Source organism: Streptomyces sp. NPDC042259 (genome assembly GCF_055582085.1).
This window is the reverse complement of record NZ_JBVJDW010000007.1, coordinates 1-57345: the sequence shown is the minus strand read 5'-3', so window position 1 is coordinate 57345 and position 57345 is coordinate 1. Positions and strand designations below refer to the sequence as shown.

The 57345-nt window shown below is 70.7% G+C and carries 45 protein-coding genes, 8 tRNA genes and 1 riboswitch; of the genes, 27 read left to right on the top strand and 26 right to left on the bottom strand.

Annotated features, from left to right (window positions below):
* Positions 1 to 157: 157 nt before the first annotated feature.
* The 4 genes from ACZ6MA_RS20000 to ACZ6MA_RS19985 form a co-directional block, all read right to left on the bottom strand.
* Positions 158 to 233, bottom strand: a tRNA-Gly gene (locus tag ACZ6MA_RS20000).
* A gap of 76 nt (positions 234 to 309) precedes the next feature.
* Positions 310 to 381 (bottom strand) — tRNA-Gly (locus ACZ6MA_RS19995).
* Between the two features lie 86 nt (positions 382 to 467).
* Positions 468 to 539 (bottom strand) — tRNA-Gly (locus ACZ6MA_RS19990).
* A 90-nt stretch (positions 540 to 629) separates the two neighbouring features.
* Entirely contained in the window at positions 630 to 947 is a 318-nt protein-coding gene (locus ACZ6MA_RS19985; RefSeq protein WP_469435231.1) for a histone-like nucleoid-structuring protein Lsr2, read from the bottom strand.
* Positions 948 to 1251: 304 nt separating this feature from the next.
* Here ACZ6MA_RS19985 and purS point away from each other — a divergent pair, with 304 nt between their 5' ends.
* The 6 genes from purS to purM all read left to right on the top strand — a co-directional run bounded on the left by purS (position 1252) and on the right by purM (position 8208).
* Complete coding sequence (purS, locus tag ACZ6MA_RS19980; protein ID WP_130878754.1) at positions 1252 to 1506, top strand: phosphoribosylformylglycinamidine synthase subunit PurS; 255 nt, start codon at positions 1252 to 1254, stop codon at positions 1504 to 1506.
* Positions 1503 to 2183, top strand: coding sequence for a phosphoribosylformylglycinamidine synthase subunit PurQ (gene purQ, locus ACZ6MA_RS19975; protein WP_469435230.1), 681 nt, complete (start codon positions 1503 to 1505; stop codon positions 2181 to 2183). Before purS ends, purQ begins: the two co-directional genes overlap by 4 nt.
* Positions 2183 to 4432: a phosphoribosylformylglycinamidine synthase subunit PurL gene (gene purL / locus ACZ6MA_RS19970; RefSeq protein ID WP_469435229.1), complete on the top strand. Its 2250-nt coding sequence runs from the start codon at positions 2183 to 2185 to the stop codon at positions 4430 to 4432. Before purQ ends, purL begins: the two co-directional genes overlap by 1 nt.
* 105 nt (positions 4433 to 4537) lie before the next feature.
* Positions 4538 to 5335, top strand: coding sequence for a maleylpyruvate isomerase family mycothiol-dependent enzyme (locus ACZ6MA_RS19965; RefSeq protein WP_469435228.1), 798 nt, complete (start codon positions 4538 to 4540; stop codon positions 5333 to 5335).
* 219 nt (positions 5336 to 5554) lie between these two features.
* On the top strand, positions 5555 to 7072 hold the full coding sequence (purF, locus tag ACZ6MA_RS19960) for an amidophosphoribosyltransferase (protein WP_469435227.1): 1518 nt from the start codon (positions 5555 to 5557) through the stop codon (positions 7070 to 7072).
* A gap of 41 nt (positions 7073 to 7113) precedes the next feature.
* Positions 7114 to 8208, top strand: a complete 1095-nt coding sequence (purM, locus tag ACZ6MA_RS19955) for a phosphoribosylformylglycinamidine cyclo-ligase (protein WP_469435226.1) — start codon at positions 7114 to 7116, stop codon at positions 8206 to 8208.
* A gap of 239 nt (positions 8209 to 8447) precedes the next feature.
* On the opposite strand, the gene ACZ6MA_RS19950 is transcribed toward purM, so the two are convergent.
* Positions 8448 to 8699: a DUF3073 domain-containing protein gene (locus tag ACZ6MA_RS19950; protein WP_469435225.1), complete on the bottom strand. Its 252-nt coding sequence runs from the start codon at positions 8697 to 8699 to the stop codon at positions 8448 to 8450.
* Between the two features lie 344 nt (positions 8700 to 9043).
* Positions 9044 to 10147: a Leu/Phe/Val dehydrogenase gene (locus ACZ6MA_RS19945; protein WP_469435224.1), complete on the bottom strand. Its 1104-nt coding sequence runs from the start codon at positions 10145 to 10147 to the stop codon at positions 9044 to 9046.
* A gap of 202 nt (positions 10148 to 10349) precedes the next feature.
* Between ACZ6MA_RS19945 and ACZ6MA_RS19940 the strand changes: the two genes are divergently transcribed.
* Together ACZ6MA_RS19940 and bldC are read left to right on the top strand one after the other, a co-directional pair.
* The gene (locus ACZ6MA_RS19940) at positions 10350 to 11204 is read left to right on the top strand and encodes a DUF8083 family protein (RefSeq protein WP_469435223.1); all 855 of its coding nucleotides are present in this window, start codon (positions 10350 to 10352) and stop codon (positions 11202 to 11204) included.
* 513 nt (positions 11205 to 11717) lie between these two features.
* A complete protein-coding gene (gene bldC / locus ACZ6MA_RS19935) occupies positions 11718 to 11924 on the top strand; it encodes a developmental transcriptional regulator BldC (protein ID WP_003949541.1) in 207 nt (68 codons plus the stop codon).
* Between the two features lie 529 nt (positions 11925 to 12453).
* Here the strand turns inward: bldC and ACZ6MA_RS19930 are convergent.
* The 6 genes from ACZ6MA_RS19930 to ACZ6MA_RS19905 form a co-directional block, all read right to left on the bottom strand.
* Positions 12454 to 12738 carry a DUF6274 family protein gene (locus ACZ6MA_RS19930; protein WP_469435222.1) on the bottom strand — a complete coding sequence of 95 codons (285 nt, stop codon included), beginning with the start codon at positions 12736 to 12738 and terminating at the stop codon, positions 12454 to 12456.
* Positions 12739 to 12963: 225 nt separating this feature from the next.
* A tRNA-Asp gene (locus ACZ6MA_RS19925) sits at positions 12964 to 13038 on the bottom strand.
* A 164-nt stretch (positions 13039 to 13202) separates the two neighbouring features.
* Positions 13203 to 17174, bottom strand: coding sequence for an ATP-dependent RNA helicase HrpA (gene hrpA, locus ACZ6MA_RS19920; RefSeq protein ID WP_469435221.1), 3972 nt, complete (start codon positions 17172 to 17174; stop codon positions 13203 to 13205).
* Between the two features lie 390 nt (positions 17175 to 17564).
* Positions 17565 to 17638: transfer RNA gene (locus tag ACZ6MA_RS19915), tRNA-Phe, on the bottom strand.
* A 22-nt stretch (positions 17639 to 17660) separates the two neighbouring features.
* A tRNA-Asp gene (locus ACZ6MA_RS19910) sits at positions 17661 to 17735 on the bottom strand.
* A 39-nt stretch (positions 17736 to 17774) separates the two neighbouring features.
* Positions 17775 to 17847, bottom strand: a tRNA-Glu gene (locus tag ACZ6MA_RS19905).
* 206 nt (positions 17848 to 18053) lie between these two features.
* On the opposite strand from ACZ6MA_RS19905, the gene ACZ6MA_RS19900 reads away from it, so the two are divergent.
* The 11 genes from ACZ6MA_RS19900 (at position 18054) to ACZ6MA_RS19850 (ending at position 31438) form a co-directional block, all read left to right on the top strand.
* Complete coding sequence (locus ACZ6MA_RS19900; protein WP_469435220.1) at positions 18054 to 18404, top strand: metallopeptidase family protein; 351 nt, start codon at positions 18054 to 18056, stop codon at positions 18402 to 18404.
* 140 nt (positions 18405 to 18544) lie between these two features.
* Positions 18545 to 19066, top strand: a complete 522-nt coding sequence (locus tag ACZ6MA_RS19895; protein ID WP_469435219.1) for a hypothetical protein — start codon at positions 18545 to 18547, stop codon at positions 19064 to 19066.
* 286 nt (positions 19067 to 19352) lie between these two features.
* Entirely contained in the window at positions 19353 to 21665 is a 2313-nt protein-coding gene (locus tag ACZ6MA_RS19890) for a DEAD/DEAH box helicase (protein ID WP_469435218.1), read from the top strand.
* A gap of 142 nt (positions 21666 to 21807) precedes the next feature.
* A tRNA-Lys gene (locus ACZ6MA_RS19885) sits at positions 21808 to 21880 on the top strand.
* A gap of 405 nt (positions 21881 to 22285) precedes the next feature.
* On the top strand, positions 22286 to 23104 hold the full coding sequence (locus tag ACZ6MA_RS19880; protein WP_469435217.1) for a DUF6227 family protein: 819 nt from the start codon (positions 22286 to 22288) through the stop codon (positions 23102 to 23104).
* Positions 23105 to 23310: 206 nt separating this feature from the next.
* Positions 23311 to 23514: a cold-shock protein gene (locus ACZ6MA_RS19875; RefSeq protein WP_130878768.1), complete on the top strand. Its 204-nt coding sequence runs from the start codon at positions 23311 to 23313 to the stop codon at positions 23512 to 23514.
* Between the two features lie 225 nt (positions 23515 to 23739).
* The gene (locus ACZ6MA_RS19870; RefSeq protein WP_469435216.1) at positions 23740 to 25386 is read left to right on the top strand and encodes a DEAD/DEAH box helicase; all 1647 of its coding nucleotides are present in this window, start codon (positions 23740 to 23742) and stop codon (positions 25384 to 25386) included.
* Positions 25387 to 25600: 214 nt separating this feature from the next.
* A complete protein-coding gene (locus tag ACZ6MA_RS19865) occupies positions 25601 to 26896 on the top strand; it encodes a PP2C family protein-serine/threonine phosphatase (RefSeq protein WP_469435215.1) in 1296 nt (431 codons plus the stop codon).
* 284 nt (positions 26897 to 27180) lie between these two features.
* Positions 27181 to 27312: riboswitch (cyclic di-AMP (ydaO/yuaA leader) on the top strand.
* A 313-nt stretch (positions 27313 to 27625) separates the two neighbouring features.
* Complete coding sequence (locus ACZ6MA_RS19860; protein WP_469435486.1) at positions 27626 to 28744, top strand: M23 family metallopeptidase; 1119 nt, start codon at positions 27626 to 27628, stop codon at positions 28742 to 28744.
* A 158-nt stretch (positions 28745 to 28902) separates the two neighbouring features.
* Positions 28903 to 30396: an MFS transporter gene (locus ACZ6MA_RS19855; protein WP_469435214.1), complete on the top strand. Its 1494-nt coding sequence runs from the start codon at positions 28903 to 28905 to the stop codon at positions 30394 to 30396.
* A 97-nt stretch (positions 30397 to 30493) separates the two neighbouring features.
* Positions 30494 to 31438 carry an aldo/keto reductase gene (locus tag ACZ6MA_RS19850; protein WP_469435213.1) on the top strand — a complete coding sequence of 315 codons (945 nt, stop codon included), beginning with the start codon at positions 30494 to 30496 and terminating at the stop codon, positions 31436 to 31438.
* A 59-nt stretch (positions 31439 to 31497) separates the two neighbouring features.
* On the opposite strand, the gene ACZ6MA_RS19845 is transcribed toward ACZ6MA_RS19850, so the two are convergent.
* Positions 31498 to 31797, bottom strand: coding sequence for a hypothetical protein (locus ACZ6MA_RS19845; protein WP_469435212.1), 300 nt, complete (start codon positions 31795 to 31797; stop codon positions 31498 to 31500).
* Positions 31798 to 31922: 125 nt separating this feature from the next.
* Here ACZ6MA_RS19845 and ACZ6MA_RS19840 point away from each other — a divergent pair, with 125 nt between their 5' ends.
* Entirely contained in the window at positions 31923 to 32507 is a 585-nt protein-coding gene (locus ACZ6MA_RS19840) for an N-acetyltransferase (protein WP_469435211.1), read from the top strand.
* On the opposite strand, the gene ACZ6MA_RS19835 is transcribed toward ACZ6MA_RS19840, so the two are convergent.
* The 3 genes from ACZ6MA_RS19835 to ACZ6MA_RS19825 are packed head-to-tail and all read right to left on the bottom strand — an operon-like array spanning position 32453 to position 33741.
* The gene (locus ACZ6MA_RS19835; protein WP_469435210.1) at positions 32453 to 32662 is read right to left on the bottom strand and encodes a DUF397 domain-containing protein; all 210 of its coding nucleotides are present in this window, start codon (positions 32660 to 32662) and stop codon (positions 32453 to 32455) included. The two genes, ACZ6MA_RS19840 and ACZ6MA_RS19835, sit on opposite strands and share 55 nt — an antisense overlap.
* A gap of 24 nt (positions 32663 to 32686) precedes the next feature.
* On the bottom strand, positions 32687 to 32896 hold the full coding sequence (locus ACZ6MA_RS19830; protein ID WP_469435209.1) for a DUF397 domain-containing protein: 210 nt from the start codon (positions 32894 to 32896) through the stop codon (positions 32687 to 32689).
* Positions 32896 to 33741 (bottom strand): helix-turn-helix domain-containing protein, encoded by an 846-nt coding sequence (locus ACZ6MA_RS19825; RefSeq protein ID WP_469435208.1) that lies wholly within the window; start codon positions 33739 to 33741, stop codon positions 32896 to 32898. The genes ACZ6MA_RS19830 and ACZ6MA_RS19825 overlap by 1 nt, the downstream gene beginning before the upstream one ends.
* 206 nt (positions 33742 to 33947) lie before the next feature.
* On the opposite strand from ACZ6MA_RS19825, the gene ACZ6MA_RS19820 reads away from it, so the two are divergent.
* The 3 genes from ACZ6MA_RS19820 to ACZ6MA_RS19810 all read left to right on the top strand — a co-directional run bounded on the left by ACZ6MA_RS19820 (position 33948) and on the right by ACZ6MA_RS19810 (position 36111).
* Entirely contained in the window at positions 33948 to 34601 is a 654-nt protein-coding gene (locus tag ACZ6MA_RS19820; RefSeq protein ID WP_469435207.1) for an ATP-binding protein, read from the top strand.
* Positions 34595 to 35038: a hypothetical protein gene (locus tag ACZ6MA_RS19815; protein WP_469435206.1), complete on the top strand. Its 444-nt coding sequence runs from the start codon at positions 34595 to 34597 to the stop codon at positions 35036 to 35038. The genes ACZ6MA_RS19820 and ACZ6MA_RS19815 overlap by 7 nt, the downstream gene beginning before the upstream one ends.
* Before the next feature lie 110 nt (positions 35039 to 35148).
* A complete protein-coding gene (locus ACZ6MA_RS19810) occupies positions 35149 to 36111 on the top strand; it encodes a NaeI family type II restriction endonuclease (protein WP_469435205.1) in 963 nt (320 codons plus the stop codon).
* Here ACZ6MA_RS19810 and ACZ6MA_RS19805 read toward each other — a convergent pair.
* The 7 genes from ACZ6MA_RS19805 to ACZ6MA_RS19775 all read right to left on the bottom strand — a co-directional run bounded on the left by ACZ6MA_RS19805 (position 36105) and on the right by ACZ6MA_RS19775 (position 44424).
* Complete coding sequence (locus ACZ6MA_RS19805) at positions 36105 to 37223, bottom strand: DNA cytosine methyltransferase (RefSeq protein ID WP_469435204.1); 1119 nt, start codon at positions 37221 to 37223, stop codon at positions 36105 to 36107. The two genes, ACZ6MA_RS19810 and ACZ6MA_RS19805, sit on opposite strands and share 7 nt — an antisense overlap.
* A gap of 10 nt (positions 37224 to 37233) precedes the next feature.
* On the bottom strand, positions 37234 to 37701 hold the full coding sequence (locus ACZ6MA_RS19800) for a very short patch repair endonuclease (protein ID WP_469435203.1): 468 nt from the start codon (positions 37699 to 37701) through the stop codon (positions 37234 to 37236).
* Positions 37702 to 37741: 40 nt separating this feature from the next.
* Positions 37742 to 38632: an NgoMIV family type II restriction endonuclease gene (locus ACZ6MA_RS19795; protein ID WP_469435202.1), complete on the bottom strand. Its 891-nt coding sequence runs from the start codon at positions 38630 to 38632 to the stop codon at positions 37742 to 37744.
* A gap of 149 nt (positions 38633 to 38781) precedes the next feature.
* Entirely contained in the window at positions 38782 to 40161 is a 1380-nt protein-coding gene (locus ACZ6MA_RS19790) for a PrsW family intramembrane metalloprotease (RefSeq protein ID WP_469435201.1), read from the bottom strand.
* 200 nt (positions 40162 to 40361) lie between these two features.
* Positions 40362 to 41147 (bottom strand): tRNA (guanosine(46)-N7)-methyltransferase TrmB, encoded by a 786-nt coding sequence (trmB, locus tag ACZ6MA_RS19785; RefSeq protein WP_469435200.1) that lies wholly within the window; start codon positions 41145 to 41147, stop codon positions 40362 to 40364.
* A 197-nt stretch (positions 41148 to 41344) separates the two neighbouring features.
* Positions 41345 to 42553 carry an L-2-hydroxyglutarate oxidase gene (gene lhgO / locus ACZ6MA_RS19780; protein ID WP_469435485.1) on the bottom strand — a complete coding sequence of 403 codons (1209 nt, stop codon included), beginning with the start codon at positions 42551 to 42553 and terminating at the stop codon, positions 41345 to 41347.
* Positions 42554 to 42915: 362 nt separating this feature from the next.
* Positions 42916 to 44424 (bottom strand): MFS transporter, encoded by a 1509-nt coding sequence (locus tag ACZ6MA_RS19775; RefSeq protein ID WP_469435199.1) that lies wholly within the window; start codon positions 44422 to 44424, stop codon positions 42916 to 42918.
* Positions 44425 to 45288: 864 nt separating this feature from the next.
* On the opposite strand from ACZ6MA_RS19775, the gene ACZ6MA_RS19770 reads away from it, so the two are divergent.
* Positions 45289 to 47463, top strand: coding sequence for an asparagine synthase-related protein (locus ACZ6MA_RS19770; RefSeq protein WP_469435198.1), 2175 nt, complete (start codon positions 45289 to 45291; stop codon positions 47461 to 47463).
* A 195-nt stretch (positions 47464 to 47658) separates the two neighbouring features.
* Here the strand turns inward: ACZ6MA_RS19770 and ACZ6MA_RS19765 are convergent, their stop codons facing one another.
* Complete coding sequence (locus tag ACZ6MA_RS19765) at positions 47659 to 49380, bottom strand: sigma-70 family RNA polymerase sigma factor (RefSeq protein ID WP_469435484.1); 1722 nt, start codon at positions 49378 to 49380, stop codon at positions 47659 to 47661.
* Positions 49381 to 50185: 805 nt separating this feature from the next.
* The gene (locus ACZ6MA_RS19760; protein ID WP_469435197.1) at positions 50186 to 50923 is read right to left on the bottom strand and encodes a TetR/AcrR family transcriptional regulator; all 738 of its coding nucleotides are present in this window, start codon (positions 50921 to 50923) and stop codon (positions 50186 to 50188) included.
* A gap of 402 nt (positions 50924 to 51325) precedes the next feature.
* On the opposite strand from ACZ6MA_RS19760, the gene ACZ6MA_RS19755 reads away from it, so the two are divergent.
* A complete protein-coding gene (locus ACZ6MA_RS19755) occupies positions 51326 to 52669 on the top strand; it encodes an NAD(P)/FAD-dependent oxidoreductase (protein WP_469435483.1) in 1344 nt (447 codons plus the stop codon).
* A gap of 287 nt (positions 52670 to 52956) precedes the next feature.
* Positions 52957 to 54732 (top strand): ATP-binding SpoIIE family protein phosphatase, encoded by a 1776-nt coding sequence (locus tag ACZ6MA_RS19750; RefSeq protein ID WP_469435196.1) that lies wholly within the window; start codon positions 52957 to 52959, stop codon positions 54730 to 54732.
* Between the two features lie 83 nt (positions 54733 to 54815).
* On the opposite strand, the gene ACZ6MA_RS19745 is transcribed toward ACZ6MA_RS19750, so the two are convergent.
* Entirely contained in the window at positions 54816 to 56147 is a 1332-nt protein-coding gene (locus ACZ6MA_RS19745) for an MFS transporter (RefSeq protein WP_469435195.1), read from the bottom strand.
* A 156-nt stretch (positions 56148 to 56303) separates the two neighbouring features.
* Here ACZ6MA_RS19745 and ACZ6MA_RS19740 point away from each other — a divergent pair, with 156 nt between their 5' ends.
* Entirely contained in the window at positions 56304 to 56852 is a 549-nt protein-coding gene (locus ACZ6MA_RS19740) for a MarR family winged helix-turn-helix transcriptional regulator (RefSeq protein WP_469435194.1), read from the top strand.
* Positions 56853 to 57345: the final 493 nt, after the last annotated feature.

Genomic DNA, 57345 nt, shown 5'->3' with positions numbered 1-57345 from the left:
TCAAGGCTCCCGGCGGAACGGGCCCGAAGGCAGTGCGGGCTGTCATGGCTTCGGATGACGAATGTCATCGGGCGCCGGTGTCATCGGGAGCCGGACACGGCGGAGTCGCGGGAACACGAAGAAGGCCCCGGTCGTGATGACCGGGGCCTTCTTCCCATGGAGCGGACGACGAGACTCGAACTCGCGACATCCACCTTGGCAAGGTGGTGCTCTACCAACTGAGCTACGTCCGCATGCCTCCGCTCGGCTTTCACCGGCGGCGCGAACATCACTCTACCTGATCCACTCGCGTGGTCGGTAAGCGATGAGAGCGGGTGACAGGAATCGCACACTGCGCCTTCTCCCTGGAAGGGAGACGCTCTACTACTGAGCTACACCCGCATGCCTCCGAACACCGGCCCACGAAGGGCCGCCGATCGGCGGAGCATCACCGTACCCGACCACTTGCGTGGCCGGACGGCGATGAGAGCGGGTGACAGGAATCGCACACTGCGCCTCCCCCCTGGAAGGGGGGCGCTCTACTACTGAGCTACACCCGCGTGACTCCGAAGTTCGGGCCCGTTTCCCGGCCTTGCCCCTCGGCGTGATCCAGACTCTAGCTGATCATCCGGGGTGTTTGGCAAGTCGGCTCAGTCGACGGCGTTGAAGGCCTCGTAGACCTTCTTGGGGATGCGGCCGCGCGGCGGCACCTCCATGCCGTTGGAGCGGGCCCAGGCACGCACGGCCGCCGGGTCGGGCGCGACGGCGGTGCGCCGGTAGACCTTCCCGGAGCGGGACTGCTTGCGGCCCGCCTCCAGGTAGGGGGCCAGCGCGGCACGCAGTTTCTTTGCATTGGCGGTGTTGAGGTCGATCTCGTACGACCTGCCGTCCAGGCCGAAGGAGACGGTTTCCGCCGCTTCCCCGCCGTCGATGTCGTCGGAGAGTGTGACCACTACGCGCTGCGCCACGAAAATCGGTCCTTTCGGTCGGCACCGTCCGCATTGACCTGCGGTGATGCCGGGGTTCCGGTGGTTTGGAATCAATGCTTATTCATTTGTACAACAAAAGGCATTGAGTGGTGAAGCCCAGTTAATTCTGTCCGCGCGCCCCGCCGCAATGCGGGCCGTGCGTTTTTCCCGCGATTTTTCCCGGGCGGGCCCCTTGTCGATGTGAAAGCGAGCGGGAAGCCCAGGATATCTATGCGCGTAGATTTTTCGGGACTGTACTCTGACATCACCGCTTCAGCTCACGCACCACACACCGGGAGTGCCAGTGGCACGCGTCGTAGTCGACGTCATGCTCAAGCCGGAGATCCTCGACCCGCAGGGCCAGGCGGTGCAGCGCGCACTGCCCCGCCTGGGTTTCGAGGGGATCGCCGACGTCCGTCAGGGCAAGCGCTTTGAACTCGAGGTGGAGGGACCGGTCGACGAGGCCGCCCTCGCCCGCATCCACGAGATGGCGGAAACGTTTCTCGCCAACACCGTGATCGAGGACTTCACCGTGAAGGTCGACGGAGAAGCACGATGACGGCTCGCGTAGGGGTCATCACCTTCCCCGGCACCCTGGACGACCGCGACACCCAGCGGGCCGTCAGGATCGCCGGGCTCGAACCCGTCCCGCTCTGGCACCGCGACAAGGACCTCCGGCAGGTCGACGCCGTGGTCCTGCCGGGCGGCTTCTCCTACGGCGATTACCTGCGCGCGGGCGCCATTTCGCGCTTCTCGCCCGTCATGGAGAAGGTCATCGAGGGGGCCCGCGAGGGCATGCCCGTCCTCGGCATCTGCAACGGCTTCCAGGTCCTCACCGAGACCCACCTGCTGCCCGGCGCGATGCTCCGCAACAACCACCTGCACTTCATCTGCCGCGACCAGAAGCTGCGGGTGGAGAACGCGGACACCGCCTGGACGTCCGACTACGCGGCGGGCCAGGAGATCTCCGTCCCGCTGAAGAACATCGACGGCCGTTACGTCGCCGACGAGCGCACCCTCGACATGCTCGAGGCCGAGGGCCGGGTCGTCTTCCGCTACCTGGACGTGAACCCCAACGGTTCGCTGCGTGACATCGCCGGCATCACCAACGAGGCGGGCAACGTCGTCGGCCTCATGCCGCACCCCGAGCACGCCGTGGAGCCGCTGGTCGGCACCGGCCGTACCGACGGGCTCGGATTCTTCACCTCGATCCTCAAGAAGCTGGTCGACGCCTGATGACCCTCGACACCGTCAAGCACGCGGGCGAGACGCCCGACACCGACCAGCCGTGGGCCGAACTCGGCCTGAAGCCGGACGAGTACGAGCGCATCCGCGCGATCCTCGGCCGCCGCCCGACCGGCGCCGAACTCGCCATGTACTCCGTCATGTGGTCCGAGCACTGCTCGTACAAGAGCAGCAAGGTCCATCTGCGGCAGTTCGGCGAGAAGGTCCCCGCCAACGACGCCATGCTCGTCGGCATCGGCGAGAACGCGGGCGTCGTCGACGTGGGCCAGGGGTACGCGGTCACCTTCAAGGTCGAGTCGCACAACCACCCCTCGTACATCGAGCCCTACCAGGGCGCGGCCACCGGCATCGGCGGCATCGTCCGCGACATCCTCGCGATGGGCGCCCGCCCGGTCGCCGTCATGGACCCGCTGCGGTTCGGCGCGGCCGACCACCCGGACACCAAGCGCGTCCTGCCGGGCGTCGTCGCGGGCATCGGCGGCTACGGCAACTGCCTGGGCCTGCCCAACATCGGCGGCGAGGTCGTCTTCGACGCCTGCTACCAGGGCAACCCGCTGGTCAACGCCCTGTGCGTCGGTGTGATGAAGCACGAGGACATCCACCTCGCCAAGGCTTCCGGCGCCGGCAACAAGGTCATCCTCTACGGCGCCCGCACCGGCGGCGACGGCATCGGCGGCGTCTCCGTCCTGGCCTCCGAGACGTTCGACGACTCGAAGCCCGCCAAGCGCCCCGCCGTGCAGGTCGGCGACCCGTTCCAGGAGAAGCTCCTCATCGAGTGCACCCTGGAGATCTTCCGCGAGGACCTCGTCGACGGCATCCAGGACCTCGGCGGCGCCGGGCTGTCCTGCGCCACCAGCGAGCTGGCCAGCGCCGGTTCGGGCGGCATGCGCGTCGAGCTGGACACCGTGCCGCTGCGCGACTCCTCCCTCTCGCCCGAGGAAATCCTCATGAGCGAGTCGCAGGAGCGCATGTGCGCGGTCGTCGAGCCCGGCAAGGTCGACCGCTTCATGGAGATCTGCGAGAAGTGGGACGTCATCGCCACCGTCATCGGTGAAGTCACCGACGGCGAACGGCTGGAGATCTTCTGGCACGGCGAGCAGATCGTGGACGTACCGCCGCGCACGGTGGCGCACGAGGGCCCGGTCTACGAGCGCCCGTACGCCCGCCCCGACTGGCAGGACGCCCTGCAGGCCGACGACGCGAACAAGCTGCCCCGGCCGGCCACGGCCGAGGAGCTGCGCGCGCAGGTCCTGAAGGTCGTCTCCTCCCCGAACCAGGCCTCCAAGTCCTGGATCACCGACCAGTACGACCGGTTCGTCCAGGGCAACACGATCCTTTCGCAGCCCGAGGACTCGGGCATGGTCCGCATCGACGAGGACACCAACCTCGGTGTCGCCGTCGCCACCGACGGCAACGGCCGCTACACCAAGCTCGACCCGTACACGGGCGCACAGCTGGCGCTGGCCGAGTCGTACCGCAACGTCGCCGCCTCCGGGGCGCGGCCGCTGGCCATCTCCAACTGCCTGAACTTCGGTTCGCCCGAGGACCCGGCCGTCATGTGGCAGTTCGCCGAGGCCACCCGTGGTCTGGCCGACGGCTGCCTGGCCCTGGGCACCCCGGTGACCGGCGGAAACGTCTCGCTGTACAACCAGACCGGCGAGACGGCCATCCACCCCACCCCGGTGGTCGCGGTGCTCGGTGTCATCGACGACGTCGAGCGCCGTACGCCGATCGCCTTCGCCGAGGAGGGCCAGCTGCTCTACCTGCTGGGCGACACGGCGGAGGAACTGGGCGGCTCCGCCTGGTCCCAGGTGATCCACGACCACCTCGGCGGTCTGCCGCCCAAGGTCGACCTGGACCGCGAGAAGCTGCTGGGCGAGATCCTCATCTCGGCCTCCCGCGACGGCATGGCCGACGCGGCGCACGACCTGTCCGACGGCGGGCTGATCCAGGCCCTCGTCGAGTCGTGCCTGCGCGGCGGCAAGGGTGCCCGGATCGTCGTCCCCGAGGGCATGGACCCGTTCGTCTTCCTCTTCTCGGAGTCGGCCGGCCGGGCGCTGGTCTCGGTGCCGCGCAGCGAGGAGCTGCGGTTCACCGACATGTGCGGCGCGCGCGGGCTGCCCGCCACGCGCGTGGGTGTCGTCGACGGCCAAGAGATCGATGTGCAGGGCCAGTTCAGCATTCCGCTGGCCGAGCTGCGCGAGGCGCACGAGACGACGATCCCGGCGCTGCTCGTCTGATCCCGTCCGTTCCCGGGCTTCACGAAGGCGGTCCGTCCCTGCGGGGGCGGGCCGCCTTCGGCGCAATCGGCCACCCGCCCCACCCCCACGGATTAGGGTCGGAACATGCCTTCCGCCCCGCGCAAACCCCGTGCCCGCAGCTACGACCCCGCCAAGACCCGCGCCGCCGTCCTCGCGCAGTTCCGGAACGTGCGCGAGGCGGTGGCGGGGCTGAGCGCCGAACAGCTGGCGCTGCCGACCCGGCTCGGCGACTGGACGGTCCGCGAGCTGGCCGCGCACATCGCGAGCGTCACCGACAACGTCAGCCGCAGCATCGAGGCCCCCGCCCCCGAGCGCCACGAAGTCGCCCTGGTCGACTGGGCGTTCGCCACACGCGCGTTCGCGGGAAAGGTCGACGAGGCGGCCCACGAGGCGGCCGCCGGCGGCGAGCCGCTCGAACTCCTGGACCGCACCGCCACCCGCTTCACCGAGATCACCCTCCCGGCCGCCGGTGACCGGCTCGTCGCGGCCCGGGTCGGCGCGATGCGCCTGGACGATCTGATCGTCACCCGGTGTGTCGAACTGACCGTCCACACCGACGATCTGGCCGCCGCGCTGGGCACCGAGATCCCCTACGACCGGCAGGCGTTGGCCACCTGTGTGCGGCTGTTGGCGGACGGGCTCGCGACCAAGGCACCGGGCGGTTCGGTGGAAGTCCGGATTCCGCCTTTTGCGGTGGTCCAGTGTGTGGCAGGGCCCAAGCACACCCGGGGCACCCCGCCCAACGTCGTCGAGACCGATGCCCTCACCTGGGTCCGCCTCGCGACCGGCCGTACCGACTGGGCCACGGCCCTCGATCACGCGCTCGTTTCCGCGAGCGGGGAGCGCGCGGACATCTCCGCGCAACTGCCGTTGCTGGGCTGATCCGAAGGCGTTCCCGGGGCCGCCGGGGGAAAACAGCGGAAAGCGGGGGAAAGTGGGGGAGGGGCCCCGGAAAAAGCGCCGGGAAATCCCTGCCGGGAAACGCGGGAAAAGGCCCCCGAACGGTCATCGCGCGTACGCGTCGAGTGGCTGTGCGTGGTGTGAGCCATAACCCCTCGTCCCCGGTTCGGATGAACCGCGTACCTGCAATAGACTTACCTTGTGCCTCGTGGTGACGGACGACTCAGCCACGACCTGCTCCCCGGTGAGAAGGGCCCCCAGGACGCTTGTGGCGTCTTCGGTGTCTGGGCTCCGGGTGAAGAGGTCGCCAAACTCACCTATTTCGGACTGTATGCATTGCAGCACCGTGGACAGGAGTCCGCGGGTATCGCTGTGAGCAACGGCTCCCAGATCCTCGTTTTCAAGGACATGGGACTTGTCTCCCAAGTCTTCGACGAGACCTCCCTCGGCTCCCTCCAGGGCCATATCGCGGTCGGACATGCCCGCTACTCCACCACCGGAGCCTCGGTGTGGGAGAACGCGCAGCCGACCTTCCGGGCGACCGCCAACGGCTCCATCGCCCTCGGTCACAACGGCAACCTGGTCAATACCGCCCAGCTCGCCGAGATGGTCGCCGCCCTCCCCCGGGAGAACGGCAGGGCCACCCAGGTCGCGGCGACCAACGACACCGACCTGGTCACCGCGCTCCTCGCGGGCCAGACCGACGCCGACGGCAAGCCGCTGACCATCGAGGAAGCGGCCGCCAAGGTCCTCCCCGACGTACAGGGCGCCTTCTCCCTCGTCTTCATGGACGAGCACACCCTGTACGCGGCCCGTGATCCGCAGGGCATCCGCCCGCTGGTCCTCGGCCGGCTGGAGCGCGGCTGGGTGGTGGCCTCCGAGACCGCCGCCCTGGACATCTGCGGCGCCTCCTTCGTACGCGAGGTCGAGCCCGGCGAGCTGGTCGCCATCGACGAGAACGGCGTACGGACCTCCCGCTTCGCCGAGGCGAAGCCCAAGGGCTGCGTCTTCGAATACGTCTACCTCGCGCGCCCCGACACCGACATCGCGGGCCGCAACGTCTATCTCTCCCGCGTGGAGATGGGCCGCAAGCTCGCCGCCGAGGCCCCGGTCGAGGCCGATCTGGTGATACCGACCCCGGAGTCCGGCACCCCTGCCGCCGTGGGCTACGCGGAGGCCAGCGGCATCCCGTACGGCACGGGCCTGGTCAAGAACTCCTACGTCGGCCGGACCTTCATCCAGCCGAGCCAGACCATCCGCCAGCTCGGCATCCGGCTCAAGCTCAATCCGCTCAAGGAAGTCATCCGCGGCAAGCGCCTCGTGGTCGTCGACGACTCCATCGTCCGCGGCAACACCCAGCGCGCTCTGGTCCGGATGCTCCGTGAGGCCGGTGCCGCCGAGGTCCACATCCGGATCTCGTCGCCCCCGGTGAAGTGGCCGTGTTTCTTCGGCATCGACTTCGCCACCCGGGCCGAGCTGATCGCCAACGGCATGACGGTCGAGGAGATCGGCAAGTCGCTGGGCGCGGACTCGCTCGCGTACATCTCCATCGACGGCATGATCGAGGCGACCACCATCGCCAAGCCGAACCTCTGCCGCGCCTGCTTCGACGGCGAGTACCCGATGCCGCTGCCCGACCCCGAGCTGCTGGGCAAGCAGCTGCTGGAGTCGGAGCTGGCCGGTGGCACCGACGCCGCCGACGCGCTCCGACGCCCGTAACGCCTCCCGTAGTACCGAACGCGACACGAAAGTACCCAGCTATGCCTGCTGAATCTCTTGAGGCCGCTTCGCAGCCGGGCACCGGTGCCAGCTACGCGAGCGCGGGCGTCGACATCGAAGCCGGCGATCTCGCCGTCGAGCTCATGAAGAAGTGGGTGAAGAAGGCCACCCGTCCGGAGGTCGTCGGCGGCCTGGGCGGCTTCGCCGGCCTCTTCGACGCCAGCGCTCTCAAGCGGTACGAGCGCCCGCTGCTCGCCTCCGCGACCGACGGCGTCGGTACGAAGGTCGACATCGCCCGCCGGATGGGCGTCTACGACACCATCGGCCACGACCTGGTCGGCATGGTCGTGGACGACCTGGTGGTGTGCGGCGCCGAGCCGCTCTTCATGACCGACTACATCTGCGTCGGCAAGGTCTACCCGGAGCGGGTCGCGGCCATCGTCAAGGGCATCGCCGAGGGCTGTGTCCTCGCGGGCTGCGCCCTCGTCGGCGGCGAGACCGCCGAGCACCCGGGGCTGCTGGCGGCCGACGACTTCGACGTGGCCGGTGCCGGCACGGGCGTGGTCGAGGCCGACCGGGTCCTGGGCGCCGACCTCATTCGAAAGGGTGACGCCGTCATCGCGATGGCGTCGTCCGGTCTTCACTCGAACGGGTACTCGCTGGTCCGCCATGTGCTCTTCGACCGGGCCGGCTGGGAGCTGGACCGCGAGGTTCCGGAGTTCGGCCGCACCCTCGGCGAGGAGCTGCTGGAGCCCACCAAGATCTACTCGCTGGACTGTCTCGCCCTCACCCGCACGGCCGAGGTGCACGCCTTCTCGCACATCACCGGCGGCGGTCTCGCCAACAACCTGGCCCGGGTGATCCCGGCCGGGCTGCATGCGACGGTCGACCGTTCGACCTGGGCCCCGGGCGCCGTGTTCGACCTGGTGGGACAGCTCGGCGGCGTGGAGCGGCGGGAGCTGGAGAAGACCCTGAACATGGGCGTCGGCATGATCGCCGTCGTGCCGCAGGAGTCCGTGGACGTGGCCCTGACGACGTTCGCCGACCGGGGCGTGGAGTCCTGGGTCGCGGGAGAGATCACCGAGCGCGCCGAGGGCGCCGAGCCGGTGGTGCTGACCGGGGACTATTCGAGCTGACCGGTCCGGGCCCGTCGGCCTGCGGCGGGCCCGTCGTTGCCGCCTGCGGCGGCGAGCGCCCTGCGGGCGCGTCCTCGAACTCCCTCGGCCACCGCTGGGAGGTGCCCCGGACGGGCTTGGTGTGGCCGGCCTCGGCCAGATCAAGCCCGCTGGTCCGCACTGATCCGCCGGACAGGCAACAGGCAGCACAGAACCCGGTCCGGGGCATGCCCCGGACCGGGTCAGTGGGAGTTATGGCGTCAAGCGCGGCGACGATAGGTCTCGGACGATTGCTCGTCCTCGTCCTCTTCGCCGTTGTAACGATCGGCGTACTGCGCGTACGGATCGTCGTCCAGCTCATCGTCCTTTTCGAGCGGCTCGCTTGGCAGCGGCTGCTTCGCCGGCGATGCGCCCAGCTCATTGGCCAGACGTGAGAGGTCGGTCCCGCCGCTGTTGTACTTCAGCTGGCGGGCGACCTTTGTCTGCTTGGCCTTGGCCCGGCCGCGCCCCATGGCTCGACCCCCTCAGTGACGGGGCTCGACGGCCCCAGAGTCAACGCGTTCACGTTCATGAGTCAGAGCGGACTCCCGTTGGGAAGTCCGGCCTGTAGGGCTTCAACGGTACCTGCTTCCGCGGCCATACGGTACGTCGCCCGCATGACGTGGCACGGAGCACAACCCGCAAGGAGCCCCGTCCCCGCTGGTCAGCTGCGATTTTAACGTGTCTTGTGCGCCGACCCGCCGAGGGGTGGTGAGAGATCTCTCCCTCACCACCTCCGAACGGCGGGTCTGTGGGGACCGCTGTGCGGGCCCCGACAACCTGTCCGGCCGATCTTGGCCGGCGGGCCGGAGAGCGGTCAGCCCCGTGCGGCGGCGCGGGCCTCCGCCATCCGCTGCTCGGCGAGCCGGTCCGCGGCCGCCGCCGGCGGGATGCCGTCCGCCTTGGCGCGCTCGAATATGGCGGCCGTCGTGTCGAAGATCTTCGTCGCCTTGGCCTTCGCCCGGTCGAAGTCGAAGCCGTGCAGCTCGTCCGCGACCTGGATCACGCCACCCGCGTTCACCACGTAGTCCGGGGCGTAGAGGATGCCGCGATCGGCGAGGTCCTTCTCGACGCCGGGGTGGGCGAGCTGGTTGTTGGCCGCGCCGCAGACGACGGTGGCGGTGAGGGCGGCCACCGTCTCGTCGTTCAGCGCGCCGCCGAGGGCACAGGGGGCGTAGACGTCGAGCGGCGTACGGATCAGCACGTCGGCGTCGACGACGGAGGTGACCTGCGGGTGACGGGCGGTGATCCGCTCCACGGCGTCCGTGCGGACATCCGTGATCACGACCTCGGCACCGTCCTCCACCAGGTGCTCGACGAGGTGGTGGCCGACCTTCCCGACGCCCGCGACGCCGACCCGGCGGCCGCGCAGCGTCGGCTCGCCCCACTGGCTCTGCGCGGCGGCGCGCATGCCCTGGAAGACACCGAAGGCGGTGAGGACGGAGGAGTCGCCGGCGCCGCCGTTCTCGGGGGAGCGGCCGGTGGTCCAGCGGTTCTCCCGGGCGATCACGTCCATGTCCTGGACGTAGGTGCCCACATCGCAAGCCGTGACATAACGCCCACCGAGGGAGGCCACGAAGCGACCGTAGGCAAGCAGGAGTTGCTCGGTCTTGATCAGATCGGGATCGCCGATGATCACGGCCTTACCGCCACCGTGGTCGAGCCCCGCCAGCGCGTTCTTGTACGACATACCGCGCGACAGATTGAGCGCGTCCCGCACCGCCTCCGCCTCGGAGGCGTACGGGTAGAAGCGGGTACCGCCGAGCGCCGGGCCCAGGGCGGTGGAGTGCAGGGCGATGACGGCCTTCAGGCCGCTCTCGCGGTCCTGGCAGAGCACGACCTGCTCGTGTCCACCCTGGTCCGAGTGGAACAGGGTGTGCAGTACGCCTTCGGCGTGGGAGGTGGGACGTACGTCAGTCACTGTGGTGACTCCATATGTCGCGGAGGTCGCCCTCCGAGGGGTGGGGGAGGGCCGGTTGGCAAGAGAGTAAGACCTCCCGGCCCGGCTGATCGGTGTGGTGCGGAGGATCACTCTCCCGGGCTCCGGCGACATGGGACGATCTGGGCGGTACGGGGAGGTCACCGGCGCTCCCCGGGTGTCCTTCGGCTTGAGGGAGCGAGCGTTGCGACTGGCGTCATCGGTGACGGTCCCGTACGCGGCCTACCTACGGGTCTACGAACCGCTCGGCGCGTTCCCCGAGCCGGAGCGTACGCACTGGGTGCGCTACGCGCGGCGCGGAAAGCTCCCCGGCGCCCAGGACGAACTGCGCCGGTCGCTGGCCGACTTGCTGCCCACCCCGCCCGTGCCCGTCCCGGTGCACGAGAGCGGTGACGCCTTCATCGCCCTCCAGGACGGCGTGCTGTGCGTCTGCCCCTGGCGGACCCGGCTGCGCGGCTGGCTCGCGCTGGAGGAGCTGGCCGAGCGGTTTCCCCCGCCCGTCCTGGACGCCGTGCTGCCGCCGGTGGTCCGGGGACAGGCGGCGGCGGACTACGCGCGCTGGCAGGAGCGCAACCCGGACGCCCGCCCGTGGATCAAGACCGCGACCTGGCAGGTGCCGCTGCGCTGGTTCGTGCTCTTCGCCGACGAGGAGCGCGAGTACGCCAAGGACGAGCCCGGCCCCACGGCCCGGCCGGCGCCGGTCCTGCGCTACCGCACGCCCATGGTGCAGGCCCGGCGGCGGGTGGCGCGGGCCCTGCGCACGCTCAAGGACGCCATCGAGGAAGGGCCGCTGATCGACGGCCTGGTGGAAGTGGGGCGCTGGCTGGAGGAATTCCATCCGCGCTCCCTGGTGGAGCTGGACTACGGCGGGCTGGTCCATCTGGTGCCCGAGCCCCGGCTCGCCGACGATCACTCCGCCGCCGATACGGCGGAGGGGCTGGCGGCGTTGCGGGACGGGGACGGTGCGCGGGCGGGCGCGGCGTACGAGCGGCTCACCGAGCGCTGGCGCGCCGTGCGGGATCGGCAATACGCCAACTGAGAATCCATAAAGCGGGAACTGCCGGGGCTGCTGGGACGTCTGGAGATGGCTGGGACCCGTGCGGTAGGACCTAGGTCCCGATCCGGGCCATTGCGGCAACCGTGACCTAACGCACTTACGTCAGGTCTTGCGCCCATCGCCCACCCTCGTGGCAAAATAGGACAAGGAGTCCGGGAAGGACTCCTTCCGTCCAAGTATGGGCGGATAGCTCGGTATTGCCCCCATTGACGGGTCTGGTGACCCCTGATCCCGCTGTGACTGATCGTCACGGCGGCGTGACTGTCCGCTATGACATGGTCCATCGGGTTCCGTCGAGGTTGAACACCTGAGAGGGCAATTCCATCGGTTTGGCCGACGTGGCTGGACAGATGGTGTAGTTGTAGTGCCGAGGACAAGCCGTTCGTCCTATAACCGACTCGGCCCGCGTCCGCCATTTCGGGCAACGCGGGTCAAGGTGCAGAATTTAGAGGAAAGAACCGACGTGATGGTTCGGTTCTCCCGAGGAGGCCGCTCATGACCGCTCGCACCCCTGATGCCGAGCCGCTGCTGACCCCGGCTGAGGTTGCCACGATGTTCCGCGTGGACCCGAAGACGGTCACCCGCTGGGCCAAGGCAGGCAAGCTCACGTCCATCCGCACGCTCGGAGGACACCGGCGATACCGCGAAGCGGAGGTCCGCGCGCTGCTGGCGGGCATTCCGCAGCAGCGTAGCGAGGCCTGAACAAAGGCATAACCGGGCGATTTCCGGGGCCCCCAACCCGGCTTTCGCCCAAGCACCACCTGGCTGTAAACGACTGGACGCCTGCCCCAACAGGCCCCATGCCCACCGACTTGGGTGCGTCGTCGATCGCGCTGGACTCCGCCGGGTCCAGCGCGATCTTTTTTATGCCCGCCGCCGGCCCGGCCCGACCGTCCCCGGAGAGGCGGCCCGTGGAGGCACACGGGGGGGCGGGGGTCGCGGAGCCGTGGCGGAGCCCTGGGGCCCCGGGGGCTCGATCACGACGGGGCCCGGTGAAGTCCGGCGGAACCCCGGGCGGAAGACCCGGGAGAGGCGCCCCCCATTCGGGGGGTGGTGCAATTGCACATATTAAATTGACCGGGTGTAGGCAGGGGGTAAGTTCCCTCACTCCGGAAACTCTTTCGGTGACTCCTGTCACATCGCGACGTGCTTGTCACTCACCGTGCGGCTGCGGTAGAGAAACCCGGCTTCCACCCTGGCATTCGACTGCCGCTCCGGCAGCCGCCGTTGGTCACCGAAAAGAGGGACTTTCGGCCCCGGCGCCCGCCGCCCGTTCGGCAGCACGCTCCGGGTCGCGCTCGGTGGCCCCCTCGGGCCCGCCCCCGGCCCGCACGGGGGTCTCCTCGCCCGCCCCGCCGCCGGCCTCCTGGGCGAGCCGCAGGAGCCGGTGGCACACCGGGCAGTGTCTGGTCAGGTGGCGGTACCCCGAGGCGGCCGAGAGATGGGCGCGCAACAGCGCCCTCGTCTCGTGCCGGATGCGCTCGGTCCGCTCGGCTCCGGTCCGGGTCCTCGTCATGGAGTGCGGCACCTCCTCCACTGCTACGGGTACCCCTGGCACGTGTCGCCGTCAAGGTCGAACGCAAGAAGCCCGGAATCCCTGGGGGAATCCGGGCCACAAGCAGTAAGGCCCGCACTCGTGACGAGTACGGGCCACAAGCAGCAAGGCCCGCACTCGTAATGAGTACGGGCCACACAAGCGGCAAGGCCCGCACTCGTGACGAGTACGGGCCTTACCTTGATGCGGTCCTGACGGGATTTGAACCCGCGGCCTCCACCTTGACAGGGTGGCGAGCACTCCAAACTGCTCCACAGGACCTTGCTTTGCTTTCCCGCCTTCGCGGTGCTGCGAAGCAAGACTCTACAGCAGGTCAGGGGGTGCGGTCGAACCCGATCGGGGGTGAATCCGCGGGCCCGGTCCGAAGCACCGTCCGAAGGGCCCGGACGGCCACCCGGAGAGGGGTTCGGACCGGCAACCCCGGCCTACGGCGCCAGCGCGTCGATCGCCTTCACGATCCGCTTGTCCGACACCGGATGGGCCGTGCCCAGCGCGTGGGCGAAGTAGCTGACCCGCAGCTCCTCGATCATCCAGCGGATGTCCCGCGCCTCCTGCGGCACCGGCCGCCCCTTGGGGAACTGTTCCAGGAGCCAGAGGTACTCGTCGCGCATCTCGTGCACCTTCGCCATCCGGGTGCGGTCCCGTTCGGCGTTGGTGGGCAGTTGGGTCAGCCGCCGGTCCACCGCCACCAGGTACCGCAGCAGGTCCGGCAGCCGGCGTACACCGTGGGCGGTCACGAACCCGGGCCGTACGAGGTCGGCCAGCTGCTCCTTGACGTCCGTGAGGGACGGGACGAGGACGAGGGACTTGGTGTCCTTCAGCCGGCGCTCGCACGCCTGCCAGGCGGCCAGCACCTCCCGCACCTTGCGGACGGCGTCCAGCGTCGCGTCCACGATGTCCGCCCGCACCGCGTCGAAGAGCTTGCGGAAGGACTCCTCGTCCCACGCGGGCCCGCCGTGCACCGCGATCAGCTTGTCGGCGGCACCGGAGACGCAGTCGTCGAAGAGGGCCTGGATGGAGCCGTGCGGATTCCGCGACAGGGCGAGCTTCTGCTGATTGTTCAGCTTGTCCTGGGCGAATTTCGCGGGGTTGGACGGCAGATTGAGCAGGATGAGCCGCCGGGTGCCCGCCCACATCGCCTCACGCTGCTCCGGCTCGGTGTCGAAGAGCCGCACCGCCACCGAGGCGCCCTCGTCCACCAGCGCCGGGTACGCCTTCACCGGCTGACCCGCCCGCCGGGTCTCGAAGGTGCGCGGCAGCGTCCCGATCGTCCACCGGGTCAGCCCCGAGCGCTGCTCCGGGCCGCGCGGGGCGCCCGGCTCGCCGGTGGTCACGGCGGTCTGCTCGAAGGCCTTGGTGATCGCGGCCTGCGTCTTCGGCTTGAGCCGGATCCGCAGCGCCTCCAGGTCCTTGTCCTCCGCGATCTTCCGCTTGCGCTCGTCGATGATCCGGAAAGTGATCTTCAGGTGGTCGGGGACCTTGCCGAAGTCGAAGTCCTCCGGCTCCATCCGTACGCCCACCATCCGCTGCAGCTCCCGCGTCAGCGTCGTGGCCAGCGGCTCCTGCAGCGGCACGGCCCGGTCGAGGAACGCCTTGGCGTAGTTCGGCGCCGGGACGTAGTTCCGCCGGATCGGCTTGGGCAGCGAACGGATCAGCTCGGTCACCAGATCCTCGCGCAGCCCGGGGATCTGCCAGTCGAAGCCCTCGGCCGAGACCTGGTTGAGCACCTGGAGCGGTACGTGCACGGTGACGCCGTCCGCGTCCGCGCCCGGCTCGAACTGGTACGTCACCTTGAACTTCAGCCGGCCCTGCCGCCAGGAATCCGGATAGTCGTCCTTGGTGACCGCCTCGGCGTTCTCGTTGATGAGCATGGAGTGCTCGAAATTGAGCAGCTCCGGCTCCTCGCGCCGCTTGTGCTTCCACCAGGAGTCGAAATGCGCGCCCGACACCACGTGCTCGGGCAGCCGCTGGTCGTAGAAGTCGAAGAGCGTCTCGTCGTCGACCATGATGTCGCGACGCCGGGCGCGGTGCTCCAACTCCTCGACCTCGCCGAGCAGTTTGCGGTTGTCGTGGAAGAACTGGTGATGGGTCCGCCAGTCGCCCTCGACCAGGGCGTTGCGGATGAAGAGATCACGGCTGGTCTCCGGGTCGATCCGCCCGTAGTTCACCTTCCGCTGGGCCACGATCGGCACGCCGTACAGCGTCACCCGCTCGTAGGCCATCACGGCCGCCTGCTTCTGCTCCCAGTGCGGCTCGCTGTACGTGCGCTTCACCAGGTGCTGGGCGAGCGGCTCGACCCACTCCGGCTCGATCTTCGCGTTGACCCGGGCCCACAGCCGCGAGGTCTCCACCAGCTCCGCCGACATGATCCAGCGCGGCGGCTTCTTGAAGAGCGCCGAGCCGGGGAACGCCGCGAACTTCGCGTTGCGGGCACCGAGGTATTCGTTCTTCTCGGTGTCCTTGAGACCGATATGGGACAGCAGGCCCACCAGCAGCGACTGATGGATGTGATCGGGCGCCGCGTCGCCCTCCGCGAACTGGATGCCCATCGTCTTGGCGACCGTACGCAGCTGGCTGTAGATGTCCTGCCATTCGCGTATCCGCAGATAGTTCAGGAACTCCGACTTGCACATCCGGCGGAAGGCCGAGGACGACAGCGTCTTCTGCTGCTCGCGCACATAGCGCCACAGGTTCAGGAAGGCGAGGAAGTCGCTCGTCTCGTCCTTGAACCGGGCGTGCTGCTGGTCCGCCTGCTGCTGCTTCTCCGAGGGCCGCTCGCGCGGGTCCTGGATGGACAGCGCGGCGGCGATGACCATGACCTCGCGCGCACAGCCGTTGCGGTCGGCCTCCAGGACCATCCGGGCCAGCCGGGGGTCCAGCGGCAGCTGCGAGAGCTTGCGGCCGAGCGGGGTGAGCCGCTTCTTGGGGTCCTTCTCCTTGGGGTCGATCGCCCCCAGCTCCTGGAGGAGGTCGACACCGTCCTTGATGTTGCGCCGGTCCGGCGGATCGATGAACGGGAACTTCTCGATGTCCCCGAGGCCGGCGGCGGTCATCTGGAGGATGACGGAGGCCAGGTTCGTCCGGAGGATCTCCGCGTCGGTGAACTCCGGCCGGGAGAGGAAGTCGTCCTCGGAGTAGAGCCGGATGCAGATGCCGTCCGAGGTACGGCCGCAGCGGCCCTTGCGCTGATTGGCGCTCGCCTGGCTGACCGGCTCGATCGGCAGCCGCTGCACCTTGGTGCGGTGGCTGTAGCGCGAGATGCGGGCCGCGCCCGGGTCGATGACGTACCGGATGCCCGGCACGGTCAGCGACGTCTCCGCCACGTTCGTCGCGAGCACGATGCGGCGGCCCGAGTGGCGCTGGAAGACCCGGTGCTGCTCGGCGTGCGACAGCCGCGCGTACAGCGGCAGCACCTCGGTGCCGCGGCCGACGGCGCCTCCGGCGCGGGTGAACTTCTTCTCCAGCGCGTCGGCGGTGTCCCGGATCTCCCGCTCGCCGGAGAGGAAGACCAGGATGTCGCCCTCGCCCTCGCGCTGCAGCTCGTCGACGGCGTCACAGATCGCGGTGACCTGATCGCGGTCGGGGTCGCTGGAGTCCTCCTCCAGCAGCGGCCGGTAGCGCACCTCGACCGGGAACGTACGCCCGCTGACCTCCACGATCGGGGCGTCGCCGAAGTGCCGGGAGAAGCGCTCCGGGTCGATCGTCGCCGAGGTGATGACGACCTTGAGGTCCGGGCGGCGGGGCAGCAGCTGGGCGAGATAGCCCAGGATGAAGTCGATGTTGAGGCTGCGCTCGTGCGCCTCGTCGATGATGATCGTGTCGTACTGGCGCAGCTCGCGGTCCGTCTGGATCTCGGCGAGCAGGATGCCGTCGGTCATCAGCTTCACGAGCGTCTCGCCGCCGACCTGGTCGGTGAAGCGGACCTTCCAGCCGACCGCCTCGCCGAGCGGCGTGCGCAGCTCCTCGGCGACCCGCTCCGCCACGGTGCGCGCGGCGATCCGGCGCGGCTGGGTGTGGCCGATGAGGCCCTTGACCCCCCGGCCCAGCTCCAGACAGATCTTCGGGATCTGGGTGGTCTTGCCGGAGCCGGTCTCGCCCGCGACGATCACGACCTGGTGGTCGCGGATCGCCGCGAGGATCTCGTCCTTCTTCTGGCTGACCGGCAGCTGTTCGGGGTAGGTGATCTCGGGCACGGCCGCGCGGCGGTTCGCGACGCGCAGTTCCGCGGTGTCGAGGTCGGCCGCGATCTCGGCCAGTACGGCCGTTCGGGCTTCGGGCTTACGGATGCGGCGCGCGCCGTCGAGCCGGCGGCCCAGCCGCTGCTGATCGCGCAGCGTCAGCTCGGGCAGGCGGGCGGCGAGGCCGGCGGCGGTGGCGGAGGCAGGCTGCGTAGACATACGGAGTCCAGGATCGCACCAGCGGTCGCGAAGCGGCGAACGCATTTACCGGCGGGGCTGTCCGGCGGATGGGAGGTGGCCCCAGCGGGCTGCTTTCGGCTGAGCCCAGCCACATCAAGCCCGTCCGGCGTTCGAGGACGCGCCCGCAGGACGCTCGCCGCAGGCGGCAACGGCGGGCGGGGCCCGGGGCTCGCCCCGAAAGGTCCCGGGACGCACCCGGAAAAAACCGAGGCCCCGGCCGGGGAACGGGACCAGCGGGGCAGTGGTAGCCGGCCGTGAGTACCTTGCGTGGCGGAGCCGGCGCTGTGTGGGGCCCGGGGCTCGCCTCGAAAGGTCCCGGGACGCACCCGGAAAAAACCGAGGCCCCCATCGAAGATGGGGGCCTCACCGTGGCTGGGGCCGGGGTCGAACCGGCGACCTATCGCTTTTCAGGCGATCGCTCGTACCAACTGAGCTACCCAGCCACGCGGCTCTCGCGAGCCGCAGCGGTCCTGACGGGATTTGAACCCGCGGCCTCCACCTTGACAGGGTGGCGAGCACTCCAAACTGCTCCACAGGACCTTGCAATGTGCGAGCACTAGTCTCGCACACGGTATTGCGTGCCCCCAACGGGATTCGAACCCGTGCTACCGCCTTGAAAGGGCGGCGTCCTGGGCCACTAGACGATGAGGGCTGATGACCCACCTGGGCGCTTTGCAGCGCGTCGGGGACGTGAGAAGCATATGGGATGGAGGGAGGGAACGCCAAAACGGTTTCCCTAGGGCCTCGCGGCGGGTCCCGGCCGGGGGCGCGGGGCGGGGGCGCGGGCGGCTCGGGAGATCGCCGGAAGTGCCCGCCGAGGTACAGCGCCCGGCGCACCGTTGGCGGACAATGGCGAGCGTGCTGGAGATGACGCGCGAGGAGTTCGAGGAACTGGTCGCCGAGGCCCTGGACCGCATCCCGCCGGAGCTGACGCGGCTGATGGACAACGTCGCGGTGTTCGTGGAGGACGAGCCGCCGGCGGCGGACCCGGAGCTGCTCGGCCTCTATGAGGGGACGCCGCTGACCGAGCGTGGCGAGTGGTACGCGGGGGTGCTGCCGGACCGCATCACGATCTACCGGGGGCCGACGCTGAGGATGTGCGCGACCCGGGAAGAGGCCGTGGAGGAGACGGAAGTGACTGTTGTTCACGAGGTGGCACACCACTTCGGGATCGACGACGAACGGCTGCACGCCCTCGGTTACGGCTGACGGGGCCGGTCGCGGGAGGCGGCGCGCCGGCCGGGTGGCGGCGCGCCGGCCGGGTGGCGGCGCGCCGCGCGTGTCCTGGGCGGGGCGGGGCCAGTTGGGCAGGGGGCCTGTCCCCCCGCGACCCGAAGGCGGTCCCGCTCATGCCCGCAATGCCGACCCTGGCGTCAGCCGTGACGTTCACCCGTATCGCCGCCGTGGCCGTCGCGGCGCTGACCCTCGGCGGCTGCATGAGCGTGAGCGACCCGGACCGGGCGACGCCGTCGGGCTCGGGAAAGCAGCGTGAGGTCGGCACCCAGCCGGACGGCGGTGTGTCGGTGCCGGGCGGCCGGCCCGGCCGCCCGGGCGCGAAGGTGCCGCACGGCGCGAGCGGGAGCCCCGCGGCCAAGGGGGCGTCCGCGGCGTCCTCCTCTCCGTCTCCGTCCGCCGGGTCGGCCGGGGCGTCGCCGCCCGCGGGGAAGCCGGGCAAGCCGGGGGAGCGGCCCAAGCCGCCGGGTGGCCCGGGGCCGGGCACGCAGCCGCAGCCCGGCCGCCCCCCGGCGTCGTCCCAGCCGGCCTCGCAGCCGCCGAGCACCCCGCCCTCGCCCCCCGCGCCGACATCCCCCGCGGAGCCGACCCCGCCCGCTCCGCAGCCGGCTCCGCAGGCGGGGCCGGTGGCCTCGTAGCCCAGGCCCGAAGATTCCGTCCCGAGAAGAAAGGCCAGGTCAGAGGGGGTGTCGGGAGTGCACTCGGGTGCTTGTTCGAGGGGGTCCGCCGGAGGGGACTTGCGCTATGTGGTGGTGGGTGCGTATGGTGGTAGATCGTTTGATCCCATTTGCCCGGCGCCTGACAGAAGCGCGCCGTGTGGCGCGTTCCTTACCTTGCCGTGGCTGACCGCATCGAGGCGGTCATTTGTGAAGCCGACACGGAGCTTGGGCGCGTGCCGAAACTCCGGAAGGTTTCGCATTTCGCATGTCCATTTCCACTGAGCAGACCGTCATGCCCGAGAACGACGAGATCGTTGTCGAGGCTGCCGCTGACACCACCCCCCAGACCCCCGTCGCCGACGCTGTCGCCGATGTCGACACCGACATCGCCGCCGACTCCGACGACACCGAGGCCGCCGAGCCCGCCGAGCCCGCCGAGCCGACGGTCACCTTCGGTTCCCTCGGCCTGGACGACGCGATCGTCCGCAAGCTCGCGCAGAACGGCGTGACCGCCCCCTTCCCGATCCAGGCCGCGACCATCCCGGACGCCCTGGCCGGCAAGGACATCCTCGGCCGTGGCCGCACCGGCTCCGGCAAGACCCTCTCCTTCGGTCTGCCGCTGCTGTCCCAGCTGGCCGGCGGCCGCACCGAGAAGAAGCGCCCCCGCGGTCTGATCCTCACCCCCACCCGTGAGCTGGCCATGCAGGTCGCGGACGCCCTCCAGCCGTACGGCGACGTGCTCGGCCTGAAGATGAAGGTCGTCTGCGGCGGTACGTCGATGGGCAACCAGATCTACGCCCTGGAGCGCGGCGTCGACATCCTCGTCGCCACCCCGGGCCGACTGCGCGACATCCTCAACCGCGGTGCCGCCACCCTCGACCAGGTCCAGGTCACCGTCCTCGACGAGGCCGACCAGATGGCCGACATGGGCTTCCTGCCCGAGGTCACCGAGATCCTCGACCAGGTCCCGTCCGGTGGTCAGCGTCTGCTGTTCTCCGCGACGCTGGAGAACGAGATCGACACCCTCGTCAAGCGCTACCTGGTCGACCCCGTCACCCACGAGGTGGACGCCGCCCAGGGCGCGGTCACCACGATGACGCACCACGTCCTCGTCGTGAAGCCGAAGGACAAGGCGCCGGTCACGGCCGCCATCGCCGCCCGCAAGGGCCGCACGATCATCTTCGTCCGCACCCAGCTGGGTGCCGACCGCGTCGCCGAGCAGCTGCTCGACGCCGGGGTCCGCGCCGACGCGCTGCACGGCGGCATGACCCAGGGCGCGCGTACCCGGGTGCTGGAGGACTTCAAGGGCGGTCACGTCAACGTCCTCGTCGCCACCGACGTCGCCGCGCGCGGTATCCACGTCGACGGCATCGACCTCGTGCTGAACGTCGACCCCGCCGGTGACCACAAGGACTACCTGCACCGCTCCGGCCGTACGGCCCGCGCGGGCAAGTCCGGCACGGTCGTCTCCCTGGCCCTGCCGCACCAGCGCAAGCAGATCTTCCGTCTGATGGAGGACGCGGGCGTCGACGCCTCGCGCCACATCGTCGGTGGCGCCGGCGCCTTCGACGAGGACGTCGCCAAGATCACCGGTGCGCGTTCGCTCACCGAGGTCCAGGCCGACTCCGCCGCCAACGCCGCCAAGCAGGCCGAGCGCGAGCTCCAGGACCTCAACCGCCAGGTGGAGCGCGTCCAGCGCCGTGCCACCGAGCTGCGCGAGGAGGCCGACCGTCTCGTGGCGCGCGCCGCCCGCGAGCGTGGCGAGGACCCGGAGGCCGCCGTGGCCGCCGCGGCCGAGGCCGCCGCCAACGAGGCCAAGGCCGAAGAGGCCGCCGCCGTGCCCGCGCAGTCCGCGTCGACTCCCCGCGACGAGCGTGGCAACTACGAGCGCCGCGACGACCGTTCCTCGGGCGGCTTCCGCCGTGACGACCGCCGCGACGACCGCTCCGGCGGGTTCCGCCGTGACGACCGTCCCTCCGGTGGCTTCCGTTCCGGTGGCGACCGTCGTGACGACCGCTCCGGTGGCGGCTTCCGCCGTGACGACCGTCCCTCCGGCGGTTTCCGTTCCGGTGGCGACCGCCCGTCCGGTGGTTTCCGTCGCGACGAGCGTCGTGACGACCGTCCCGCCGGTGGCGGCTTCCGCCGCGACGACCGCCCGTCCGGTGGTTTCCGCCGTGACGACCGTCCGTCCTCCGGTGGCTTCCGTTCCGGTGGCGACCGCCCGTCGGGTGGTTTCCGTCGCGACGAGCGTCGCGATGACCGTCCCGCCGGTGGCGGCTTCCGCCGCGACGACCGTCGTGACGACCGCTCCGGTGGCGGCTTCCGCCGTGACGACCGTCCGTCCTCCGGCGGCTTCCGCTCCGGCGGCGACCGCCCGGCCTCCGGTGGCGGCTTCCGCTCCGGCGGCGGCGACCGCCCGTTCAACCGCGACCGTCGTGACGACCGCCCCTCGACCGGTGGCTACCGCTCCGGTGGCGACCGTCCGGCCGGCCGTCGTGACGACCACCGCGGTGGCGGCACCGCCACCGGCTCCTTCGGCCGCCGTGACGACAAGCCCCGCTGGAAGCGCAACGGCTGATAGCCACAGCTGATCTGAGGGCCCGTACGACACATTTGTGCCGTACGGGCCCTTCTGCGTGCGCCCCCTCCGCCACCTCCGACGCGGCCCCGGCGTATACGACTCGGGCTCCGGCGGTCGTCCGGGCTATGCTGCGGGGTGCGGGCCGTTAGCTCAATTGGCAGAGCAGTGGACTTTTAATCCATTGGTTGTGGGTTCGAGTCCCACACGGCCTACCGCATGCGGGTCGGGGTTACGCCCCCTGACCTGCGATCGAGCGCCCCGTCCGGTTCCTGCCGGGCGGGGCGCTCCGGCGTTTTGGGCCCGCCCCGGCCCGTCCGGCGTTCGCGGACGCGCCCGGGGGGCGCTCACCCCCGCGGGCGGCAGGAGGCCCGCGGTCGAAGATCCGCCGCCAGGCGAGAGGCGTGACTGCCTGTGTATGGCGGGGAGTTATGGCGAGGGGGTGGCGCGGCCTGGCGGTCGGCCCGGGCGTACGTCCCCTTCCCGGACATTTTTCCCTTATTCCCGACCGAAACCCCGTTGAACCGCGCCCAGTTAGTGAAATTCCCGTCCCCGAGGCGTGTTCGCGCCGCTACGGTAAGTGCGCGGGGTGGGTGAGGCGAGGTCGGGAGGTCGGAGACGTGGAGCATTCGCGAGCGGGTGAGGGCGCGGGCGAGACGCGGGCCGGGGTGGGCGGCGGCGAGCCGACGCCCGCCGACCAGGTGGAGGAGCTGCTGAAGCGGGCGCAGAACGGGTTCGAGCTGGACGAGCCGCTGCTCGACCGGCTGCGGACCGCGCTCATGCACCAGTCGGAGCTGCGCTCCTACCGCCAGCGCAACGACGAGCCGCGGCCGTTGCGCTGCAACACCTACCGGCACATCTTCCTGCTCTCCGACGGCAGCAGCCGGCTGCTGTACGAGCTGGAGCACGACACCGGGCCGGACGAGCGCTTCCTGTACGAGGTCTACGCCCGGGAGGAGGCGCTGGACCAGGCCGAGCGCCGGGTGCACGAGCGGATCGGCGGCGGCATCGGGCCCGGCACCGAGGCGGAGGAGCTGCCCGCCTGGCTGGCGGAGGAGCTGCTGCTCGCCATGGGCCCCACGCGCCCGCACCGGGAGTACGTCTGCGACGCCTCGCCCGACCACGCGCGTCGGCTGCTGCGCCGCGCGGAGAACGCGGACGGCCCCGGCGAGGTGGTGCGCGAGCTGCTCCAGGGGGCGCTGGGACACCACATCGCGCTGATCACCAAGCCGCGCCGGCGGGGCGCCGGGCGCGACGCGACGTGGTGCCGCTTCTACGAGCACGCGTTCCTGCTGGAGGGCGGCGGCGAGGTCAGCCTCTGGGAGCTGGAGCACAATCTGACCGCCGACGGCCGGCTCGTGTGCGAGGTCTACCTCGACGAGGCGGAGGCCGAGGTAGCGGCGGACCGGCACGCCCGCGCGCAGGGCGTGGAGCTGTAGCCGGGCGGCCCGCGGCGGGGCCCCGGAGAGATCGGGGCGGCGGTGGGGGTTACGGGGGACCGCCTGTGTGTGTTACGGTTATGCAAGTTGCAGTTGTGGTACCCATGAACTCGTGTGCGCCTGACGGTTTTGTAACCGAAGGCGCCATTTTTGTTTTTGCCGGTCTATTCCGGTGTGGGGCCCATCCCATTCACAAGGAGATAGACATGGCTACTGGCACCGTGAAGTGGTTCAACGCTGAAAAGGGCTTCGGCTTCATCGAGCAGGACGGCGGCGGTCCGGACGTCTTCGCCCACTACTCGAACATCGCCTCCTCCGGCTTCCGTGAGCTGCTCGAGGGCCAGAAGGTTTCCTTCGACGTCACGCAGGGCCAGAAGGGCCTGCAGGCCGAGAACATCGTCGCTGCCTGACGATCGGATGCCCGCCCGGTCGATGGAAAGGCCTTTCGGCCCGATGACTCGACCGGGTAACGCATAGAGCATTAACGCAATGGGGCCCGCACCACTGGGTGCGGGCCCCATTGTTGCCCCCGCACCAGCGCGCCCAGGCTTTTCCGCCGCCGTCCGTCCCGGACGGCCTCGCGATGCGAAGTCCTTGTTCTCGGGCGTGCCACCCCATTGAGGGAAGGTCCCCGAATGACCCGCTCAGCCCGCCCTGCCCGCTCGTCCTCCGCCGACGGCGGCTCCGCCCGCCCGTCGCGCGCGCGTGGCCCGCAGTCCTCCCGTGGCGGCCAGCCCCGTGGCGGCCAGTCCAAGGGCCGCAAGCCCGCCGCCGCTCCCCTCCAGGGCGAGTTCGAGATGCCGGTCAGTACGACCCCCGCGCTGCCGCCCGTCGAGTCCTTCGACGCGCTGGACATGCCGAACGGCCTGCTCGCCACGCTGACCCGCGAGGGCGTCACCGAGCCGTTCCCGATCCAGGCCGCGACGCTGCCCAACGCGCTCGCCGGCCGTGACGTCCTCGGCCGCGGCCGCACGGGCTCCGGCAAGACCCTGGCCTTCGGCCTGGCCCTGCTGGCCCGTACCGCGGGCCGCCGGGCGGAGCCCAAGCGCCCGCTCGCCATGGTCCTCGTCCCCACCCGTGAGCTGGCCCAGCAGGTCACCGACTCGCTCAGCCCGTACGCGACCGCCGTGAACCTGCGGATCGCCACCGTGGTCGGCGGTATGTCCATCGGCCGCCAGGCGCAGACCCTCGCGCGCGGTGCCGAGGTGCTCGTCGCGACCCCCGGCCGCCTCGCCGACCTCATCCAGCGCGGTGACGCCAAGCTCGGCGACGTGCGGATCACGGTTCTGGACGAGGCCGACCAGATGGCCGACATGGGCTTCCTGCCCCAGGTCACCAAGCTGCTCGACCAGGTCGACCCGGACGGGCAGCGGATGCTGTTCTCCGCGACCCTCGACCGCAACGTGGACCGGCTCGTCCGCCGCTTCCTCACCGACCCGGTGACGCACTCCGTCGACGCCTCCGTCGGCGCGGTCTCCACGATGGACCACCACCTGTTCCACGTGACCGACCAGGACAAGAAGGACTCCGTGACCCGGGTCGCCGCCCGCGCCGGGCGCGTGATCATGTTCGTGGACACCAAGCGCGGCGCCGACCGCCTGGTGAAGAAGCTGCTGTCCGAGGGCGTCCGGGCCGCCGCGCTGCACGGTGGCAAGAGCCAGCCGCAGCGCAACCGCACGCTGGACCAGTTCCGCACCGACCAGGTCACCGCCCTGGTCGCGACGAACGTCGCCGCGCGCGGTATCCACATCGACGGTCTCGACCTCGTCGTGAACATCGACCCGCCGACCGACCACAAGGACTACCTGCACCGCGGTGGCCGCACCGCGCGCGCCGGCGAGTCCGGCACGGTCGTCACGTTCGTGCTGCCCGAGCAGCGCCGTGAGATGTCCCGGATGATGACCACGGCCCAGATCACGCCGAATGTCATCAAGACGTACCCGACCGACCCGGAGCTGGCCCGCATCACCGGGGCCCGCGAGCCCAGCGGCGTCCCGGTCGTCATCACGCCGCCGGCCCCGGCCCAGCCGCAGGGCACCGGCAAGTCGTCCAGCTCGCGCGGCAGCCGCGGTGGCCGCGGCCGCACCCGCACGGACGCCGCCGGTGCCGCCACGGGCGGTTCCGGCAACAGCGGCAGCCGTCCGTTCCGCGGCTTCGGCAACGGCACGGAGGGCTCCCGCCGCTCCGGCACCCGTCCGGGCAACGCGGTCGGCCGCGGCCGTCGCGGTGGCGGCACGGGCGGTGGCACCGGCGGCGGTGGCCGTCGTCCGTCCGCGGCCTGATGCGCGCGGAGTGACCTGACGGTCTTCGACGCCGGACGGGCGGGATGTGGCTGAGCCCAGCCACATCCCGCCCGTCCGGCGTTTGTGGGTGCGCCCGCGGCCCCCGGACGTATCCGGCCCCGCCCCACTCCGACGGCCGAACCCCGCTCGCCCACGCCCCCGGCACGCGCGAGGCTGAGGGGACGCGCGGGACGGCCGGTCAGGAGAGAACACGGTGGGGAAGCGAGGCGAGCCCGGGCCGGCTGCGGCAAGCGGCCCGGCACGTGAACCGGCGCGCGGCCCGGCCCGTGATCCGGCAGCGCAACCCCTGTGGAACCCGCCGCCGCGGGACGGCGGCGAGCCCCACTGGGCAGTTGCCCGCCGCGCCGCGCACTGGCTCCCGGCCGTACTGATCGTCGGCGGCGCCGCCTTCGACTACTTCACGCCGCCCCGCTTCACCTACGCCCCCTTCTTCTGCTCCGCGCCCCTGATCGCGGCGGCCCTGCTGTCCCTGCGCGCCACCGCGATGACCGCCCTGGCGGCGGTGGTGGCGGCCGTCACCCTCGCGGTCTACCACCGGGTCCACGAGACGGCCGAGGCCGCGACCGAGGTGACCACCGTCGTGGCCGTCTCCCTCCTGGCCCTCGGCCTCAACCGCATCGTGCGCCACGGTGATCAGCAGCTCGCCTCCGCGCGCGGCATCGCCGAGGCCGCCCAGCGCGCGGTCCTGCCCACGCCGCCCGGCCGCGTCGGCGGGCTGCGCGTGGCCGCGCGCTATGTGGCGGCCCAGGCCGACGCCCGGATCGGCGGTGACCTCTACGCCGTCCAGGACACCCCCCACGGGGTGCGCGTCATCGTCGGTGACGTCCGTGGCAAGGGTCTGGGCGCGGTGGAGGCCGTCGCGGTGGTGATCGGCGCGTTCCGCGAGGCCGCCGAGCGGGAACGCACCCTGGAGGCGCTCGCGGCACGGCTGGAGCACGCGTTGCGGCGGGAGGGCACGCGGCGCGCCAATCTGGACCAGTCCGAGGGCTTCACCACCGCCGTGCTGGCGGAGGTGCGGCCCGGGGCGAACACGCTGCGTCTGGTGAACCGCGGCCACCCGCCGCCGCTGCTGCTGCACGCCGACGGGCGGGTGGCGGAGACGTACCCGAAGGTGCCCGCGCTGCCGCTCGGCATGGGGGACCTGGGCGGCTGGCCGGACCGCGCGGAGGAGTGGGAGTTCCCGGCGGGCGCGACGCTGCTGCTGTTCACCGACGGGGTGACGGAGGCCCGGGACGCGGACGGTGTCTTCTACGCCCCCCAGGAGAGGCTGCGCGGCAAGCAGTTCCGCAGCCCGGACGCGCTCCTCGACACCCTCGCCGCCGATGTGGCCCATCACTCCGGCGGCCACACCGCCGACGACATGGCCCTGCTGGCGATCCGGCGCGGTGACGGCCTCCACCACCCCGTGGCCGCCGCACGGGGCACCCTCGCCGCGACCGTGACGTCCACGCGTACGCACATTCCGTCCACCGACCGCGATGGCACGTGAAGCGCGCGTGCCGAGGGGCAGCGGGGAGGAAGGGGAGCCGGGTCGCCGGATACCGGCTGACGGCGGCTCACTTCCGTTGCGTTCCGGTAGCGGGCGGTAACTCCCTTCTGGGGAAACCCGCGTGCCCCGAGAAGTCCGGCCTCGGAAGTCGGTGGGATCGGGCGTTCGGCTTGGAATCCGCCAGTCATGTCTATTAACGTTCGATAACGCAGCGCGGTCGTCACAGCCGCCGCAAGAGGCGGCACCGTGCGCCTTCGCCGAATCCCGCGGGCACAGCACCATCTGCGACACCAGCGACAAAACCGGGAACCGGGGAACCACCAAACTTGGGGTGAATCGGGCTGTACTCCGGCCCGTAGGAGACCTTCCTGCTCCGAACCCGTCAGCTAACCCGGTAGGCGAGAAGGAAGGAAAGGAGTCGCCCTCGTGGCGTCCAACAAGCCTGCCCTCGGCGATGGTTCGTACGAGACCTACGGTTCGTACGAGACAGCTGGTTCGTACGGGTCTTACGAGCAGCCGGGGTCGCCGGAGCAGCCGGAGCTGTACGGGGCTTACGCGCCGGAGCCTTCGATCGTGCCCGCGTACATGACCCCGCTGGCCCCGCTGACGCCGCCGGCCTCGCCGAACCCGCTGACGCCGCCTGCCTCGCTGACGCCCGCGACCGAGCCCGCCGTCGCCGCCGAGCCCCCGGTGAACGCCCCTGTGACCACCGTGACCCCTGCGGCCCCCATGGCCGCCGGGCCCGCCGGTGCGCCCGGGGGCGTGTGGAACCCCACCGAGGAATCCATCGCGCCCGTCCGTGGCAGACACCGCGTCGTCAAGCAGCGCGGCGGCACGATGGCCCGCAGCGGTGCGGTCCTCGGCGTCGGGGTGATCGCGGCGGTCGGCGCGGGCGGCATGGCGACGGCACAGGACCGCCCGGCGGCCCCGATATCCGTGCCGGACATGGCCCAGAACATCCCCGGCTTCGGCGCGCTGCTGACCGGCGACGACCACCAGAAGGCGGACTCCGCCCCCGCCGCCGGCTCCGCGGCGGCGCAGGCGCCCGGTGCCGACCAGCCGCTGACCCAGGCGGGGCTGTCCGCCGAGGAAGCGGCCCGGGGCACCGCCGACGCGGGCGAGGCGCTGCGCGCCCGCATCCTGCAGCAGGCCGAGCACCAGCAGAACCTCGGTGACGAGGAGGCCCGCGAGGCCGCGGCGAAGACGGCCGCGGAGGCCCACCGGAAGGCCGCGGCCGAGAAGGCCGAGCAGGCCGCCGCCGAGGCCGCCGAGAAGGAGAAGGCGGAAGCCGAGGCCGCGGCGAAGAAGGCGGAAGCGGAAAAGGCCGCCGAGCAGGCCGCCGAAAAGGCTTCGAACGAATCTTCCAGCGAATCCACGAGCGAATCCGGTGACGAATCCGGAAGCGAAGCGGGGAGCGGCGGCTCGGGGTCCTCGGGCGGTGGCCACGGCTCGGGCTCGTACAGCCTCCCCGTCGGGTCCTACACGCTGACCGCGGGCTTCGGCCAGGCCGGCGACATGTGGTCCGCGAACCACACCGGCGCGGACTTCGCCGCCCCGACCGGCACCCCGGTCAAGGCGGTCGGCGGCGGCACGGTCACCAGTGCGGGGTGGGCGGGCGCGTACGGCTACCGCATCGTGCTGACCATGGATGACGGCACCCAGATCTGGTACTGCCACCTCTCCTCGATGGTGGTCACCTCGGGCCAGGTCTCGGCGGGCGACGTGATCGGCCGGGTCGGCGCGACCGGCAACGTCACCGGCCCCCACCTGCACCTGGAGACCCGGCCGGGCGGCGGCTCGCCGGTCGACCCGCTGTCGTGGCTGCGCGGCCGCGGCCTGCAGCCGTAAGGGCTGTCGAGCGGCCGTAAGGGGTAAAGAGGTCTGCGGGGCCGTACGAACGTAGAAGCCCTACGTTCTCCGCCCGGTCCCGCACGACGTCGATAATCGGTCCCGATAACCACACCTTTGCCACGAATGCTTTCGGTTCGCTTGGGAACTCGGGGTGTGTGACGAATGCGACGATCACCACCTCCGTGCCTGCCCGCCTCGACCGGCTGCCCTGGTCCCGGTGGCACTGGACGGTGGTGATCGGCCTCGGCACCGTCTGGATCCTGGACGGCCTGGAGGTGACGGTCGTCGGCAATATCGCCGGCCGGCTCTCCGAGAAGGACAGCGGTCTGTCCATCACCTCCGGGCAGGTCACGGGGTTGGCGGCGGCCCTCTACGTCGCGGGAGCCTGCGCCGGGGCGCTCTTCTTCGGCCGGCTGACCGACCTCTTCGGCCGCAAGAAACTCTTCATGATCACGCTCGCCGTCTATCTGGCGGCGACCGCGATGACCGCGTTCTCCTTCTCCACCTGGTGGTTCTTCGCCTTCCGCTTCCTGACCGGGTTCGGCATCGGCGGCGAATACGCGGCCATCAACTCCGCCATCGACGAGCTGATCCCCGCCACCTACCGCGGCCGTGTCGACCTGATCATCAACGGCAGCTTCTGGCTCGGCGCGATCGGCGGCTCCCTGCTGTCCATCCTGATGCTGGACACGAGCATCTTCCCGGCCGACCTGGGCTGGCGGATCACCTTCGGCCTCGGCGTCGTCCTGGGACTGGTCATCCTGCTCGTCCGGCGCCATGTGCCCGAAAGCCCACGCTGGCTGTTCATCCACGGCCGGGGTGAAGAGGCCGAAGTGCTGGTGGCCTCCATCGAACAACGCATCGAAATGGAGAAGGGCGAGGTGCTGCCGCCGCCCACCCGGCAGATCACGATCCACCAGCGCAAGAGCATCGGCTTCGGCACCATCGCCCGCACGGTCTTCTCCCAGTACCGGCGCCGGGCGATCCTCGGCCTCGCGCTCTTCATCGGCCAGGCGTTCCTCTACAACGCGATCACCTTCGGCTTCGGGGCCATCCTCACCACCTTCTACGACGTCTCCACGTCGCACACCGGCTACTTCTTCGCGGTGATAGCGGTCGGGAACTTCCTCGGCCCGCTGCTCCTCGGCAGGCTCTTCGACACGGTCGGCCGACGCATCATGATCTCGTCGACGTATCTGCTGTCCGGAGTGCTCCTCTTCGGCACGGCCGCGCTCTTCGACGGCGGCCATCTGAGCGCCAACACCCTCACCGCCTGCTGGGCCGTCGTCCTCTTCTTCGCCTCGGCGGGCGCGAGCAGCGCCTATCTCACGGTCTCGGAGATCTTCCCGATGGAGACCCGGGCCATGGCCATCGCCTTCTTCTACGCCCTGGGCACGGCGGCGGGCGGCATCAGCGGCCCGCTGCTGTTCTCCTCGCTGACGGCGAGCGGCGTCGTCGGTGACACGGTCCTCGCCTTCCAGATCGGCGCGGCACTGATGTGCCTGGCCGGGCTGGTCGCGGCGGTGCTGGCCGTCCCGGCGGAGGGCCGCTCGCTGGAGGACATCGCGGCACCCCTGTCGGCGGCGACGAAGACGCCGCCGGAGGGGCCGTCCACGCCGGAGGCGGGTCCGATCACGGCGGAGGCGTGACGGGGCCGGTGCGGGGCGGGCCGGTGTGAACGGCCCGGAGCGACGGGCCGGCGTACCGAGCGGAATACCGACCTCCGCCGGGGCGTTGTGTTTCCGCATGGCTGACATTCACCAGAAGATCGGCAACCTGTCCGTCCACCCGCTCGCCCTCGGCGGCAATGTCTTCGGGTGGACGGCCGACGAGGCGGAGTCCTTCGCCGTCCTCGACGCCTACGCCGCGGCGGGCGGGAACTTCATCGACACCGCGGACGTGTACTCCGCCTGGGCCCCGGGCAACAAGGGCGGCGAATCCGAGACCGTCATCGGCAACTGGTTCGCCGCACGCGGCAACCGCGCCGACATCGTCCTCGCCACCAAGGTCGGCGCCGGCCACCCCCAGCCGCGCGGCCTGTCCGCGAACGTCATCAAGGCGGGCGTCGAGGAATCGCTGCGGCGCCTGCGCACCGACTACATCGACCTCTACTACACGCACTACGACGATCCGTCGGTGCCGGCGGAGGAGTTCATCACGGCCCTCGACGCCCTGGTGAAGGAGGGCAAGGTCCGCGAGATCGCCGCCTCCAACATCACCGCGGACCGGCTGGCCGAGTCCCTCGCCTTCTCCGAGGAGTCCGGGCTCGCCAAGTACGCCGCGATCCAGCCCCACTACAACCTGGTCTCCCGCGACACCTACGAAGGCGACCTGGCCGACGTCGCCGCCCGCCACGGCCTGGCGGCCGTCCCGTACTACGCCCTGGCCTCGGGCTTCCTCACCGGCAAGTACCGCCCGGGCCAGAACGTGGACAGCGCGCGGGCGGGCAGCGCCGCCCGGCACCTGGAGTCCGAGCGCGGCCGCCGCGTCCTCGTCGCCCTGGACGAGGTGGCGAAGGCGCACGACGCCGAGGTCGCCACGGTGGCGCTGGCCTGGCTGGCGGCCCAGCCGACCGTCGCGTCCCCGCTGGCGAGCGCGCGCACGGTGGAGCAGCTGCCGGCGCTGCTGGCGGTGGCGGACCTGACGCTCACGGAGGCGGAGCTGAGCCGCCTGACGGAGGCGTCGGCGTAAGGGGGGACGGTTACGGGCCGGGGCGGAGGGGCCCCGGCCCAAATCCGTCATCGGACTGGTCAGGCCTTGCGCTCGACGGCCCAGGAGGCGAGGGCGACCCCGCCGGCCACGGCGAAGACGGACGGCCAGGCGCCGACCTTCTTGGCGAGCGGATGGGACCCGGCGAACGCGGCGACGTACAGCCCGCTCAGCGCGGCGGACTTCCCCGCCCCGGCCGACCGCGCCCACTGCCGCGCGGCCACGGCCCCGGCGGCGGCCAGCGCCACCCCGCCGAGCGGCCGCCGCTTCGTCCAGCGGGCCACGCCGTAACCACCCACAAGCCCGCTCGCGGCTACAACAGACGTCGGAATCCGACCCATAAGGCACCTCCAGGCTAAGGAAAAGCTCCGTCCCAAGAGGCTATCCCCGCGTAAATTCGGTACTTGAGGGAGGCTTCGACCCGAGGAGCGCACAGGTGATCTGGTACGGGCCTAATGTCCTGAGATTGGCTGATGCGCTGGTCGAGGCGTACGCCGAGGTCTTCACGGCACCACCGTGGAACGAGGACGAGGAATCCGTTCGCCGCTTCCGCACCCGCCTCACCACCGATGCGCAGCGCCTCGGCTTCCGCGCGGCCGTCGCCCAGTCCCCGGCGGGCATCGAGGGCTTCGCCACGGGCTGGCTCACCCGGCCCCCGTTCCCGACGACCCGGAGGTACGGCAAGGTCACGTCCCAGCTCGGCCCGAAACGCGTCACCGACCTCCTGATGGGCGCCCTGGAGGTCGACGAACTGGCCGTCCGCCGCCGCTCCCGGCCCGACGGCCTGGGCCGCCGCCTCCTCGCCGAACTCGCCACGGACGCCCCCGCCGCCCGCTCCTGGCTCCGCACCGCCCGCAAGGCCACGGCCACCATGGCGACGTACCACCGCCTGGGCTGGCACGAGCTACGCCCACTGCCGGGCGCGGAGAACGACATGGCCGTCTTCCTGTCCCCGACCCACCCGGGCGCCGGCACGGGCACCGGCGGCCAGCGCTCTCACCCGAGCCGCCCGATCCGTATGGCCCCGACGAAGTCGGCCCAGGCGCGGTGAGGGAAGGCGAGCGGGGCCCGGGTGGGGTCCTTGGAGTCGCGGACGGCGGTGCGTCCTTCCTGGACGGCGGCTTCTAGGCACTCGGTCGTGCCGGCTCCGCTGTAGGAGGACTTGAACCAGGCGTCTACGGCTGTCGCCGTCGGTCCTTCGTGCATCACGTCTCCCCAGGGGCGCGCTGCTCAGCCGAGCCGCCCGATCCGTATGGCCCCGACGAATTCCGCCCAGGCGTCGTGCGGGAAGGCGAGCACGGCGCCGCGGGGGTTCTTGGAGTCCCGTACGGCGGTGTGGACCGTTCCGACGGCGGCTTCGAGGCACTCGGACCCACTGCCGCCGCTGTACGAGGACTTCAACCATGCGAGTGTGCCCACTCTGTGATGAAGGTCGTGCATCAAAGCTCCTTGCGGACCCGCTCAATGGTCGCCATTGACGCCTCGACATCCAGCGCCTGCGCGCAGAGGTATTCGAACGCCAGCTTATAGCGCGCGAGTTCCGGTGGCTTCTCCATGAACAAGCCACCGCCGAGGATGTCCACGTAGACGACGTCGAGTGACGGGGTCGCTCCACCAAGGATCACAAAGCTGGTCCTGGCTGCGTCGTGTGCGCCCGAGGAGAACGGCAGGATCTGCACCGTCACGTGAGGCGAGTCGGCGGCTTTCACAAGGTGGCGTAGCTGCTCACGCATGGTGTCCCGATCACCCACCGTGCGTCGGATGGCGGCCTCGTCGACGACGGCCCAGATGTGCGGTGGCTCCTCGCGCGTCAGCAACTCCTGTCGTTTCATGCGGATGTCCACCATGTGCTTCACCTCCTGCTCCGTGCAGGGAACCTCCGAGGCGCGGTGCACGGCCTCCGCGTAAGCGCGTGTCTGCAACAGGCCCGGCACATACATGCAGGCGTAATGGCTCTCCCGCACGACCTCGTCCTCGAGAGTCAGCATGAGGTTCATCGACTCGGGGATGGGATCAGCCAATGAGCGCCACCACCCTTGAATTTTGGCGCCCTTGGCCAACTCCACGAGGGCCGCCCGCTCCGCTTCGGACGCGTCGTACTCGCGACAGAGCGCGTCGACGGCGGGCCACTTCACCGAGCCCTCTTTGGTCTCGTACCGACTCAGGGTGGCTTTCGAGATGCCCACGCGTGCGCCCGCCTCCTCCAAGGTGAGGCCCTTGCGCTCGCGAAGGCGGCGCAGGTCGGCGCCCAACTGACGCCTTCGGGTGGTCGGTCCAACTGCCATGATCAGAGCCCTCCGTGTGGATCGCACCGAGCCTGCATGTGCAATGCGGCGGAACACAAGGGAGTGCGCGCCGGGGCGCACACGGCTGCACCATGCTCCCGGAATCCGCTTCCGAGAGTTCCATTTTGGAACTCTCAATGCCACTCTCGGGATCTGCCCGATTACACAGCGCGCTGGAAGGCGCCGTATCGGAGGGACCGATTCACATGAACGTGCGCCCATGCCCCACGCCCTGCCCGGAGTGGGAACTCCCGTTCCTGGCCGAGCCCGAGCGAGTGGCCCCCCTACGTCGGGCTGTCCGGCTGAACCTCACCCTCTGGGGCCTACCGGCACTGATCGACGCGGCGCAGCTATGCCTCACCGAGCTCGTCACCAACGTCATCACTCACGTGGGCGTGAAGACGCCGACGTGGATCGCTGTCTCTCTGCAGGGGGCGCATCTTCGCATCGAGGTCAGAGACCCCGACGTCGGCACGTTGCCGAAGTCGTTCCGCGCGTCGGCGACAGAGGAGAACGGCCGGGGGCTGCACCTGGTTGCCGCAGTGGCGGACCGCTGGGGCGTGAGCCCCACTGACCACGGCAAGACGACGTGGTGCGAGCTGGCAACCGGGTTCGCCGAGCCGGAAGCACGCTCGGGCGATCCGAGGGACATGCGCGCCGAGGCGCTGCTCACCCTCTACGGCTCCCGCCCACTCCCCGCGTCCCGAACGTCCAGGCTCAGCCGCACCACCGCGGAGGAGGCCGCAATCGGATTGATCGCGGACCTCCTCCGCTGGCTCAGCGCGCACGACGGCGACCCGGACATGGCCCTCGACTGCGCGCAGGTGCGCTTCGAGGTGGAGCCCGGAAGTGCGTGCTGATGGAAATTGCGGACGCGGACTTGGCGGCCATCGTCGCGGATCTTGGAGAGGTGATCGCTGACTGGTCACACCCGACGGCCTTGGCGACGGTCATGGCTGCTATTCACCGGCAGGGACTCCTGGGCGACATCGAAGCCCACCAAGTTGCAGTGCCCAGTGGTGAAGCATCGAGGTTCGTGCTGGCACTTCGAGTCTCCGAAAAAGTCACCGTGTGCTCGCCGTCTCTGGACTGGTGGGAGGTCATGCCCTTGAGGGGAGCGACGCCTGCCCGGTCGATCCGGAGCGTGGCGGAACGCCTTGGAGAGCTCGGCGAACAGCTCCGAGAGGACTTCGAGACGGATGCTTGGCAGAAGATTTCGGCCGAGCTCGGGGCTGTAAGGGGCATTATCGAACGTGCCACGGTGGCACGTGAGTTGGGCTGTCAAGTACACAAGTAGACCAAAGCCTGGGCCGACGAGGCCGGTTTGGCCGGAAAGAGGGCCAACCAGCCTGGTCGGCTGGGCAGTTTTCTATGGTGTTTGTCGGAACATGATCGTAATGTGTCGCCATGGTGACACCTGACGGCATGCTATTTGACGGCTTCGAAGGACATGAGCCATCGGGTTGGCCCCCCGTGGTGGAGGCGGAAGAGGATGAGCAACTCGAACGCGTGGCGGCATGGTTCGCCGGGCAGTCGGCTGTGGAGGATCGTTTCTCTTCGGTCTTGAGGCAGTCGATCGACGAGGTACTCGACGGGCGAAGAACCGGCCGCTATGACATATGCAGTCTGGAAAAGACCGAAAAGACGTACCTGGGCACCAAGGTGGAGATCGTCTGCCGGGCCGAATTCGGCTTCCCTCGTGGATCCGAGATGGACTACCAAATATCCGGTGTGGATGTAGATGCGAAATTTTCCCTCACGGGAAACTGGATGATTCCCTCTGAAGCCATGAAGCATATATGTCTCGTCATGGCTGCAGACGACCAAAAATCATCTTTCAAGGTAGGTTTGGTTCGCATAAGGGAGGAGATATTGACGGGAGGGAAAAACAAGGACGGTAAACGCCAAATATCCTCCATTGGGAAGAAGGGTATTACTTGGCTTTTTGAGGCGGGTGAGCTGCGAGAAAATATTTTGCTCGGGCTGAGTGGAGAAAAACGAGAGCTCGTCTTTGCAGAGCCGGCTGGTCAGCGACGCGTCGATCAACTATTCAGGCAGGCGCAGGGACGTGTGATCGACCGAAATACTGTGGAGACAGTGGCAAAGCAGTTGGATGCGCCGAAACGTGTCCGCGACGCACGTCACCGCCTGGCATCGGAGGGTGTGGTCATACTGGGGCATCAGAAGGACAGCCCCGGAGTGGCCGCTTCTTTGGGGCTACCGATCCCGGAAAAGGGGTCTTGGGTGTCCGTGCGTTTGGTGCCGGCGGCCTCGGCCCAGCAAGGGGCGCAGGTTCAGCTCGATGGTTCCTGGTATGCGGTGGCGAAATCTCACGACCCGAAGTGGCCTGCGCCCGCGATCAACTATTGAGAGCTGACGATGTACGGCTTGATGTGCCTGGCGATGGCTTCGGCGAGCACAGGCGGTACCGCATTACCGATCTGCTTCGCGATTTGAATCTTCGTTCCGCACCAGTTGAATGTGTCGGGGAAGGTCTGTAGCAGTGCAGCCTCGCGGTGGGTGATGGGCCGGTCCACCCGGTAACCATCGGCACCCGCCTCCCATTGTGGATGGAGGTACTGCCCCTTCTCCGGCTTGTAGAACTCGGTCCTAATGGTCAGTGAAGGCTCGTCCCATCGCATCCGCCCCATCACGTCTGTCGTCCCGGTCGGCTTGTTCTTCCAGCACTTGGGGAGAAGATCGTAGGGAAGGTTGAAACGGCCTCCGCCAGGCGGGATGTGGGCGTAGCGAGCCAGTGACAGTTCTGTCGGCGTCCGGCCGATGTGAAGGTCCTCACTCTTGAAGACGCCCGGCACGGACTGGCCGAAGAAGGTGGCGGAGGAAGCGGGCAGGACGGTTGTCTCCGGCTTGTCGGCCAGCCCCTTGCCGTCGAAGGCGTGGCGAACCGTGCGCCAGCTCTTGAGCCCCATGGGGTTGCCCTGCCCATGGCTTGGGTCGGGCAACGGGATTCGTCCGATGCGGGAACCGATCACAATTGCGCGCTTTCGGCGCTGAGGGGCACCGAAGTCGGCTGCCAGCAGATGGCCGTGTGAAAGCTCGTAGCCCTCAAGTAGGCCTCCCTTCCGAACCTCGTCTTTGAGGAGGGCGAACTCCGAAGACTTGAGGAACCGGTCGACGTTCTCGATGACGAAGACCTCCGGGCGGGCATGGCGAACGAAGCGGATGTATTCCTTCCACAGCTTGTTGCGCGGGTCGTTCACATCTCTGGTCCCCAGGTTGGAGAAGCCCTGGCAGGGCGGCCCACCGATGATCAGGTTAGCTTTGGGGATCTCGTGATCCTCGATGCCCGCGATATCGCCCCAACGCATGTGGGACTCGCCGAAGTTCGCCGCGTAGGTTGCTGCCGCGTGGAGGTCCCACTCCACCGCCATGACCGGTTTGTAACCCTTTGCGGCGATAAAGCCCGCTGTCATGCCGCCGCAACCGGCGAACAGGTCGATCATGGAGATGTGCTTAGCCATGCCCGCAAGGTTAATCGGAGGGACTGACAGTTGTCCCTGTCGCCCGCGTGGCGGATGAGCGGCGAGCCATCACAGTGGCCTGGACGCGGTCGGCTGCCTCTTTGACGGTCTCGTGCTCCCAGATGCGAAGCGACACCCAGCCCGCCTCTGTCAGACGTCGATCGGTATCCCCGTCGCGGCGTTGGTTCCCCTCGATCTTGTCGCGCCAGAACTGATCATTGCTCTTCGGCCACGTCGCGTGTGTCGGGCACCCGTGCCAGAAGCAACCGTCGACGAACACGGCAACCCTGGCAGGGCCGAAGACGATGTCGGCTTCGCGACGCACGGTGGCCAGTGGTCGTCGGTGCACCCTGTAACGCATCCCTCTGCCGTGCAGCTCGCGGCGCAACGCCACCTCGATGCCGGTGTCCCGAGAGCGTTGGCGGCTCATGCGGCGCCTGGTGGCGTCAGTAGTCTCAAGTCGGGGGTCGGAAGGCATGACTACCGCTCTCCTCGGTGGTGCGACTGTGACGGCTCTCTCACAGTGTGGCGAGGTAGCCGCGCAGTTCGTCGTAGTCGCGCAGCCGACGCTGGTCGCGGAGCCGCCTGAACTTGTCACGGATTTCGAGCCGAGGCTTGTAAGTCGATCCGGCGCAGTATTCGTCTATGGCGTCCGAAAGGGCGGTCAGGTGCAAGTGGTAGACGCAGTCGAGATCCCCGGAGCCCCTGCCCAGGAGGGCGAGCATCGACGGACGCGGTTCCATGGTGAGGGCGGCGAAATGGGGCATCCGCCCTCGACGGAGGCTGGCCATCTTGGCTCCCTGACTACGGCAATCCTGCGCCCGATCGGTTCGGAGAGACCACTTCAGGGAGAGTCCGGCGACGAGGTGGGGGAGGACCGTGGGCGGAGCGGCCGGACTCGACGACTCCCGAGATACCGTGATGTCCAACTTCAGAAGCGACTCCTCTCCCAGGAGGTCGAGCAATTCACGGCGCCGCGACTCGGCGACTTCGAGTTCCGCCTGGATGCGGGAGAGGTGATCGTTCAGATCGGCTCGGGCTTCGGCGTCCGGGACTATGTTCACGGATTGCATCCGCAGCACGTTGACTGCACCGACCACGTCGCGGGCCATGTCCTGGCGAAGGTCGCGCACCGCACTCAAATGGGAGAACTGTTCGAACGCGGTGAAGGGCTTTTCCGGTACGACGGACAGGTGCGGCGCCTGTTCCTCCAGATAGTTCTGCAGATCCGAGGAAACCTCGTTGGCCATGACGTTTCCGATGGCCTTGTCTGCAGGTGCCTCTGAGCTTACTCCCAGCACCTCGAAAAATACTTTGCCCAGCTCGACCGATTGCTTGTCGTGTGAATCCGACGTGTTTGGCTTGCCGTCGCGATAGCCGCACAGAGACGTGGCAAACGGAGCAGGCATGAGTCCCCCCGGACTGGTGGTGTGAGCGTGATCTCAGGTCTCGAATCAGAGAATAGCCCTTTGCCGATGAACGAGTGTGCAGCCACAGCCTGTTGGTCTGATGCATGGCTGCCCAGGAGGGACGTTCCTGGGGAACAGGGTGCCCGGACTCAGCGATGCCGCCCCGCCTGCGGCGGGTAGCCCGGGTAACCGCCCGTCCAAGGCCCCGGTGGGGGTACGAACGGCATCGGGACCGTCGTCGCCGCGCTCGCCAGGGCCGGTTGGGCCACGTGCTTGCGCTGCCAGAGGTGGTGGAGCAGTTCCTGCTCGCGGGCGGTGAAGTCCGGGCCCGCCGCGCCGCGGTAGGCGCGTTGGCGGAGGAAGGCCAGGGACGTCGCGAACGCGATGTACTCGGCCACCGCCTGGGCCGCGGGCTTGCCGCCGTGGCGGCGGGCCATGTCGCGGGCTATGCCCCGGGCGCGCATGGAGGACAGCGCGATCGGCTCGGGCGGAGTGAGCCACCCGGCCGCCTGGTACGCGGGGAGGTGGGCGCGGACGGTGCGTAGCTCGTTCTGGCGGGACCAGATGGTCAGCCAGGTCAGGACGCCGAAGACCGGGACCATGAAGAGGGCGTAGACCGTGAGGAAGGCGAGGCCGCCGAGGGTGGCCGAGCCGTTCCAGACGCCGTGCAGGACCATCGCGGCCAGCAGCCCGGCGAGGGGGATGACGACGCGCAGCACGGGGCGGCGGGGGCCGAAGGTCGCGGCTATGCCGAAGCCGAGGCCCGTCATCGAGGTGAAGAGCGGGTGGGCGAACGGCGACATCAGCACGCGCATGAAGAACGTCGCCACCGTCATCGAGCCCAGCCCCGAGTGCCCGAAGCTCTGGTCGGAGGCGAAGGCGTTGCCGAGGTAGAGGATGTTCTCGGTGAACGCGAAGCCGGTGGCGGTGAGGCCGGCGATGACGACGCCGTCGACGATGCCGTTGAAGTCGCGGCGCCGGAAGACGAACAGCAGCAGGATCGCGGCCGCCTTGGCGCTCTCCTCCACCACCGGTGCGACGAAGGTGGCGCCCCAGGCGTCGGCGCGCTGGGCGACGTCAATGGTGCTCACGAGCCACTTCGTGGCGAAGGTGTTGGCCAGCAAGGCGACGAGGGTGGCCGCGCACGCGCCCCAGGCGAAGGCGAAGATCAGATTCCGCCAGGGCTTGGGTTCGACCCGGTCCATCCAGCGGAACGCCGCTATGAGCAGGGGGACGGGCAGCACGGCGAGGCCGAGGCCGACGAGGAAGCCCTCGGTCCCGGTCTGCTCGCGGACGAGCGCCAAGATGATCAGGCCGCACAGCGCGAGCAGCAGCATCACCGCCCCCGCGCGTACCGCCTTGTTGTCCCACAGGGCGCGGCGCGGCTTGTAGCGCCAGCGTGCCGGTGTGGGGACCGCGGCGAAGCTCGGCTGCTGTTCGTAGGCCGGCACCGGCCGGTCGTACGACTGCTGCCCGTAGGCCGATATGGGCCCGGGTAGCGATTGCTGAGGGGACGGGGACTCGTGCACTCGATGACCCTAACGAAGGGGTGGAGTGGGGAGCGGACGGTTTTCCGCCCGTTCCACGGCATGATCGTCTCGATCGGGCCGGTTGCCGTCCGGCGGTCGTGCCTGGCAGGGCGGGGCGTCGCGCGGCTCCTGGCCGCTCCGCCCCGCCCCGTGGATCGTCGGCCGCGGGCCACCCACAGCGGCGGGTGCGGCCGTAGCCGTCAGGCCTTGCGGCGGAACATGAGGTCGTGCACGACGTGGCCCTTGTCCAGGCCCTGGCCCTCGAACCGCGTCAGCGGACGGAACTCGGGGCGCGGGGCGAAGCCGCCGTCGGGCTGGGTGTTCTCGAAGTCGGGGCTGGCGGTGAGGACCTCGAGCATCTGCTCGGCGTACGGCTCCCAGTCGGTCGCGCAGTGCAGCAGCGCACCGGGCGCCAGACGGGTCGCGGCGAGCGCGAGGAACTCCGGCTGGATCAGACGGCGCTTGTGGTGGCGCGCCTTCGGCCACGGGTCCGGGAAGTAGACGCGGATGCCGGCGAGGGAGTCGGGGGCGAGCATCTCGCGGAGCAGGATGATCGCGTCGCCGTTCGCGACCCGGACGTTGTCCAGGCCGTTGCGCTCGGCCAGGCCGAGCAGGTTGCCCTGGCCGGGGGTGTGTACGTCGCAGGCCAGGATGCCCGTGCCGGGGTCGGCCGCCGCCATCTGGGCCGTGGCCTCGCCCATGCCGAAGCCGATCTCCAGGACGACCGGCAGCTTCGGGTCCCCGAACAGCTCGCCGAGGTCGAGGGGGCGCAGGCCGTCGATGTCCAGGCCCCATCGGGACCACAGGCGGCGCAGCGCGTCGCCCTGGCCGGTGGTCACCCGGCTGCGGCGCGGCTGGAACGAGCGGATGCGGCGTTCGTGGTGCGAGCCCGCGGGGTCGGCGGCGGGGCCGCCGGGGAACATCGGCTCGCGCCGGTCACGACCGGGCTGCGCGTCGGCTTCTGGGGAGGTGAGGTTCTCGGACACAGTGGTTCGATTCTACGGGGGGTGGGGCGGACGGCGGAAAGCACGAGGACAGGGCGCCGCAGGGGGCGGGTAGGCGGTGGGGTGGCAGGGCCTCGCCCGGCCGGGTGCCCCGGCCAGGTCCACCGTGACGGTGGGACCGAAAGACGCCTCACCCCGGCCGGGTGCCCCGGCGAGGCCACCCGGTGAACGATCACCCCTCAGCCCATCGCCGCCAGCGCCCTGCGGGCCACCTCCCGGCCGATGGGCAGCGACGCCGTCGCCGCCGGAGAGGGTGCGTTCAGCACGTGCACCATCCGGTGCGACTCCGCGAACAGGAAGTCGTCCACCAGCGTGCCGTCCCGCAGGACCGCCTGGGCCCGTACCCCCGCCGGGGCCGGTATCAGGTCGGCCTCCGTCACGTCCGGCAGCAGCCTGCGCACCTCGTTCGCGAACGCGCGCTTCGACAGCGAGCGCCGCACCTCGCCCGCGCCGTACCGCCAGTGGCGGCGGGCTATGTGCCAGGAGCCGGGGTAGGCCAGGGTCCCGGCCAGCTCGCGGGGGCGCACCGTCCCCCGCGTGTACCCCTCGCGGGCCAGGGCCGGGACCGCGTTCGGCCCCAAGTGGACGGTGCCGTCGACGCCGCGGGTCAGATGGACGCCCAGGAAGGGGAAGGCCGGGTCCGGGACGGGATAGACCAGGCCGCGCACCAGGTCCGCCCGGGAGGCGGCCAGCTCGAAGTACTCGCCCCGGAAGGGGACGATCCGCATGCCGGGGTCGTCGCCCGCCAGCCGCGCCACGCGGTCGCTGTACAGGCCCGCGCAATTGACCAGCACCCGGGCGCGCAGCACCTCGCCCGCGGCCGTGCGCACCGCGACCGCCCCGGGGCGCCGCCCGATGACCCGCACCTCGGACCCGAACCGCACCGACGCCCCGGCGTCCCCCGCCAGACCGGCGAGGCGGGCGGCCACCGCGCCGTAGTCGCACACGCCTGTCGTACCGACGTGGATGGCACCGATGCCGCGCACCCGCGGCTCGTACTCCGCTATCTGGGCGCGCCCCAGCTCCCGCACCGGGATGCCGTTCTCCCGGCCGCGCTGGGCCAGGGCGTGCAGCCTCGGCAGCTCCGCGTGGTCGGTGGCGACGATCAGTTTGCCGGTCACCTCGTGCGGCAGGTCGTACTCGGCGCAGAACTTCACCATCTCCGCCGCGCCCCGCACCGCGAACCGCGCCTTGAACGACCCCGGGCGGTAGTAGATCCCGCTGTGGATCACCCCGCTGTTGCGACCGGTCTGGTGGCGCGCCGGCCCGGACTCCTTCTCCAGCACGACGACGCTCGTGCCGGGCGCCGCCCGCGTGATCGCGTACGCCGTGGACAGCCCTACGATCCCGCCCCCGACCACCAGCACATCGCAGTCGTACGCCGTCACCACGTCACCTCCCCGCGCTCGCCGGAACAGCCGGCACGCTCCCCGGAGCAGCCGGCACCGGAATACCCGGCACCCCTCAGCGCCTCGCCCACGGTCCCCATCATGGCCTGCGCCACTGACAACGGGCCGAAACCCGAGCGGATGGAGGGGTTCCCCGATGGGGATTGCCGGGATTGCCCTTGCCTGTCCGGCGGATCTTCGGCCAGCGGCCGGTCTCGCCGCCTGCGGCGGCAGGCGCCCTGCGGGCGCGTCCTCAAACGCCGGACGGGCTTGATTCGGCTGGCCTCAGCCGTTTTCGGACCGTCCGATCCCGGAAGCCGTCGCCGCACCCGGTGCACGCCGGACGGGCCCAGGAGCCATCGTCACGCCGGTGCCACCAGCAGCGGTCGTGCCCGTTCGCGTAGTTCGACGACGCGTGGCTCGTCCCCGTACGGCTCCAGGCGGTGGAGCAGGTCCCGTACGTACTCGGTCGTTCGCGCCGAGGAGATCCGGCCCGCGACCTCCACCGCCCGTGTCCCCGCCGCGCACGCCGCGTCCAGATTGCCCGATTCCAGTTCCGCGACCGCCGAGACCACCAGCCGCAGCCCGTGCGAGCGTACGAATTCCTCGGTCGGCCTGGCCAGCGCCTGTTCGGTGAAGCGCTGCACCTGCCGGGGCATCCGCAGGTCGCGGTAGCACTCGGCGGCGTCGGCCGCGAAGCGCTCCTGGGAGTGGAAGCCCAGCCAGGGCGGGTCCGCGTCGCCGGAGCGGGCCCGCTCCAGCCAGCCCTCCGCGGCCTTGAGGGCCGCCGCGCAGGCCTGGGCGTCCCCCGCCTTCGCCTGTGCGCGCGCCTCGACGAGACGGAAGAAGCTCATCGTGCGGGCGGTCGCCAGGCCACGGTTGCGTTCCAGGGCGGCCTGGGCGAGGTCCACGCCCTCGTCGGCGAAGCCCCGGTACGTGGCCTGGAGGCTCATCGAGGCCAGCACATAGCCGCCCAGCGGTACGTCGGCGGCCGCGCGGGCCAGCCGCAGTGCCTGGATGTAGTAGCGCTGGGCGGCTTCCTGCTGGCCCGTGTCGAAGGCCATCCACCCCGCGAGCCGGGTCAGTTCGGCGGTGGCCCCGAACAGGGCGCGCCCCACCTCGTCGCTGTACGAACCCAGCAACAGGGGTGCCGCGTCCACCCGCAGGCACTCGGGCACCATCGACGAACGCCAGTCACCGCCGCCGTACTTGGAGTCCCACCGGCGGGCGTCGTCCGCCGCCTCCCGCAGCTTGGCCACGTCGCTGTGGCCCACGCGCTGCGGCAGCGCACCGTCCGAACCGCCGCCGGCATGGCCGCCACCGCCCGGGGCGCCGGTGCTTCCGGACCCGTTCGAGGACGCCTCGCCGTCCTTGGCCCCCGCCTCCCCGGCCGGGGCCTCGCGGGCGACCGAGGCGTCCGTGGGGGATATCAGCCAGCGGGACGCGGGCGTGGCGTACGCGCTGACCGCGAAGGATCCCGCCAGGCTCTGCCAAATACCCCCTCCGCCCCGCCGACCGGCGAGATCCAGCCTGTACAGCTCCGTGGCCGAGCGCACCGCCTGGCCGACATCGCGCGGGAAGGAGAGCCCGACCTCCGGGGCGGGGTCGGCGTCCGCGAGCCCGATCTCGTGCAGCGGCACCGGGCGGCCGAGCTTGCCGGCGATCGCGGCGGCGATCAGGTGCGGCGCGGCACCCTGCGGCACCATGCCCTTGGAAACCCACCTGGCGACCGACGTCTTGTCGTAGCGAAGCGTCAATCCCCGCTGCGCGCCGAGGTCGTTGACCCTGCGCGCGAGACCGGCGTTGCTGATCCCTGCGAGGGCGAGGACGGTGCCCAGCTTCTCGTTCGGCCCGCGTGGCTCCCTGGACATGCGCACCCCTCGACAACAGTGACGCCCGCCCCGGCATAGGCACGGGGCATTCGTAAACCCAGCGTAGTTCCCCGCATCCCGACCGTTAAGGGGCGATGTCCCGGATGGCGAGATTCTGGTCCGCATGTACGTGCATTGAGGGGCACGTGCTCCGGTTGTGTGTGGCCGTGCGCCTACCGTGCGCTCTGGTCCGGGCCATTGCGGAAGCGCTTCCATGGAACATGCGTGGGTTGGCCCGCTGTCCTGGATCCAGTGGGCTGGGGGAAGCCGCCGCCTCATTCCCCGCGGGCGGCGGAACGGTCCGGGAGGCGGTCAGCGCCTCCCGGACTGTGACGTTCGGGGACGTACGGGTGGAAGCACTGCGTGAGTGCGCCCCCTCGAAGCGGACGACCGGACTTTGGCCTGATTCGAGCGTATGCCCGGCCGTGACGGCTCCCGTGGCCACTCATGGCGCCCGCGCGTCGGCCCGCGGATCTCTTCGCTCTCGCGGTACGGGGCCCGTCCAACCGCACGCGCGTGTAAGGGCGTTCGGTCGCCCACGCGTGCGTGCCGAAGCGCCGGACAGGGCTCCCGTCTCCGTTCGCCTCGTCCGGGGCCGCCCCCCGGCCACCCGCTCTCGCCCACCGCGTCACCCCGGTCGGCGAACTCGGTGACGTCGGTCCCGGCGAGTGCCGGTCGCGCATGGCAGCATGAACGGCGCATGCGTGCCATGAGCGGCGGCGTGAGGCGCTACTTCACCCCGCTATCAGGCGAGTTGGGGGATGGAACGCGACCGGTGTGTTGCCTGTTTCGATGTCGCAACCAGTGGCCCACTGTGCATGATGACTGCTGTCGATTGGTTGTCCACAGCCTGTGGAGGCGGCAATGCGCTGGTTGGTGGGGTGGAGCAGCACCGCCGCCGGGGCCGGTCCGCGCCCCGCCGCGTACGTCGGCACCGGACCTCCCGGCCTTGATCATCCCAGCCGCTCCGGGCACCCCGACGACCCGGGTACGCCCATGGTCCACCCCGTCGGCGCCCAACTGCTGTGGGGCGACCCCGGCCCCCTGTGGGCCGTGGGCGACTGGAGACCCGACGAGGTACGCGTCATCCGGGACGACCCGGCCACCCGCCTCGCCGTCCTGGGCCGTTGCGGCGCGAGCGACGAGGAACTGCGCGTCGGTCTGCTCGCCGCCCGAGGCGGCGCCCTGCGACACCTCACCGCCTGGCCCGGCAGCTACACCGCCGTCGCCCAGGTCGGCCGGCGCGTCACCATCGCCGGGGACCTGGCCGGCGCCCGGCCCGTCTTCCACACCGCCTGGGCCGGCGGCACGGCCTACGCCACCGCCGCCCTGCCTCTCGCCGACCTCATCGAAGCCCAGCTCGACGTCGGCCACCTCGCCGCCCTGCTCGCCCTCCCCGACTCCCCGGAGGCGCTGGGCGACAGCACCCCCTACCGGGGGGTCCGCCGCGTACCGCCCGGCCACGCGCTGGTGCTGCGCGACGGCGCCCGGGACATCTCCGGCTACGAACCCATGGCCTCGCTCGCCGTCGCCGCCCCCCAACTCGCCGCGGGCCAGGCCGTCGAGGGCGTACGGGACGCCCTCGTCGAGGCCGTACGGACCCGGCTCGCCGCCCCCCGTCACGCCCCCGAGCACGGCCTCGCGGACCTCGACCCCGGCCCCGTACCCGGCATGGGGCCCGCCCAGCGGCGCGCCGCGCGCGGCGCCCCGGCCGCCGGGATCGGCGCCGACCTCTCCGGCGGCAGCGCCTCCGCGACGCTCGCCCTGCTCGCCGCCGGGCTGCCCGGCATGCCCGGCACGCCCCCGGGCCTCGGTGCGGACGCGGGCGAGCGGCTGCTCGCCGTCACCTTCAACGACCTCACCGCCGAAGCCGGCCGCGCGCGCGAGGCCGAACTCGCCCGCGCCCACGCCATCGCCGCCGATCCCCGGCTCCGCCACGTCGTCGTCGCGGCGGGCACCGAGGCCCTCCCGTACGCCGATCTGCACAGCGGCCCGCTCACCGACGAACCCGGCCCCGCCCTCGTCACCGCCGAGCGGCACCGGCACCGGCTGGCCGCGGGCAGCGCGGACCACCTCGTCGGCCACGGCGCCCGCCAGGTGCTGGACGCACACCCCGCCCGGCTTGCCGATCTGCTGATGGACCGGCGGCGGCGCCACCTCCTGAAACCCGTCTCGGCCCTGGCCCGCGCCGGCGGGGCCGGCACGCAGTCCCTCTTCGTGCCCTTCACCGTCTACCGCGCCGCCCGCCGACTGGCCCGCACCTCCTACCGCGAGGGCCTGGAGGAGATCGCCGGACGGCTGCTGCGCCCCGGCTTCACCGGGCGGCACCAGGCCGACGAGGCGGCCACGAGCGGCGCCGTCGACGCCTCGCTGGCCGCCCTCACCTGGTGCCGGCCCGGGCCCGCCGCGCGCTGGCTCACCGGCGAGGCACTCGCCGAAGTATCGGTTCGCCTCCAGGCTGCCGCGGTCCGGCCGACAGGACTGCTGCAACGCCCCGGCGAACGCCGCGCCGCCGCCGCACTCGCCCGACACGCCGCCGACCACCGCGTCCTCGAACAGGCCGCCGAGATCCGTGGCCAGCGCCTCCACGCCCCCTTCCTCGACAACCAGGTCGTCCGGGCCTGCCGCGCGCTTCCCGAAGCCCTCCGGGTGCGGCCGGGGGCACGCGCCGCGGTCCTGCGCGCGGTCCTCGCGGACTCCGGCATCCGCGAACTGCCGCCCGGCTGGGGCGCCACCTCGCACGCCGCCCACGCGGCGGCGGCCCGGGCAGGCCTCAGGGCATCGGTGGAGCCACTGCTGGAACTCTTCACCGCACCCCTGCTCGCCGACGCCGGCCTGATCGAGGCCGGGGCCGTACGGACCGCACTGCGCGCGGCGGCCGAGGGCGCGGCACTGCCACTGGACGGCCTGGCCGAGCTGGTCTCGACGGAGATCTGGCTACGCCGGCTGCTCGCGCGCCGCGGCACCTGCTGGACGGGATCGGCGGCACCCCGGCAGCGGGCGGTGGCGGGCGGCGTGGTGCCGCGCCCCAGCCTGTGAGTCGGGGCCGCGGGGTCGAGCGCGCGTGCCGCGCCCCACGGGCTGGTTTTCGCTGACCTCAGCCAGAACCAGCCCGTCCGGCGATTGAGGACACAGCACAGCAGCCCGTCCGGCGTTTGAGGACACCACCGCGCAGCGGTGCGTTGCGGGACGACACGCCCCGCAACGCCCACCCACAAGATCCGCCGGACAGGCCTAGGCGCAGCTGATCCGCGCCTGCGCCCAGTCCGCGACCGCCACCCGGGCGGTGGGGGACTGCGGCTGGACGACCAGCCGGATGGTCCGGTGGCCCGACAGCGGCGCGTGGACCGGCACCGCCGCGTCCCCGCCCCGCACCACCCCCGAACTCCACAGCCGCAGGCCGTCCGCGTAGACCGAGAACCGGACGGCGCCGAGGCCGAGCGTCATGTCGTCCACGCCCACCATGGCGTCGTACGACGCACAGGAACGGTTCAGGTCGATGGTGACCGACGACGCCGCGTGCACGCTCACCCCGTGTCGGTACGTCGTGCCGCCGATCCGCATCCCGTAGCGCTGCCACAGCCAGCCGCTCTCCAGGAGCCGCACCTCCGGCTTCGAACCGTCACCGACACCGCGGTAGGTGAGCTGGTTGACCTGGTAGACGGCCGGAGGAAGAGGCACCGGTGGACTCGGCGCCGACGGTGGCGGAGACGTGGGTGAGGGGCGCGGCGGCGGGCTGGGCGCCGGCGAAGGGGACTTCGGCTTCGGCTTCGGTTTCGGCGCGAGCGGCGGGGCCGAGCGCGTCGGTGGGAGGACCACGGGCTTCGGTGCGGCGGCCAGCGGCTTCGGATCCGGCGGGGGAGGCGAGGACGGGGAGGGCGAAGGCGTCGGTGTCGGCTGCGGAGCGGGTGCCACGGGGGCGGCCGACGCCTTGGCGCGCGGCTTCTCCGGCGGCGCGGGAGCACTGCCCGTCAGGGCGTACGCGACGACGGCACCCGCCGCGGCCACCGCGCCGGCGGCGATGCCGATCTTCGCGGGAACGCCCAGCCCCTCGCTCGCGGCCGCGCCCCCCGCGCCACCGCCCGCGCCGGAACCCGCCGCACCCCCGCTCGCGGCTGTCGCCACCCCCGCGCCCGCGGCCGTGCCGGCCCCGGCGGCACCCACCGCCAGCCCGGCGACGGCCTTGACCGTGTACCCGGCGGCGAACCACCCGATGACCGCGACCGGCAGCAGCGTGCGCAGCCCTTCGTTGACGTCCGCGACCTCCAAGGCCGCAGTACGGCACTTCGCGCAGTCCTCCAGGTGCTTGCGCAGGCCCCGCTCGGCCCGCAGCCGCAGGCCCCCGCGCGCGAACGCACCGAGCCGGTCGGCGTACCGGGCGCAATCACCGCCCGAGGTCAGCTGCGTGCTCACATGGGCCTGCAGATAGGCCTGCTTCAGGCCCTCGCGCGCCCGGTGGGCGAGCACCGCCGTCGCGTTCGCGGTCAGCCCGAGGAGCGGGGCGACCTGGCTCGGCGACTCCTCCTCGACCGTGGTGTGCCACAGCACCGTCTGCCAGCGCGCCGGCAGGCTGCGGAACGCCTGCACGGCCATGGACGCATCGGCCTCCCGCATGGCCCGTACCTCCGCGCCCAGGTCGAGCGTGTCGTCGTCCGCCGCCACGGACGTCCGGACCGCCGACGAGGCGAAGACCGCGAAGTCCTCGACCAGCTGCTCCCGCTTGGCGGTCTTCCCCCAGGCCGCGGCGACCCGCCGGACGGTCGTCAGCAGATACGCGCGCACCGCCGTCTCCGGACCCGCGCCGCCCCGGACCGCCTGCAACGTACTGGTGAAGACCTCGTTGGTGAGGTCCTCGGCGGTGTGATCGTCACGGCAGCAACTGCGGGCGTACCGCCGGATCGCGCCCGCGTGCCGACGGTAGAGCTCCTCGTACGCGTCGCTGTCACCGGCGTGCATGCGCGCCACCAACTCGGTGTCCGACGGCGGGACGGCATCGTCGCCGTCATGCGCACCGGGCTCCCCGACGCCGCCACCGGAGCCTGCCCCGGGGCCATGGCCCGCAGGAGCATCCGAAGTGCCGTCCGCGGAGGCGTCAGGTCGATCGCCGTCCTGATGGACGTCGCCCCGCCCGGCCGGACCGCGACGTCCACCACCGAGCCCCGGAACACCACGCGAGGGCGCCCGGTGCGACGGGACGCCACGGGATCGGCCCCGAGAGCTGTGACCGACGGACCGACCCTCGCGACCGGAAGCACCCGGGCCGGGAGCGTCCGATGCGGGAGCGTCCGGGCCGGGAACAGCGGGCCCAGGCGCAGCGGGTCCAGAAGGGTCGGGAACGGAAGCAGCGGAGCCCGGAACGCTTTGGGCAGCGGCGGACGGGCCGCGCTGGCTGGGCACCTGACGCGTCGCCAGCTCCGACGCGTGCTCGTCGCCGTGAGGATCATCCCGCTCGTCAACGCCCATAGCGGAGGCTCCCGTACACGCAGGCACATCCGAACATCGGGCCAGCGTGGCACACGGCTCACCGCGGCGACCCCGCCCGGACCGGCAACCACTCGTCCGGGGCGGGTTCGCACACAGGACCACTGGCCGTCACTCGAACGAGGAAGGCTTGGGCGCTGCGCTCAGCCCGTCCGGCGCTTGAGGACACTCCACAGCAGCCCGTCCGGCGCTCGGCGACGCCACCGCTCAGCGATCACATCGCACTCGGCGTAACCGTCCCGGGCCGACCCGGACAGGCGTCGGCCCGGGAGCCGGAGAGTTACCCGACGGCCGGACGGGACCGGAGTCCCTCCAGCAGGATGTCCAGCAGCCGCGAGGACGCCGCGGCCTGCTGCGCCGCGTCCGGCAGCGAAGGAGCCGCCGTGGCTATGACCAGCAGGACGTCCGCGACCGTCACATCCGCCCGCAGCTCACCCGCCGCCCGCGCCCGGTCGACCAGTCGGCCGACGACCTCCAGCAGCGCCGCCGCACCCGAGTCTTCCCGCTCCTCGACCACGACCGGCCGCTGCTCCACCAGCCGCAGCTCGTGCAACTGCCCCCCGGTGGCGCCCGGCTGACGCTGCTGCGGAACCCGTGCCACGGGCTCCTCGGCCTCCACGTCGACGCCGACCCGCAGCACCTGCGGCGGCAGCAGCCGCCCGGCGCCCGAGGCCACCGACGTGCGCAGGAACCGGGACAGCGCCGACCACGGCTCGTCCTCCTGGCCCAAGGCCGTCCGCGCCTGCTCGGTCAGCCGCGCCGTCTCCTCCTCGGCTATCCGCCGTACGAGGACGTCCTTGCTGGGGAACCGGCGGTAGACCGTCCCCACACCCACCCGGGCCCGGCGCGCCACGTCTTCCATCGGCGCCCCGTACCCCAGCTCGCCGAAGACCTCGCGAGCCGCCCGCAGAACATGTTCGAGATTGCGCTGAGCGTCCACACGCAACGGCGTGTTGCGGCCGCCATTGCCGTCCGGCGTCGCGACAGCAGCCGACCAATGAGAGCTCTGAATGTGCATAAGACTTCCCCCGGTTATGACGTCTCCCCCCGGAGACTCCCCGCCCTGACTGCCGGGGCACGTCTCGACACCCCGACGGAGTACGAACATAGTTGAGCCCCGGTCAAGAAAGAAGGGGGTAGTTCCGCACAGGCCACCCCCATTTGGAGTACGGCCCCCATCCCCGTCGATTCTGCACCACTGCGGCACCCCACCGCATCCCCCCTGACCTGGGCACTTTCCCCACGGAATGCGTCACTCCCGCTGGAAGGATCAGCTCCGCGACCGGTCACACAATCGGTAGGGCCTGTGGACAAACGCCCGTCGACAGTGCGTCATGGGAAGGAGCTGTGCTCGGCCGGGGGCACCCGGCACCCCGGCCGGACGACCCTCGGGCCGGGCCACACGCGAGGAGGGGCCTTGGTGAAGGAACCGGCGCGCATTCTGGTTGTCGGCGGCGGCTACGTAGGGATGTACACCGCGCTGCGCCTCCAGCGAAAGCTCAAACGGGGCGAGGCGACGATCATGGTGCTCGACCCCGAGCCGTACATGACCTACCAGCCGTTCCTCCCCGAAGCCGCGGCCGGCTCCATCTCGCCACGGCACGTCGTGGTGCCCCTGCGCCGCACCCTGGCCAAGTGCCAGGTCGTCGTCGGCGAGGCCACCGCCATCGACCACGCCAAGCGCACCGCGACCATCAAGACGCTCGCGACCCACGAGGAGGGCACCGGAGCCGTCGAAGTCCACTACGACGAGCTGATCCTCGCCCCGGGCTCCGTCTCCCGCACCCTCCCGGTCCCCGGCCTCGCCGAATTCGGCATCGGCTTCAAGACCGTCGAGGAAGCCATCGGCCTGCGCAACCACGTGCTCGAACAGCTGGACATCGCCTCCTCCACCCGCGACCCCGCCGTCCGCGACGCCGCCCTGACCTTCGTCTTCGTCGGCGGCGGCTACGCGGGCGTGGAAGCGCTCGCCGAGCTGGAGGACATGGCCCGCTACGCCGCCCGGTACTACCACAACCTCGATCCCGACGATCTGAAATTCATCCTGGTCGAGGCCACCGGCCGGATCCTCCCCGAAGTCGGCGAGGAGATGGGCAAATACGCCGTCCGCGAGCTACGCGCCCGCAATATCGACGTACGCCTCGACACCCGCCTCGACTCCTGCGAGGACCGCGTCGCCCGGCTCAGCGACGGCTCCCGCTTCCCCACCCGCACCCTCGTGTGGACCGCCGGCGTCAAACCGCACCCGATCCTCGCCGCCACCGACCTGCCCCTCAACCAACGCGGCCGGCTCAAGTGCACCGCCGCCCTCCAGGTGGACGGCGCCGAGCACGCCTGGGCCGCGGGCGACGCGGCGGCCGTCCCGGACCTCACCGCCGAGGAAACCGGCACCGAATGCGCGCCCAACGCCCAGCACGCCGTCCGCCAGGCGAAGGTCCTCGCCCGCAACGTGCTCGCCTCCCTGCGCGGCGAACCGCTCCTGGAATACCGGCACAAGTACGTCGGCTCCGTGGCCTCCCTGGGCCTCCACAAGGGCGTCGCCCACGTCTACGGCAAGAAGCTCAAGGGCTACCCCGCCTGGTTCATGCACCGCGCCTACCACCTCAGCCGGGTGCCCACCTTCAACCGCAAGGCGCGTGTCCTCGCCGAATGGACCCTCGCGGGCCTCTTCAAACGTGAGATCGTCTCGCTCGGCTCGCTGGAACACCCCCGTGCCGAATTCGAACTCGCCGCGGGCACCGGACGCCATCCGGAGGCGAGTTGAGCCGCCCCGCACCGCCTCGAACGAAGCCGGGAACTCCCCCTCCGGGCGCGACGTCGCACGGATGTCAGTCCGGTCGGCCACACTGGTCATGTGACCATGGGTGGGCTCGTACCTGCGAAGAGTGACAAGCATGAGGATTCGGACGTTTGCTGCCTTACCTCGGGGGCCGGCCCCCGCACCGCCAATCGCAGCCCCGTGCCGGGCGTGCGGCTCCGCCGACGGCTGAGCCGCACCACGCCGCAGAGCCGGCCGAGCTGGTCCGGAACGACTCCGCGAGGTAATCCTCAGTGAACTTCACCCGCTGGAGCGCCCGGCTCCCCGGAACGCAGCGCCGAGCCGCAGCGCGCACCGACCGCACCACCGCGCCCTCGGCGACCCCGGCCGCCACGACCGGCGCCGGCGCCGTGCCCGCCGCCCGCGCCGAGACCACCCCGGCCGGCGCGCCCCCGCCCGGCAGCCCCGTCCCCACGCTCGACGGGCTCTCCGTCCACGACATCCTCGGCCAGGTCCCGGCCCTCGTCGCCCTCGTGCACGGCCCCGACCACCGCGTCGCCTACGTGAACACCGCCTACGCGGCCCTCTTCGGCCCCCGCACCACGGGCGCACCCGCCCGCGAGGCCCTCCCCGAGCTTGCCGGACTCGGCCTGCTCCCCCTCATGGACCAGGTCCTACGCAGCGGCAAACCCCGCACGGTCAAGTCCCGCCGCGTCGCCGCCGACGGCACCGTCAACCCCGGTGCCGACACGCCCACCGGCACCGAACCGGAACCCGGCCCGCGCCCCCGCCACGGCTACTACACGTTCACCTGTTCCCCGATCGAAATCGGCACCCGCGACGCCGCCCACGGCTCCGACGGCACCGAAGCCACCCAGCCGGGCGTTCTCGTCTTCGCCGCCGACGTCACCGACCAGGTCGAAGCCGCCGAGCGGCTGCGCGCCAGCGAACGCCGGCAGCGCGAGGCCGCCGTCACCCTCCAGCGCAGCCTGCTCCCCCAGGAACTCGAACAGCCCGACGACCTCCGCGTCGCCGCCACCTACCAACCCGGCGGCAAGGACGCCGCCGTCGGCGGCGACTGGTACGACGTCATCACCCTCGGCGCGGGCCGCACCGCCCTCGTCATCGGGGACGTCATGGGCCGCGGCGTCCGCGCCGCCGCCGTCATGGGCCAGCTCCGCACGGCCGTCCGCGCCTACGCCCGGCTCGATCTGCCGCCCCACGAGGTCCTGCAACTGCTCGACGGCCTCGCCACCGAGATCGACCCCAGCCAGATCGCCACCTGCGTCTACGCCGTCCACGACCCCAACGAGGGCCGCCTCGTCTACGCCTCCGCCGGGCATCTGCCCATCCTCGTCCGCGACCCCGACGGCACCGTCCACCGCGCCGCCGAGCCCACCGGGCCCCCACTGGGCACCGGCGGCTGGCTGCACACCTCGGGCACCGTGCCCCTCAGCCCCGGCTCCAGCGCCGTGCTCTATACGGACGGCCTCGTCGAGCGGCGCGACGAGGACATCTACGACGGCGTCGAAGCTCTGGAGCGCGCCTTCTCCGGCGCCACCGGCTCACCCCAGGTCATGTGCGACCGGCTCATCCGCGCCCTCGGAGTGACCGCCGACCACGACGACGACGTCGCCGTCCTCGTCCTCCAGCACCCCGCCCGTACCGGCCACGACGCCGAGCTGTTCCACAACGCCGCGCTGGAGCTGCTCGGCGGCGTCGAGGCCGCCCCACGCGCGCGTGCCTTCGCCTCGGGCGTCCTGGCCAGCTGGCGTTTCCCCACCGAGCTGCGCGACCTGGGCGTCCTGGCGGCGAGCGAACTCGTCGCCAATTCCCTCCAGCACGGCACACCCCCGATGCGGCTCCGCATGCGCCGCACCGACCGCCGGCTGATCATCGAGGTCACCGACGGCGACGATCACCTCCCACGCCGCCGTCGAGCCGAACCCGCCGACGAGGCGGGCCGGGGAATCTCGATCGTCGCCACCATCGCCTCCTCCTGGGGCTCCCGCCGCACACCCGGCGGCGGCAAGGCCGTCTGGTGCGAGTTCGCCCTCCCCGCGAGCTGACGAGCGAGCGGGCACGACAAAACGCCCGTGGCCCCCGGGACGTCGAGTCCCAGGGGCCACAGGCGCCGTACGAATGAAGAGCCCTACGCGGACACGGCCACCCGCTCCGCCACGGCGGCGCCCTCACCGGGCTCACCGGCCACAGCACCCTCGGGTGCCTTGGAGCGCGCCACGATGATCCCCCGCAGGGGGTTGTCCTGCGCCGGGGTGAGCCGACGGCCCAGCCGCAGCGCCAGCATGCTGATCCCCAACGAGCACACGACCAGCATCGCTATATAGGTGACGTACATCCCCGCACCGGCCATCAGACCGCCCACGGCAGGGCCAACCGCCAGCGCCAACTGCTTCACCAGGGCGAAGGCCGAGTTGTACTGACCGACCAGCCGCCCCGGCGCCAGGTCCGCCACCAGCGGAGCCATCGTCGGCGACAGCATCGACTCCCCTATACCGAAGAGCGCATACGTCGAGATCAGCAGCGCGGTCGCGACCCCGTGCGCCCCCGGCACCAGCCCGGAGACCCCGGCCGCGATCCAGGCCACCGTCCAGATGACGCCCACCAGCGCGATGACCCGGCTGCGCCGCTTTCCTTCGACCATCTTGAGCACGACGAACTGCGCGAGCACGATGGCCGCCGTGTTCGCCGCGAGGGCGATGCCCAGCATCGCCGGCGAGATCCGGGTGACCTCCACCGCGAAGGCGGCGAGCCCCGACTCGAACTGTCCGTAGCAAGCGAAGAACATCACGAAGCCCAGCACACACAGCTGCACCATGGCCCGGTCCCCGATCAGGGCCCGCCAGCCGCCCTTGGCCGACTCGTCCGTCGGCACGGCGTCCTCGACCTTGGGCGCCTTCGGCAGCCGTACGGTCGCCACCACGGCACCCAGCACCAGGAACATCACCGACTCGATCGCGAAGAGCCGCACGAAGCTCGACGGGTCCGACGTGTCCACCAGCTGCCCGCCCAGCAGACCGCCGACACCGAGCCCGAGGTTATTCAGGAAGAACTGCGTCGCGAAGGCCCGCGACCGGGTGGTCGGCGTCGAACACCAGACGATCATCGTGGCCAGCGCGGGCTGGACCACCGCGATGCCCGCACCGAGCGCCGCGGCAGCGGCGACGACGAGCGGCTCACTGTCCGCGAGGCCGAGCCCCATCGAGCCGACGGCGGCGGAGACCGTACCGGCGACGACCACGGGCAGCGGACCGCGCCGGTCGATGACCCGACCGACGAAGGGCAGCACGACGAGCGCGGCCACGGCGAACGTCGCGAGCACGATGCCTGCTGTGCTCGCGCCGAGGTTCCGCACCTGAGACACATAGATGAACAGGAACGGGACAGTGAAGCCGTTGCCGAACGCGCTCAGCGCGTTCCCCAGCTGGATCCGACGCAGCGCGGCGCCCATCGCGGTGGTCACACTCACCTACCTAGGTCGAGAGAAGGGAAAGTACTGCCGAAGCAGAGGAGTCCGAGGCGGACAGTCCAAGCCTCAAGACTTCAACTCTAAACTTCGAAGCTAAACAGTACACATCAAAGGGCTTTAACAGCAACCCCTCGTGTCATACTGCGGCTCATGGCTGACACCTCCGGCGCCCCCGAGCCGAGCCTCGACGAACAGATCGCCGCCTACCAGCGCGAGTTCCAGGACCTGGATCCGCAGGTGGAAAAGGTGGTCTCGGCCCTGAGCCGCCTCAACCGGCGGATGAACGTCGCGTACGGGCGCCAGACGGCCGAGCTGGGCATCAGCAACGCCGAGTGGGAGGTCCTCAAGGCCCTCGTGCTCGCCGGCGACCCCTACCGCATGGGCCCCGGCGACCTCGCGAAGCGCCTCGGCCTCACCCCGGCCGCGATGACGCACCGGATCGACCGGATGGTGGCGGAGGGACTCGTCACCCGTGAGCGCGACGAGAACAACCGGGTCCGCGTCATCGTCGGCATCACGGAAGAGGGACGCGGTAAGTGGCTGGAGGCCATGCGGATGGCCACGGTCTTCGAGGAGGACCTGCTCCAGGACCTTTCCGGCGAGGAACGCGGCCGGCTCGGCGAGATGCTGACCCGACTGCTCCGCCGCGTGGAACAGGCCCAGCCGGACGCCCTCGGCCGGCTCAGCGATCTCGACTGAGAGGCCCTACGGGAGGCGGCCGGACCGGGGTTGACACGGGTCGGGCCGATACGTAATGTTCTCCGGGTTGCCACGGGGCCGTAACGGTTCTGCGGCAACCACTCACGCCTGACTGGCGGCAATCTCTACTGCACGGCCCTTGAACGGGATCGATTTCGGCATGCCGGAATTCGGGACCGGGTTCCGATTAGGAACCGCCGGGGGAATCCGGTAAAGTAGTGATCACGCCGAAAGGCGCGAAACAAATCCCCGCCGACGGGGAATCGGAAACGAATTCGAGCCGGGAACGGCACGGAAAAGGATCTGATAGAGTCGGAGCCGCCGGAAAGCGAAAGCGAAACGGTGGGACCCCGCTCCAGCAGGGGGCCAGGGCCGGAAACGGATCTGGTAAGGTTGGAAACACGAAATACCGAAGGGAAGCGCCCGGAGGAAAGCCCGAGAGGGTGAGTACAAAGGAAGCGTCCGTTCCTTGAGAACTCAACAGCGTGCCAAA

Bases quoted from the DNA above. Each gene is read 5' to 3' on its own strand.
- purQ (WP_469435230.1), top strand. From the start codon at position 1,503: ATGACGGCTCGCGTAGGGGTCATCACCTTCCCCGGCACCCTGGACGAC.
- purL (WP_469435229.1), top strand. From the start codon at position 2,183: ATGACCCTCGACACCGTCAAGCACGCGGGCGAGACGCCCGACACCGAC.
- ACZ6MA_RS19965 (WP_469435228.1), top strand. From the start codon at position 4,538: ATGCCTTCCGCCCCGCGCAAACCCCGTGCCCGCAGCTACGACCCCGCC.
- purM (WP_469435226.1), top strand. From the start codon at position 7,114: ATGCCTGCTGAATCTCTTGAGGCCGCTTCGCAGCCGGGCACCGGTGCC.
- ACZ6MA_RS19950 (WP_469435225.1), bottom strand. From the start codon at position 8,699: ATGGGGCGCGGCCGGGCCAAGGCCAAGCAGACAAAGGTCGCCCGCCAG.
- bldC (WP_003949541.1), top strand. From the start codon at position 11,718: ATGACCGCTCGCACCCCTGATGCCGAGCCGCTGCTGACCCCGGCTGAG.
- ACZ6MA_RS19930 (WP_469435222.1), bottom strand. From the start codon at position 12,738: ATGACGAGGACCCGGACCGGAGCCGAGCGGACCGAGCGCATCCGGCAC.
- hrpA (WP_469435221.1), bottom strand. From the start codon at position 17,174: ATGTCTACGCAGCCTGCCTCCGCCACCGCCGCCGGCCTCGCCGCCCGC.
- ACZ6MA_RS19895 (WP_469435219.1), top strand. From the start codon at position 18,545: ATGCCCGCAATGCCGACCCTGGCGTCAGCCGTGACGTTCACCCGTATC.
- ACZ6MA_RS19890 (WP_469435218.1), top strand. From the start codon at position 19,353: ATGTCCATTTCCACTGAGCAGACCGTCATGCCCGAGAACGACGAGATC.
- ACZ6MA_RS19875 (WP_130878768.1), top strand. From the start codon at position 23,311: ATGGCTACTGGCACCGTGAAGTGGTTCAACGCTGAAAAGGGCTTCGGC.
- ACZ6MA_RS19870 (WP_469435216.1), top strand. From the start codon at position 23,740: ATGACCCGCTCAGCCCGCCCTGCCCGCTCGTCCTCCGCCGACGGCGGC.
- ACZ6MA_RS19860 (WP_469435486.1), top strand. From the start codon at position 27,626: ATGGCCGCCGGGCCCGCCGGTGCGCCCGGGGGCGTGTGGAACCCCACC.
- ACZ6MA_RS19850 (WP_469435213.1), top strand. From the start codon at position 30,494: ATGGCTGACATTCACCAGAAGATCGGCAACCTGTCCGTCCACCCGCTC.
- ACZ6MA_RS19845 (WP_469435212.1), bottom strand. From the start codon at position 31,797: ATGGGTCGGATTCCGACGTCTGTTGTAGCCGCGAGCGGGCTTGTGGGT.
- ACZ6MA_RS19835 (WP_469435210.1), bottom strand. From the start codon at position 32,662: ATGCACGAAGGACCGACGGCGACAGCCGTAGACGCCTGGTTCAAGTCC.
- ACZ6MA_RS19830 (WP_469435209.1), bottom strand. From the start codon at position 32,896: ATGCACGACCTTCATCACAGAGTGGGCACACTCGCATGGTTGAAGTCC.
- ACZ6MA_RS19825 (WP_469435208.1), bottom strand. From the start codon at position 33,741: ATGGCAGTTGGACCGACCACCCGAAGGCGTCAGTTGGGCGCCGACCTG.
- ACZ6MA_RS19820 (WP_469435207.1), top strand. From the start codon at position 33,948: ATGAACGTGCGCCCATGCCCCACGCCCTGCCCGGAGTGGGAACTCCCG.
- ACZ6MA_RS19810 (WP_469435205.1), top strand. From the start codon at position 35,149: ATGGTGACACCTGACGGCATGCTATTTGACGGCTTCGAAGGACATGAG.
- ACZ6MA_RS19805 (WP_469435204.1), bottom strand. From the start codon at position 37,223: ATGGCTAAGCACATCTCCATGATCGACCTGTTCGCCGGTTGCGGCGGC.
- ACZ6MA_RS19800 (WP_469435203.1), bottom strand. From the start codon at position 37,701: ATGCCTTCCGACCCCCGACTTGAGACTACTGACGCCACCAGGCGCCGC.
- ACZ6MA_RS19795 (WP_469435202.1), bottom strand. From the start codon at position 38,632: ATGCCTGCTCCGTTTGCCACGTCTCTGTGCGGCTATCGCGACGGCAAG.
- ACZ6MA_RS19775 (WP_469435199.1), bottom strand. From the start codon at position 44,424: ATGTCCAGGGAGCCACGCGGGCCGAACGAGAAGCTGGGCACCGTCCTC.
- ACZ6MA_RS19770 (WP_469435198.1), top strand. From the start codon at position 45,289: ATGCGCTGGTTGGTGGGGTGGAGCAGCACCGCCGCCGGGGCCGGTCCG.
- ACZ6MA_RS19765 (WP_469435484.1), bottom strand. From the start codon at position 49,380: ATGCACGCCGGTGACAGCGACGCGTACGAGGAGCTCTACCGTCGGCAC.
- ACZ6MA_RS19760 (WP_469435197.1), bottom strand. From the start codon at position 50,923: ATGCACATTCAGAGCTCTCATTGGTCGGCTGCTGTCGCGACGCCGGAC.
- ACZ6MA_RS19740 (WP_469435194.1), top strand. From the start codon at position 56,304: ATGGCTGACACCTCCGGCGCCCCCGAGCCGAGCCTCGACGAACAGATC.